General features: G+C 45.8%; 72 protein-coding genes and 2 pseudogenes. 17 read left to right on the top strand and 57 right to left on the bottom strand.

Annotated features, from left to right (window positions below):
- Window positions 1-432: tyrosine-type recombinase/integrase (locus Xind_RS17295; protein ID WP_187650601.1), on the bottom strand; the 432-nt coding region annotated here is incomplete at its 3' end.
- Window positions 433-955: 523 nt separating this feature from the next.
- Between Xind_RS17295 and Xind_RS17290 the strand changes: the two genes are divergently transcribed.
- Window positions 956-1,276: a type II toxin-antitoxin system RelE/ParE family toxin gene (locus Xind_RS17290; protein WP_187650600.1), complete on the top strand. Its 321-nt coding sequence runs from the start codon at window positions 956-958 to the stop codon at window positions 1,274-1,276.
- Entirely contained in the window at window positions 1,273-1,554 is a 282-nt protein-coding gene (locus Xind_RS17285) for a helix-turn-helix domain-containing protein (protein WP_187650599.1), read from the top strand. The genes Xind_RS17290 and Xind_RS17285 overlap by 4 nt, the downstream gene beginning before the upstream one ends.
- 29 nt (window positions 1,555-1,583) lie before the next feature.
- On the opposite strand, the pseudogene Xind_RS17280 reads toward Xind_RS17285, so the two are convergent.
- Window positions 1,584-1,872: pseudogene (locus tag Xind_RS17280) on the bottom strand (HigA family addiction module antitoxin).
- 425 nt (window positions 1,873-2,297) lie between these two features.
- Here Xind_RS17280 and Xind_RS17275 point away from each other — a divergent pair.
- A complete protein-coding gene (locus Xind_RS17275) occupies window positions 2,298-2,945 on the top strand; it encodes a tail fiber protein (protein ID WP_187650598.1) in 648 nt (215 codons plus the stop codon).
- 123 nt (window positions 2,946-3,068) lie between these two features.
- Here the strand turns inward: Xind_RS17275 and Xind_RS17270 are convergent, their stop codons facing one another.
- From Xind_RS17270 to Xind_RS17105, 33 genes and pseudogenes are all read right to left on the bottom strand, one after another.
- Window positions 3,069-4,541 carry a phage tail fiber protein gene (locus Xind_RS17270; protein WP_187650597.1) on the bottom strand — a complete coding sequence of 491 codons (1,473 nt, stop codon included), beginning with the start codon at window positions 4,539-4,541 and terminating at the stop codon, window positions 3,069-3,071.
- Window positions 4,542-4,551: 10 nt separating this feature from the next.
- Window positions 4,552-5,232 carry a hypothetical protein gene (locus Xind_RS17265; protein ID WP_187650596.1) on the bottom strand — a complete coding sequence of 227 codons (681 nt, stop codon included), beginning with the start codon at window positions 5,230-5,232 and terminating at the stop codon, window positions 4,552-4,554.
- Window position 5,233: 1 nt separating this feature from the next.
- Window positions 5,234-5,548, bottom strand: a complete 315-nt coding sequence (locus tag Xind_RS17260) for a hypothetical protein (RefSeq protein ID WP_187650595.1) — start codon at window positions 5,546-5,548, stop codon at window positions 5,234-5,236.
- Window positions 5,548-9,639 (bottom strand): TipJ family phage tail tip protein, encoded by a 4,092-nt coding sequence (locus Xind_RS17250; protein WP_246432593.1) that lies wholly within the window; start codon window positions 9,637-9,639, stop codon window positions 5,548-5,550. Before Xind_RS17250 ends, Xind_RS17260 begins: the two co-directional genes overlap by 1 nt.
- Window positions 9,639-10,157 (bottom strand): tail assembly protein, encoded by a 519-nt coding sequence (locus tag Xind_RS17245; RefSeq protein ID WP_338114364.1) that lies wholly within the window; start codon window positions 10,155-10,157, stop codon window positions 9,639-9,641. Before Xind_RS17245 ends, Xind_RS17250 begins: the two co-directional genes overlap by 1 nt.
- Window positions 10,158-10,159: 2 nt before the next feature.
- Entirely contained in the window at window positions 10,160-10,873 is a 714-nt protein-coding gene (locus Xind_RS17240; RefSeq protein ID WP_187650593.1) for a C40 family peptidase, read from the bottom strand.
- A 2-nt stretch (window positions 10,874-10,875) separates the two neighbouring features.
- Window positions 10,876-11,580 carry a phage minor tail protein L gene (locus Xind_RS17235; RefSeq protein WP_187650592.1) on the bottom strand — a complete coding sequence of 235 codons (705 nt, stop codon included), beginning with the start codon at window positions 11,578-11,580 and terminating at the stop codon, window positions 10,876-10,878.
- On the bottom strand, window positions 11,577-11,912 hold the full coding sequence (locus Xind_RS17230) for a phage tail protein (RefSeq protein ID WP_187650591.1): 336 nt from the start codon (window positions 11,910-11,912) through the stop codon (window positions 11,577-11,579). The genes Xind_RS17235 and Xind_RS17230 overlap by 4 nt, the downstream gene beginning before the upstream one ends.
- 69 nt (window positions 11,913-11,981) lie before the next feature.
- Window positions 11,982-12,356 carry a helix-turn-helix domain-containing protein gene (locus Xind_RS17225; protein ID WP_187650590.1) on the bottom strand — a complete coding sequence of 125 codons (375 nt, stop codon included), beginning with the start codon at window positions 12,354-12,356 and terminating at the stop codon, window positions 11,982-11,984.
- A gap of 72 nt (window positions 12,357-12,428) precedes the next feature.
- Window positions 12,429-12,689 (bottom strand): type II toxin-antitoxin system RelE family toxin, encoded by a 261-nt coding sequence (locus Xind_RS17220; RefSeq protein WP_187650608.1) that lies wholly within the window; start codon window positions 12,687-12,689, stop codon window positions 12,429-12,431.
- A gap of 222 nt (window positions 12,690-12,911) precedes the next feature.
- The gene (locus Xind_RS17215; protein WP_187650589.1) at window positions 12,912-16,187 is read right to left on the bottom strand and encodes a tape measure protein; all 3,276 of its coding nucleotides are present in this window, start codon (window positions 16,185-16,187) and stop codon (window positions 12,912-12,914) included.
- A 108-nt stretch (window positions 16,188-16,295) separates the two neighbouring features.
- Window positions 16,296-17,195: pseudogene (locus Xind_RS17210) on the bottom strand (IS982 family transposase).
- Between the two features lie 123 nt (window positions 17,196-17,318).
- On the bottom strand, window positions 17,319-17,639 hold the full coding sequence (locus Xind_RS17205) for a hypothetical protein (protein WP_187650588.1): 321 nt from the start codon (window positions 17,637-17,639) through the stop codon (window positions 17,319-17,321).
- A gap of 9 nt (window positions 17,640-17,648) precedes the next feature.
- Window positions 17,649-17,993, bottom strand: coding sequence for a hypothetical protein (locus Xind_RS17200; RefSeq protein ID WP_246432589.1), 345 nt, complete (start codon window positions 17,991-17,993; stop codon window positions 17,649-17,651).
- Between the two features lie 105 nt (window positions 17,994-18,098).
- Window positions 18,099-18,734 (bottom strand): hypothetical protein, encoded by a 636-nt coding sequence (locus Xind_RS17195; RefSeq protein ID WP_187650587.1) that lies wholly within the window; start codon window positions 18,732-18,734, stop codon window positions 18,099-18,101.
- 195 nt (window positions 18,735-18,929) lie between these two features.
- The gene (locus tag Xind_RS17190; protein WP_187650586.1) at window positions 18,930-19,496 is read right to left on the bottom strand and encodes a phage antirepressor N-terminal domain-containing protein; all 567 of its coding nucleotides are present in this window, start codon (window positions 19,494-19,496) and stop codon (window positions 18,930-18,932) included.
- Window positions 19,497-19,793: 297 nt separating this feature from the next.
- On the bottom strand, window positions 19,794-20,480 hold the full coding sequence (locus Xind_RS17185; RefSeq protein WP_187650585.1) for a DUF6246 family protein: 687 nt from the start codon (window positions 20,478-20,480) through the stop codon (window positions 19,794-19,796).
- 64 nt (window positions 20,481-20,544) lie between these two features.
- Window positions 20,545-21,063: a hypothetical protein gene (locus Xind_RS17180; RefSeq protein WP_246432588.1), complete on the bottom strand. Its 519-nt coding sequence runs from the start codon at window positions 21,061-21,063 to the stop codon at window positions 20,545-20,547.
- A gap of 51 nt (window positions 21,064-21,114) precedes the next feature.
- The gene (locus Xind_RS17175; RefSeq protein ID WP_187650584.1) at window positions 21,115-21,489 is read right to left on the bottom strand and encodes a phage tail termination protein; all 375 of its coding nucleotides are present in this window, start codon (window positions 21,487-21,489) and stop codon (window positions 21,115-21,117) included.
- Complete coding sequence (locus Xind_RS17170; protein ID WP_187650583.1) at window positions 21,486-21,854, bottom strand: HK97 gp10 family phage protein; 369 nt, start codon at window positions 21,852-21,854, stop codon at window positions 21,486-21,488. Before Xind_RS17170 ends, Xind_RS17175 begins: the two co-directional genes overlap by 4 nt.
- Window position 21,855: 1 nt before the next feature.
- A complete protein-coding gene (locus Xind_RS17165) occupies window positions 21,856-22,203 on the bottom strand; it encodes a hypothetical protein (protein WP_187650582.1) in 348 nt (115 codons plus the stop codon).
- A gap of 2 nt (window positions 22,204-22,205) precedes the next feature.
- Complete coding sequence (locus tag Xind_RS17160; protein ID WP_246432587.1) at window positions 22,206-22,574, bottom strand: DUF7370 family protein; 369 nt, start codon at window positions 22,572-22,574, stop codon at window positions 22,206-22,208.
- Window positions 22,552-22,803 carry a hypothetical protein gene (locus Xind_RS17155; protein WP_187650611.1) on the bottom strand — a complete coding sequence of 84 codons (252 nt, stop codon included), beginning with the start codon at window positions 22,801-22,803 and terminating at the stop codon, window positions 22,552-22,554. Before Xind_RS17155 ends, Xind_RS17160 begins: the two co-directional genes overlap by 23 nt.
- 9 nt (window positions 22,804-22,812) lie before the next feature.
- Window positions 22,813-23,904, bottom strand: coding sequence for a major capsid protein (locus Xind_RS17150; protein WP_187650581.1), 1,092 nt, complete (start codon window positions 23,902-23,904; stop codon window positions 22,813-22,815).
- A 10-nt stretch (window positions 23,905-23,914) separates the two neighbouring features.
- Window positions 23,915-24,343 carry a hypothetical protein gene (locus Xind_RS17145; protein WP_187650580.1) on the bottom strand — a complete coding sequence of 143 codons (429 nt, stop codon included), beginning with the start codon at window positions 24,341-24,343 and terminating at the stop codon, window positions 23,915-23,917.
- Between the two features lie 5 nt (window positions 24,344-24,348).
- A complete protein-coding gene (locus Xind_RS17140) occupies window positions 24,349-25,716 on the bottom strand; it encodes a DUF2213 domain-containing protein (RefSeq protein ID WP_187650579.1) in 1,368 nt (455 codons plus the stop codon).
- 20 nt (window positions 25,717-25,736) lie between these two features.
- Window positions 25,737-26,705, bottom strand: coding sequence for a phage minor head protein (locus Xind_RS17135; RefSeq protein ID WP_246432586.1), 969 nt, complete (start codon window positions 26,703-26,705; stop codon window positions 25,737-25,739).
- Window positions 26,662-28,062 (bottom strand): anti-CBASS protein Acb1 family protein, encoded by a 1,401-nt coding sequence (locus Xind_RS17130; protein WP_246432595.1) that lies wholly within the window; start codon window positions 28,060-28,062, stop codon window positions 26,662-26,664. Before Xind_RS17130 ends, Xind_RS17135 begins: the two co-directional genes overlap by 44 nt.
- Window positions 28,063-28,101: 39 nt before the next feature.
- Entirely contained in the window at window positions 28,102-29,325 is a 1,224-nt protein-coding gene (locus Xind_RS17125) for a PBSX family phage terminase large subunit (protein ID WP_187650577.1), read from the bottom strand.
- The gene (locus Xind_RS17120) at window positions 29,306-29,788 is read right to left on the bottom strand and encodes a DNA-packaging protein (protein WP_187650576.1); all 483 of its coding nucleotides are present in this window, start codon (window positions 29,786-29,788) and stop codon (window positions 29,306-29,308) included. The genes Xind_RS17125 and Xind_RS17120 overlap by 20 nt, the downstream gene beginning before the upstream one ends.
- Window positions 29,789-29,810: 22 nt before the next feature.
- The gene (locus tag Xind_RS17115; RefSeq protein WP_187650575.1) at window positions 29,811-30,002 is read right to left on the bottom strand and encodes a hypothetical protein; all 192 of its coding nucleotides are present in this window, start codon (window positions 30,000-30,002) and stop codon (window positions 29,811-29,813) included.
- Window positions 30,003-30,004: 2 nt separating this feature from the next.
- The gene (locus Xind_RS17110) at window positions 30,005-30,223 is read right to left on the bottom strand and encodes a hypothetical protein (protein WP_187650574.1); all 219 of its coding nucleotides are present in this window, start codon (window positions 30,221-30,223) and stop codon (window positions 30,005-30,007) included.
- Window positions 30,220-30,801, bottom strand: a complete 582-nt coding sequence (locus tag Xind_RS17105; RefSeq protein ID WP_187650573.1) for a BRO family protein — start codon at window positions 30,799-30,801, stop codon at window positions 30,220-30,222. The genes Xind_RS17110 and Xind_RS17105 overlap by 4 nt, the downstream gene beginning before the upstream one ends.
- A gap of 426 nt (window positions 30,802-31,227) precedes the next feature.
- Between Xind_RS17105 and Xind_RS17100 the strand changes: the two genes are divergently transcribed.
- Window positions 31,228-31,644: a type II toxin-antitoxin system HicB family antitoxin gene (locus tag Xind_RS17100; RefSeq protein ID WP_187650572.1), complete on the top strand. Its 417-nt coding sequence runs from the start codon at window positions 31,228-31,230 to the stop codon at window positions 31,642-31,644.
- Window positions 31,645-31,670: 26 nt separating this feature from the next.
- Here the strand turns inward: Xind_RS17100 and Xind_RS17095 are convergent, their stop codons facing one another.
- The 3 genes from Xind_RS17095 to Xind_RS17085 are packed head-to-tail and all read right to left on the bottom strand — an operon-like array spanning window position 31,671 to window position 32,870.
- Window positions 31,671-32,123: a lysis protein gene (locus Xind_RS17095; protein WP_187650571.1), complete on the bottom strand. Its 453-nt coding sequence runs from the start codon at window positions 32,121-32,123 to the stop codon at window positions 31,671-31,673.
- Window positions 32,120-32,554, bottom strand: a complete 435-nt coding sequence (locus Xind_RS17090; protein ID WP_187650570.1) for a lysozyme — start codon at window positions 32,552-32,554, stop codon at window positions 32,120-32,122. The genes Xind_RS17095 and Xind_RS17090 overlap by 4 nt, the downstream gene beginning before the upstream one ends.
- Window positions 32,538-32,870, bottom strand: a complete 333-nt coding sequence (locus Xind_RS17085) for a phage holin, lambda family (RefSeq protein ID WP_187650604.1) — start codon at window positions 32,868-32,870, stop codon at window positions 32,538-32,540. Before Xind_RS17085 ends, Xind_RS17090 begins: the two co-directional genes overlap by 17 nt.
- Window positions 32,871-33,041: 171 nt before the next feature.
- Here Xind_RS17085 and Xind_RS17080 point away from each other — a divergent pair, with 171 nt between their 5' ends.
- On the top strand, window positions 33,042-33,284 hold the full coding sequence (locus Xind_RS17080; RefSeq protein ID WP_187650569.1) for a hypothetical protein: 243 nt from the start codon (window positions 33,042-33,044) through the stop codon (window positions 33,282-33,284).
- A 13-nt stretch (window positions 33,285-33,297) separates the two neighbouring features.
- Here the strand turns inward: Xind_RS17080 and Xind_RS17075 are convergent, their stop codons facing one another.
- On the bottom strand, window positions 33,298-33,594 hold the full coding sequence (locus tag Xind_RS17075) for a hypothetical protein (protein WP_187650568.1): 297 nt from the start codon (window positions 33,592-33,594) through the stop codon (window positions 33,298-33,300).
- A gap of 218 nt (window positions 33,595-33,812) precedes the next feature.
- Between Xind_RS17075 and Xind_RS17070 the strand changes: the two genes are divergently transcribed.
- Window positions 33,813-34,073: a type II toxin-antitoxin system RelE family toxin gene (locus tag Xind_RS17070; protein WP_099122580.1), complete on the top strand. Its 261-nt coding sequence runs from the start codon at window positions 33,813-33,815 to the stop codon at window positions 34,071-34,073.
- A gap of 65 nt (window positions 34,074-34,138) precedes the next feature.
- Window positions 34,139-34,498, top strand: a complete 360-nt coding sequence (locus tag Xind_RS17065; protein ID WP_099122581.1) for a helix-turn-helix domain-containing protein — start codon at window positions 34,139-34,141, stop codon at window positions 34,496-34,498.
- Window positions 34,499-34,572: 74 nt separating this feature from the next.
- Here Xind_RS17065 and Xind_RS17060 read toward each other — a convergent pair whose 3' ends face one another.
- The 16 genes from Xind_RS17060 to Xind_RS16985 all read right to left on the bottom strand — a co-directional run bounded on the left by Xind_RS17060 (window position 34,573) and on the right by Xind_RS16985 (window position 43,508).
- Window positions 34,573-34,902 carry a type II toxin-antitoxin system RelE/ParE family toxin gene (locus Xind_RS17060; protein ID WP_187650567.1) on the bottom strand — a complete coding sequence of 110 codons (330 nt, stop codon included), beginning with the start codon at window positions 34,900-34,902 and terminating at the stop codon, window positions 34,573-34,575.
- Entirely contained in the window at window positions 34,871-35,107 is a 237-nt protein-coding gene (locus tag Xind_RS17055) for a ParD-like family protein (RefSeq protein ID WP_187650603.1), read from the bottom strand. Before Xind_RS17055 ends, Xind_RS17060 begins: the two co-directional genes overlap by 32 nt.
- 203 nt (window positions 35,108-35,310) lie before the next feature.
- Window positions 35,311-36,084 carry a Thoeris anti-defense Tad2 family protein gene (locus Xind_RS17050; protein WP_187650566.1) on the bottom strand — a complete coding sequence of 258 codons (774 nt, stop codon included), beginning with the start codon at window positions 36,082-36,084 and terminating at the stop codon, window positions 35,311-35,313.
- A gap of 144 nt (window positions 36,085-36,228) precedes the next feature.
- Entirely contained in the window at window positions 36,229-37,263 is a 1,035-nt protein-coding gene (locus Xind_RS17045; RefSeq protein WP_187650565.1) for a DNA methyltransferase, read from the bottom strand.
- Between the two features lie 95 nt (window positions 37,264-37,358).
- Window positions 37,359-37,559, bottom strand: coding sequence for a helix-turn-helix domain-containing protein (locus Xind_RS17040; RefSeq protein WP_187650564.1), 201 nt, complete (start codon window positions 37,557-37,559; stop codon window positions 37,359-37,361).
- A gap of 200 nt (window positions 37,560-37,759) precedes the next feature.
- Window positions 37,760-38,251: an antiterminator Q family protein gene (locus Xind_RS17035; protein ID WP_187650563.1), complete on the bottom strand. Its 492-nt coding sequence runs from the start codon at window positions 38,249-38,251 to the stop codon at window positions 37,760-37,762.
- A complete protein-coding gene (locus Xind_RS17030) occupies window positions 38,248-38,442 on the bottom strand; it encodes a hypothetical protein (protein ID WP_187650562.1) in 195 nt (64 codons plus the stop codon). Before Xind_RS17030 ends, Xind_RS17035 begins: the two co-directional genes overlap by 4 nt.
- A complete protein-coding gene (locus Xind_RS17025) occupies window positions 38,442-38,798 on the bottom strand; it encodes a RusA family crossover junction endodeoxyribonuclease (RefSeq protein ID WP_187650561.1) in 357 nt (118 codons plus the stop codon). The genes Xind_RS17030 and Xind_RS17025 overlap by 1 nt, the downstream gene beginning before the upstream one ends.
- Window positions 38,795-39,082, bottom strand: coding sequence for a hypothetical protein (locus Xind_RS17020; protein WP_187650560.1), 288 nt, complete (start codon window positions 39,080-39,082; stop codon window positions 38,795-38,797). Before Xind_RS17020 ends, Xind_RS17025 begins: the two co-directional genes overlap by 4 nt.
- A gap of 20 nt (window positions 39,083-39,102) precedes the next feature.
- Window positions 39,103-39,549, bottom strand: coding sequence for a DUF1367 family protein (locus Xind_RS17015; RefSeq protein WP_187650559.1), 447 nt, complete (start codon window positions 39,547-39,549; stop codon window positions 39,103-39,105).
- A gap of 195 nt (window positions 39,550-39,744) precedes the next feature.
- Window positions 39,745-39,942, bottom strand: coding sequence for a hypothetical protein (locus tag Xind_RS17010; protein ID WP_187650558.1), 198 nt, complete (start codon window positions 39,940-39,942; stop codon window positions 39,745-39,747).
- Between the two features lie 20 nt (window positions 39,943-39,962).
- Window positions 39,963-41,336, bottom strand: coding sequence for a replicative DNA helicase (locus tag Xind_RS17005; RefSeq protein ID WP_187650557.1), 1,374 nt, complete (start codon window positions 41,334-41,336; stop codon window positions 39,963-39,965).
- 1 nt (window position 41,337) lies between these two features.
- A complete protein-coding gene (locus tag Xind_RS17000; RefSeq protein ID WP_187650556.1) occupies window positions 41,338-42,432 on the bottom strand; it encodes a replication protein in 1,095 nt (364 codons plus the stop codon).
- A complete protein-coding gene (locus Xind_RS16995; RefSeq protein WP_187650610.1) occupies window positions 42,425-42,673 on the bottom strand; it encodes a hypothetical protein in 249 nt (82 codons plus the stop codon). Before Xind_RS16995 ends, Xind_RS17000 begins: the two co-directional genes overlap by 8 nt.
- Window positions 42,670-43,068, bottom strand: coding sequence for a hypothetical protein (locus tag Xind_RS16990; protein ID WP_187650555.1), 399 nt, complete (start codon window positions 43,066-43,068; stop codon window positions 42,670-42,672). Before Xind_RS16990 ends, Xind_RS16995 begins: the two co-directional genes overlap by 4 nt.
- Before the next feature lie 215 nt (window positions 43,069-43,283).
- The gene (locus Xind_RS16985) at window positions 43,284-43,508 is read right to left on the bottom strand and encodes a transcriptional regulator (RefSeq protein WP_187650554.1); all 225 of its coding nucleotides are present in this window, start codon (window positions 43,506-43,508) and stop codon (window positions 43,284-43,286) included.
- Window positions 43,509-43,617: 109 nt separating this feature from the next.
- Here Xind_RS16985 and Xind_RS16980 point away from each other — a divergent pair, with 109 nt between their 5' ends.
- Together Xind_RS16980 and Xind_RS16975 are read left to right on the top strand one after the other, a co-directional pair.
- Window positions 43,618-44,316 (top strand): XRE family transcriptional regulator, encoded by a 699-nt coding sequence (locus Xind_RS16980; RefSeq protein WP_187650553.1) that lies wholly within the window; start codon window positions 43,618-43,620, stop codon window positions 44,314-44,316.
- A 656-nt stretch (window positions 44,317-44,972) separates the two neighbouring features.
- Window positions 44,973-45,251 carry a hypothetical protein gene (locus Xind_RS16975; RefSeq protein ID WP_187650552.1) on the top strand — a complete coding sequence of 93 codons (279 nt, stop codon included), beginning with the start codon at window positions 44,973-44,975 and terminating at the stop codon, window positions 45,249-45,251.
- Here the strand turns inward: Xind_RS16975 and Xind_RS16970 are convergent.
- The gene (locus tag Xind_RS16970) at window positions 45,248-45,751 is read right to left on the bottom strand and encodes a hypothetical protein (RefSeq protein WP_187650551.1); all 504 of its coding nucleotides are present in this window, start codon (window positions 45,749-45,751) and stop codon (window positions 45,248-45,250) included. The genes Xind_RS16975 and Xind_RS16970 overlap by 4 nt on opposite strands.
- Before the next feature lie 126 nt (window positions 45,752-45,877).
- Between Xind_RS16970 and Xind_RS16965 the strand changes: the two genes are divergently transcribed.
- Window positions 45,878-46,057, top strand: a complete 180-nt coding sequence (locus Xind_RS16965; protein ID WP_187650550.1) for a hypothetical protein — start codon at window positions 45,878-45,880, stop codon at window positions 46,055-46,057.
- On the opposite strand, the gene Xind_RS16960 is transcribed toward Xind_RS16965, so the two are convergent.
- Window positions 46,044-46,238, bottom strand: coding sequence for a hypothetical protein (locus Xind_RS16960; RefSeq protein ID WP_187650549.1), 195 nt, complete (start codon window positions 46,236-46,238; stop codon window positions 46,044-46,046). The two genes, Xind_RS16965 and Xind_RS16960, sit on opposite strands and share 14 nt — an antisense overlap.
- 151 nt (window positions 46,239-46,389) lie before the next feature.
- Here Xind_RS16960 and Xind_RS16955 point away from each other — a divergent pair, with 151 nt between their 5' ends.
- The 7 genes from Xind_RS16955 to Xind_RS16925 all read left to right on the top strand — a co-directional run bounded on the left by Xind_RS16955 (window position 46,390) and on the right by Xind_RS16925 (window position 49,749).
- Window positions 46,390-46,629 (top strand): hypothetical protein, encoded by a 240-nt coding sequence (locus Xind_RS16955; protein WP_187650548.1) that lies wholly within the window; start codon window positions 46,390-46,392, stop codon window positions 46,627-46,629.
- A gap of 364 nt (window positions 46,630-46,993) precedes the next feature.
- Entirely contained in the window at window positions 46,994-47,266 is a 273-nt protein-coding gene (locus Xind_RS16950) for a hypothetical protein (protein ID WP_187650547.1), read from the top strand.
- Window positions 47,263-47,424 (top strand): hypothetical protein, encoded by a 162-nt coding sequence (locus tag Xind_RS16945; RefSeq protein ID WP_187650546.1) that lies wholly within the window; start codon window positions 47,263-47,265, stop codon window positions 47,422-47,424. Before Xind_RS16950 ends, Xind_RS16945 begins: the two co-directional genes overlap by 4 nt.
- Complete coding sequence (locus Xind_RS16940; protein ID WP_187650545.1) at window positions 47,421-47,756, top strand: hypothetical protein; 336 nt, start codon at window positions 47,421-47,423, stop codon at window positions 47,754-47,756. The genes Xind_RS16945 and Xind_RS16940 overlap by 4 nt, the downstream gene beginning before the upstream one ends.
- A 2-nt stretch (window positions 47,757-47,758) precedes the next feature.
- On the top strand, window positions 47,759-48,430 hold the full coding sequence (gene exoX, locus Xind_RS16935) for an exodeoxyribonuclease X (RefSeq protein WP_276511097.1): 672 nt from the start codon (window positions 47,759-47,761) through the stop codon (window positions 48,428-48,430).
- Window positions 48,431-48,436: 6 nt separating this feature from the next.
- A complete protein-coding gene (locus tag Xind_RS16930) occupies window positions 48,437-49,111 on the top strand; it encodes an AAA family ATPase (protein WP_187650544.1) in 675 nt (224 codons plus the stop codon).
- Window positions 49,108-49,749 carry a DUF669 domain-containing protein gene (locus Xind_RS16925; RefSeq protein WP_187650543.1) on the top strand — a complete coding sequence of 214 codons (642 nt, stop codon included), beginning with the start codon at window positions 49,108-49,110 and terminating at the stop codon, window positions 49,747-49,749. The genes Xind_RS16930 and Xind_RS16925 overlap by 4 nt, the downstream gene beginning before the upstream one ends.
- Window positions 49,750-49,886: the final 137 nt, after the last annotated feature.

The following is a 49,886-nucleotide window of genomic DNA, read 5'->3' as shown; positions in this document are numbered from 1 at the left end:
TTTAATCTCGGTAACAGCACGTTTACCAATATACGGGAAGATATCTTTTTTCAGATATTCCAGAATGTCTTCGGCATAGCCTTTTGACCAGTTTGGGCGCTTATACTCATGCCACTCAATAGCGATGGATTCAAAACTATTGCTGACCGCAAATACTTTGGCGGCTTTTTCTGCTCTCTTTTCTTCTATCGGATCATGACCATCCGATAGCGTCTGCCGCGCATCATTTCTCTTGGTTCGAGCTTCGGCGAGGGAGATTTCAGGATATACCCCTAATGCAAGCAATTTTTCTTTGCCTGCAATCCGATACTTTAACCGCCAATAGCGAGAGCCATTAGGGTTAACCAATAGATAGAGTCCGCCACCATCTGCAAGTTTGTAGGGTTTTTCTTTCGGCTTTGCAGTGTCCACTTGTCGGGCTGTTAACTTCATGGGGGTATCTCACTTCATTGAACCTGAACGTACCCCTAAATATACCCCTATAAGATCATAGATTTCAACATACCTGACTAGACTACGGGAGAAGGAAAAAAGGACAATACTATGTATTTAATGGGATTTTGTAGACTTAGGAAGACGTTAAGATATTAAAGGATGGTACGCCCTACAGGATTAGAACCTGTGACCTACGGCTTAGAAGAAAGTAGACCGTTAAATATCACATTGAAATATAAAGATTTATCCTTGCTCGCATCGCGTTTTGTGTCGTTCATTGCCTTTCAATGTCTTTGGTTGTCGTCAGTGTGTCGTTAGCAGAGACACAAAAACGACACAGTGATTTAAGCCAATCTATAAACAACATGATGCAGCGATCCCTATTTCATACCAAGTGTTTTCATCACTCAGTTGACTCAATGCAATCTATCATATACGATAAGTCAAATCTTATCATAAATGATAAGCCAAGATTGAACCCTGAACATCTATCATATATGATAAATACAAAAAGGCAGACATGAGCTGGAATATTGATTTTTACCACGGAGTAATGGATAGCATTCTGGATATGCCTCCTAAAATTCAAGCAAGAATGCTAAAACTGCTCGAATTAATGGAACAACATGGCGCTAACCTTGGATCTCCACATACTGAACCTATGGGTAATGGCTTGTTTGAGGTACGAGCAAAAGCTCAGGAAGGAATTGGTAGAGGCTTATTCTGTTACCTTGATGGTTCGCATATCTACATTCTCCATGCTTTTGTTAAGAAGAGCCAAAAAACACCTAAGAAAGATCTAGACTTAGCCAAAAGCCGTATGAAAGAGGTGAAAAAATGAGTCAACTACAAGCCCTTAAAGCTAAAGCATTACAAGACCCAGAAGTGAAACAGGCTTATGATGAGTTAAATGATGAGTTTGAACTCATCAACACATTGTTGAGTATGCGTACTGAGGCGAAGCTAACCCAACAACAAGTGGCTGATCGAATGGGGACTAAAGAAAGTAACATTTCCCGGCTGGAAAAAGGAAAAAGCAACCCAACTTTAAGTACACTGGTAAATTATGCAAAAGCCTGTGGTTTCCAGCTTGATTTCGGCTATCGACGCAACAGTTAAAAAAAGCCGCATCATGCGGCTTACATTTACTAATAGTTCACTGGCGTAAATAATGGAGTTAATTTTGAAACATCCACGGTTTTTTCAGCTTTATCAAGACTGTAAGATTCTTGTAACTTCAACCAAAGCCGAGGGCTACTACCAAGAACCGCAATTTCACTGCCATTTCTGGCGTGACAGAGGCTTTACAGGTCACAAGACGCTGCGCTGTAGAAGGAGCAACATCTAATGCCCTGGCAAGACATGGATACCTAAGCTCAACTCTTCTAAAGCATCAGCGATGACCTCACTGGGGTGAGGGGGGTTAAACATCTTCATTAGTGGTAATCCTCGTAGTTGGTCATGCGCCCAATGATTAGTGCTAATGACTTCATGAGGAATCGTTTCACCGTCATTAGCACCTTTGGTATAAGGGATACTGACATAATCTTCATTACTATTCATAACTTAAGCCATCCGTCATAACTAATTTATAACCTAACACGTAGCCGAAAATAAAAAATATCAATCAGTCAAAGATGAAAAGTTCATCAATTTTCATTAATTATCTAATAAACTTTGTTAATTCCCCACCTGCCATTTTATGTCATCCTGCCAACAAAATATGCAACCTATCAAATAGTAATCAAGCCGTACTCTCCAATATTGATGAACCATTTTATTGATGTTCACCGGCGGAGAAGTCTCCCACCGCCTTCATGTTACTTAGCAATGTGTATTGTTGATTAAATGAGGGAATAACTATGCAAGATAAAAAACCTGAAATAATCGCCCTAGACGATGATGGCCTTGTTACCGTTACAACACCGGAATATGTCAAAGATTCAATCAAAGACGCGATAGAAGAGCATGCCAAAAGCCGTAATCACCCATATGCAACTCAGACAGAACCAGGATTTGTCACACTAAGTAATGAGACAGACAGTAACAGCGAGGTAACCGTCGCAACCTCTAAAGCTGTTAAAAACGCATATGATTTGGCTAATACTGCCAATCAAAACGCCCTGAACAATCATTCTGATCTCTATTTGGAGAAAAACCAGAATGGGGCAGATGTTCCTGATAAAAAAGAGTTTGTGAAAAACATTGGTTTAACGGAAGCGCTAACTCGAGTCAAGAACACAGCACTATTGACTGAAAATGGTTGGTGGCAGTGTGGAGATACAGGTTTAATCATACAATGGGGTAGATCAAGTGAGAGAATTAATGATGGGATACCTATAAAATGGCCGCAGAAATTTCCGAATGCTGTATTGTCAATATCCACAATGGATCCTACAAATGGCAATAATGACGGAAATACCTCTATTCAAGATATAACAACGTCAGGTGGCACTCTATATCGTACAGGTTCTGCAGGAACTGCAATGTGGATTGTAATTGGATTTTAATGAGATTTTTACTATTACAGTAAAATATGGCCTGATAATAATTAGATAAAATCGGAAGCAGGGTCAATAAACCTAAGGTATCAGTGCACACATCAGGGGCTATTGCCCCTGTCCTTACTCCATCTATTCAGGCTGGTCAATATCAGTAGCAACCTCTGCTGCCTTCTGCTTCAAATTCCACACCGAATCCGCCGGCATCTGGACACGCACATCTAACCGACAGCCTTCGGGAAGATCACAGGGTTCACCGTCCTGATAGTAAACCTTTTCCCCGTCGACAATGGCTTTGATTCGCTTGTTCTGGAACCGTTCAGGCAAGTGCGCATGCTGACGGTGGAAGGTTTCAATCGTGATGCTGCCGTCTTTGTTCACCTTGTCATCAATGTAGATGAGTTCCAGCCCGTTGTTGTTTTTAGGGGAGGAGATACCACCATGCACCCCCCAGGCGCCATCGGCGTTATAGCCCAGTACGCCCGTGACCTGATAATGACCGAGGCCGAGTTTGGAGACGGTCGCGCCTTCGGATTCGTCGTTGGTGGTGAATTTGCCGGTCGGGTAGATTTGGAGAATAGGGGAACTGGGTCTTATATACCCACTGCCATCTTGATGACAGTTTTGCCCTAAAGAGAGCACAACGCCATTACCGGCTCGAATCGTTCCTCTGGTTGCCATATCTCCAGTACGGACGTCGAAAAAAATACTCGTTTGGTTAGCCGCTGTTGAATAAAAGCCAACCCCAAACCATGAACGGATCTCTATATTGTTACCCTCAAAACCAGCGTTATCCATAGTGCCAACGTTAAGACTACCACTACCTAATACCAATGAGTTCGCGACAAGTTGATTACTATTAACATTTCCTTTTGTCACAATATGACCATCACGTACGTCCAAATAGATATTAGTTTTTTTATTCAATGCTGAGTAAAAACCAATGCCATACCATGAGCAAATTTCAAGGTTATTTCCCTCAAATCCAGCTGCATCTACCCCACCTAAGCGCATGCCATGATACGTCCCCCAGTCCCCTTCCCCAAGATTCAAAGCAGTTTTAGACCAGTATTTATCAGCATAAACCTCACCATTAATGATCCCTCCAGTTTTTGGATAGGCATCAATATTCTTCACAAACTCTACTTTATTCGGAATATCTGCCCCGTTCTGGGATTTATCCAGCTTTTCCTCCATCGCCGCTTGCAGCGCTTTTATCGACTGCAACGACACCGTCTGCCCATTCGGCAACGTCACTTCCACCGCCCCATTCTGGCTCATCCACTTATCCATATTCTGGAGAAACTGAATGATATTGCTGTTAATGGCACACATATGCCGGACACCATCAGAAATAGAGTTAGGCACAGTCGTCTGGATCTGATAAGTCACGTTATTCAGCGTCACTTTAACTTTATCCGCCAGTACCAGTTCGGTATCGGAATTTACCGCCTGTATCATATGCAATAAATTACTGCTGCCGGACTGGATGATGATCACCTGCCCCGGCGCAATACCGTTCAGGTTGTCTTTAAACTTGGTGTCGGTGCCGCGGACAATAGCCGAGCCGGACACGGTAGAGATAGTGCCTTGTGAATAGAGCATTGTAATTTCCTTATTGTTTGTAAAATGGGTCTTTCGCGATGATGATGTGATGACATATCCTGACCCAATAATTCGTGTAGGTATCCCCGCCGTGAGCGGACTGACCGTGAAAATGAGGAAGAACTTTTACGTAGTTGTATCGGTTGGATATGTTGGGACAAAAAACCATGTTGTACAGGTCGATTCTATGCTGGGCACACGTTGTCGCCGAAACCATTGACCCAGGTTCAACGGGATGGACTACCGCATGAGAGTAGACTGGCTCACCGTCTACCCAGTCAGGATCCATTTTCATCACCTCACCGCTGACGTCGATAATTTGAGTTATCTGGAGCGGGAGGACGGAAGAGGAATAAAATAAGCCGCCCTGATCGTTATAGATATTCACCCCCGTTCCCCTGACCTTGTCATGGTGATTTATCCTTCTGTAGGCGTAGATTTTGCAATACTCATCGCACATCAGCACGCCGTCATGATAAAAAACTTCCGCCATGCAATAATCATTTGGGTTTTTAGGTGTGCAGAAAAAAACATAATCCGCACCCTTTGGGGATGAGAGGCGATTTTTCATTATGCACATCCCCCATTGGTCTCTCACTGATGTGTCAGCTTCGATGACCGTTTCCAACACCATACACTGGCTATTTGAAACGCCTAGCTCCTTGCCGTCCACCCGCAGTATGCCTCGCATATTAGTACCTCATAAACACGTTAATTGTCGTGGCGACATGAGTACTGTAACTGGATTCAAAATCCCATATGACCTTATCCCCCGATACCCGAATGTTGAGCGGGGCAGGATAACGCCCGCCCACACTTTCCGGGTAATTGGATGTTATTGTCGCCACAGGCGCGATATTCTGTCGCTGAGAAAGATACTCATCGGGAATACGCCACGAGTTGAAAAAACTGTCCACTGTCACGGAGCCGATAAACACGCCGATCCCCGCCAGCAGGTCTACATAACCGCCGTGATCGTGATAGACCTTAAATTTAACCCCGCTCATTATTCCACCACCATTTCTATTCTGACTCGTCCCTGACTATCCTTGAGCTGGATACCGTTAGGTTTGATATTAATGCCTGCCTGTCCATTACCCCCGTTCATCTCAAAGAATCCAGTAGTTGCATCCATTTTGAACCCGCTTTGATTCGGTACGTAGTTGGTTGATTGGATATTCAGGCCTACCATTAAGCTCTGGATTGTTGCTGTGTCTATAAAAGCATCACGGATAAACAACTGACCGTTTTTTGACATCATGAACGGCTCCATTTTTCCACTGGCCGGATTAAACCAGCCGAAATTCTCCGCAGTAAAACCAATATTGGTGATGACCTGACCATTTTTCACTTCCGCACCAATCACCATCCCGGCTTTATAGAGCTGTCCTTTATATTTCACCCCCGCCCCGATATCCCTGATGGCATACCCATTACCGTCGATATCAAAGACCGCCGTCGCTTTTTCTTCCAGGGCAGCGACGTTCTCGCCCACCTTTGCCGTCAGGGTTTCAATGGACTGGGCAAACGCCTGACGCTCATCCGTCAGTACCTTATCTATCCGGCTGATTGCCGCCTTTATCTGCCGCTGCTCCCCGGCGGATTCACTGGTCTGTGCCGCCAGTTGCAGGGTAGCTTCCGCTTGTGAACGTTCCTGATGGCTTAACGTGTCATTCAGGTGGGTGATTTGGGCCTGTTGCGATGCATACTGGCTTTGCTGAGTTTGCCGTAATGCCGCTGAGGTTTTCTCAAGGTCAGCAATCGCGGTTTTCTGTTCATTGAACGTGCTGTTGATGGCGGATAACTGACTCGCCTGCTGATCAATGTCTGCCTGTAACTGCGTATCCCCTTTCTGGATTTCAGCGCGCAATTGTGTCTGGCTGTTGACCAACGCCTTGTCGGTTTCGGTCTGGGTCTTTTTAACCTCCACAAGGGCAGATTCTGCGTCTTTCAGTCGGGTGTTTATCTGGTTACCCATTTCGGCACGGGCGTTCGTCTCCGTTGCCACGGCTTTCTCAACGTGTACAATCCGGGCTTCTGATTCGCGCTGTCGGTCATTGAATGAATTGAACTGGGCTGAGGTTTGCATCAGGGCTTCTGCTATTGCACTTTCAGCCTCCGTGACGGTCTTTTCCATCTTACTGATGTTACTGCGTTGCGCTTCAAACTGAGCACGGGTAGTCTGTTCAAACTGCGCCTGAGCATCGGTTGCGCTGGCAATCGCGTCGGTGTTCTGGGTGACTCGCCCAACCACATCCTGTAAATTATTGTCAGTTGTTTGCAGGCTGGCCTTAACCTGACTGATTTCTTTCGCAACGGCCTCTTCTTGTGTGGCCTGTGATTCTCGAACCTCCAGCACCGCTGCCCGGTTATCCGCCACTTCAGCACTGATTTGTTCCTGAAACTTGGCGTGGGCCTTCTGATCATCCGCCTGTACCTGTTCAAGACGGGTGATATCCGCTTTGCGGTCACGCACCTCTTCCTGCAGGTGATGGCTGATCTGGGTGCTGAAATGGGTGTTGGTCATCACCCCTTCCGCTACATCGCCAATTTGCTGCTCAAGGTTGAGGGCCTTATTGCCTAACTCCCGTGCACGGCGTTCCAGTTCCGTTGTTTTCTCGCTGTTAACATCCATTTTCTCTGCCAGACGTTTCCCGCTTTCAGAGGACAAAAATTGCTTACCGGTAATGTCTAATATTTCTTTTGCGTTATCATCGGGCTTGCCCTCCGCTTCGACAAAATGCGATTTACCGAATTCGTTGATACTGCGGACATAGAACCAGTAAGCTGTTCCGGCTCTCAGTTGCCCTTTTGTCCAGAATTTGGCAATACCGAGAAAATCGGCCCTGGCTTCGACGTCATTGATATTGGTGATCGGCTTTTCTGAAAACCAGAATTCAAATTGCGTCTCCAGTGTCTTAGGGGCGCTGATATGTGGAATGGCTTTCAGCTCAAAAAAACCGGGTTCAATATTGATGACAGACGGGGCACTTGGCGCACCAATCACCATCTGTACCCTGGACTCATCTCCCAGCATCCCGCTGTTATCACGGGCGCGAACGCCGACCTGATACACGCCCGAATCCAATCCATGGAAATAATACTCCAGCTCTGGGGTATTACCCTGTGAGACCACTTTATTGTCACGATAGACCGTCACATCAAAGGTGATAGCCCGGTTGACTGTGGTCGTCGCCCACATGGCACGGGCTTGTACCTGCGAACTATCGAGAATATAGGCTATGCTCAGGCGCTCAATATTGGGAAGGCGGATCACGTTTTGTGTGGTAGGATTGCCCTGAAAATCGACGCCGTTATCCACAATCGCCTCTTTTTGCGGTTCATGCTGAATGCAGGTGAAATTGTAATTACCGGTTTTCGTGTCTTCGCTAATGCTCATCACCCTGAACAGCCGTGTCACGAGTGATCGCTTGGAAATGGAAAACACGCCCCATTGCCGCAATCCCACAGGGGCCTCTTTTAAGGTAATCACATCACCGTCGACCGTTTCAATCTCCACCCGAACAAACTTCCCTTCACTGCCCATATAGGAGAAATAGCCTGATTCCCTTTGCGAGAACGCCGCGGATGCATCAAGACGCACTTCCTTACCGGCGAAGGAAAGCACACGCCCGCCAATACGGGCGGCGGCGAAAGTATTATCGGCAATTTCAACAATATCACCCGGTATGCAGTTGATCCCTTCCCGGCCAGTACTGAACGCGACGGAATCCGTTTCGAGCTTCTCGGTTTCGATTATCCATCTACCCACCCGATGCGCCTGCCCTCGGCTGGTGCAACCAAAAGCCGTCACCTTTTTGACATTCAGCCCCAAGCGATCAACCAGTGCATCATCCTGAATCAGTTCCCGCTCTTCTTTCCAGCCGTTATCCGGGTTAGTCCATGTGACTTCGATAACCGTATGCCGGGCTTTCTTTGCTGCCGCACTGTAGTTAAATTTCCCCTCAACCACGTTGGCCTGGGTAAATGTCCAGACCGGATCTGAGGGCCTGTCCTGAAAGCAGGTCAGTTGCAAGCCGTTCCAGACCTGCATCCCCCGAAAAACAGAAGCCAGATCATCCAGTACATCCCGTGCCTTACGTTGGGTGGCGATGTAAGCATTACAGGTAAAGCGGGGTTCAGTCCCCCCCAATCCATCAGGCACAAGCTGGTCACAATATTGTGCGATGGCATAGAGGGCGAATTTGTCACAACCAAAAGATCCCATCAGCTTCCCGATACCATAACGGGTATTGGTCACCAGGTCGTAGAATATCCATGCAGGATTATTGGTGTAAGCAGGCTTAAAACGCCCTGTCCAGACGCCTTTGTACTCACGCGTTTCAGGATCATAGTTATCCGGCACCTGCACAATCATGCCCCTAATGTGATAGGTGCGTTTGGGGGTATCGGCAAACTGTGAGCGGTCAATGCGCATACCCACCACGGCACTGTTGGGGTAGCTCATCAGGGTATCGGTCATTTCGGTATAACTGGCCCAGATCGTCCCATTGCGAAGCTGGTCACTTTTGCTGTCATCCGTTAAACGGGATACCCGGATCTGGAAAGGCTTTTTCCTGGGGGCCTCAATGGTGTGGGATTCCAAATATTGCCCGCTGATTTTGGCCGGGCCAATATGCACAAACTTGGCGTTGTACCAGCCGGAGCCGTCATTCACATCAATAGCCAATTGCACTGAGGTATTGCTCTGATTGCCTTTGTTATCGGTCTGTACAAGCTGACTGACCCCCACGGTAAACCTGACCCGATCCACATCCCGGTTCGATACCGACCTCAGAACAGGTGTCTCTTTCTTCACTTCGACACCGACCGGAATTTCACTTTCGACAAACGGGTAATCGCTTAACGGTTCCTGAGATTGCGTTCCTGCTCGCCACTGGACAGTGACACCATGAATATTGGGATGGCCACTTTTATCAACAACAGGCGTCCCGTTAATTCTGAATCCATGCAGGCCACCGACGGGTCCTTCGATTTGCCCTTCACTAATCAGATCAACAATGTTCAGAAACTGCTTATTCTTCAGATTATCATCCAGCAATTTCGGGGTACTGCCCTTGCCGCCACCTTTTGCCATTATTCTGTCTCCAGACCCTGAGAAATCACGTTCGACCCTACAACCAGCTCACCGTAAGCAATGGGCACCGGATAACCCTGCCCGATACGGTTTTCCAGTGAACTGAAATAGCGGTTGCCCTCGGTTTTGCTGGATCCCATCTCTGGGCTATCCGGCATTTTGGTCAACATGGTTGCCATCCCAGCCGCCAGCAGCGCAACCCCCGCCATCGCCAGCCCTGCCGTATAGGCACTCCACATGCCAATCGACGCACCGCCCGTATAGAACGCGGCAGCAACGGCGACCACGCCCAGCACCGCCATCCCTATCCCCGCACTATTTCCGCCTGCCCCTCTGACTACCGGCACAATCGTCACGGTATCGCCATCATTCAGCGGGTGATTCATGCCTGCCGGAATGGATTGCGCTGTCATATCCCGCCCGGCAATGCGAATGCGGATGTGCCCGTCAGCCAGCGCCTGCTGGAACCCGTTTAACTGATAACACAGGCACCTGACTGCTTCTGCCGCGTCACGCACCTCTAACTCATAGCGACGGCCAAATCTTCTAAGATGGCCTCCAAGCTGGAGCTTGACCATTGTTTATGCCTCCATATTGAATGTGTATATCTGAGCCAAAAACCGTCATAAATATCGCGTTTGCTAATACGGTCTGGTCGATGGTGTAGGATTTGCTGATTACCGATATAGATAGCCCCGTGACAGGGGGTTTGACTCCCCAGACAAATAAGAATGATGTCGCCGGGCTGAATTTCATCTGCTTGCTCAAAGCCCTGACTTAAGCAGTTATCGAGGTAAAGATTCTGCCCCGCGTTCCACCACGCATCGTCACGCTCGATATCGTCTAATTCGATACCCGCCAGATGATAGGCATCCCGGATCAGCGAATAGCAATCCTGCACACCGTGAATAAATTCCCGACCCAATAACCGTGGAACAGGGCGGAATTTATGCACCCGATCACCACAGGCCAGCCACCACGGCAATCCCGTTCTGATTTGTTGTTCCCTATCTCTGGTACTTAGGCGAGGCTTGCCATTTGGGTGACTGTGAACAATGACCTCAATATCGGCAAAACACTCTGCTGTTATCCAGTCATCGGGGTTAATTTCGAAGTAGTTCTCAGGCTCCGGTGAAATATTACGGCATGGGAAATAGCGGCTACCTGAAATCAAGCCACACGATTCCTTCACCCCTTCCGCTTTCGCGTGGGCGATAATGTCTTCTTCAATCATGATTAACCTAACTTGTTCGCGCCTAAAAAGCCGCCAAAGGGCATGGACAAAGGACGGGGATAACGCAGCGTGCAACCACTGTATTTCTTTGAGCAGCGGTCTTTCAAGGGATGAGTGGTGGGCTGGTCTTTTTCATCTGCCACGGGTGGGCCATCATAGCCACAATCGGCGGAACGGTACTGCCAGCAACAGATATCCGCCTGAATCACCCGCGCCGGAATGAGCGCCCCGTCGGTTTCACTGGGTAAAGCCAGAATATAGGTCACGAAATCCGCGTTCGCATCCTGCTTCTGTTCTATCAGGTATTTGCTCACCGCCTCACGTGTTGGATCGGCCTGTGGGTTACCATTGGGAAAATTCACCGCATCCAGATAAATCTCAGGTACTTGATGGCGTGTCACTACCGCACCTAACGCATCATTGAAATCCTGATTTATTGCCGTAATGAACCCGTTAATATTGGCAAAAACCATTTTCGGTCGGGAGCTGGGGCCTTTGCCACTCATTTCAAATCCGGTCACCTCCACCGGATACGGCTCATAGCGCATACCTTGCCAGATAACCGGCTGTAATCGCCCATTCATACCATCATGGAAACGGTAGATATCGCCACCAAAGGCTGTTAAATCTATCGCATACAGATTAAGAATGGCGTTCTGAGCCAGTTCTGTAACCTCAATCCGCATCTCTTTTGGAATGTCCCTCACGCCACTACCTCCTCAAACACGCAACTGACAGACCATCGCACCCGATGACGGTTGACTGTCCACGCGCGGCACACAAACGTGCGCAGTTGATTATCGTCACTACTTCGCCATGTAAAGGATTCCACCGCGCCCCGTTCCCGTAAGAACGCATCAATTGAACGTCCAGTTTCCGCACTCCCGACAAAGCTAAGCTGGTAGCGTTTTAACTGGTTATTGATGCCGTCTTTAATGCGCTGCTCGTAGCCGTCACCAAACTTAATCACTTTGACACGCGGTTCATGGCTGACCTCATAGTTATCCTGTGGTCGCCAGATAAATTCTGGTTTTGTCATATTTCACCTATAAAAAAACCCGCCGAAGCGGGTTTGTGTCATTACGCGTCCCATAGAAAGGGATTGCGGTTAATCCAGTGTTAACTGTGTTGGCCTGCATTCATAAAGTGCCGCCAGTTTTTCTAATGTGACCTGACGGGGGCGTTCTGCTTTTTCAAACTGGGAAACAGCGGCTTGCTTTACACCCAATTTTTCCGCTACTTCTGTTTGTGACAAACCACGATAGATACGCCATGCCGCATGGAGGGTAACTTTTTCATCAACCATGATGCTGATGACTTCATGCGGGATGGTTTCATCATCATGAGGGCCTTTGGTGTAAGGGATACTGACATAATCTTCATCACGATCCACCGCAGCCAGTAAGCGCTCATACTCTGCAATAGGCAGCACTACCGCTTGCTTGTTGCCGTTCTCATCTGTAATAAACTGGATACCAGCCATATTATCTCCAATAGTGTGTTGACCCTGACATGAATAGAGGAAAAAGCAGGCGGGAGATCCCCGCCACGCCAGTCAATATGTATTTGTTTGTCTTCGCTTAACTTCCTGCACCTCTAAAATCTTCGGCTCTTTACCCGAAAGCTCAAACAAAATTCGGTAGTCACCCACTCTCAATCTGTATTGCGCTTCTGTCCCCGTTAATTTTCTGATATCCAAATCTACAAGCGGAAAACCTGTAAGCTGATCAACTTTATTTTTGATTGCTTTCTGATATCGGGTATCGATCCGAATTAGCTGCTTGGTTGCTGCTTTAGACCAAATCACTTTGACCATCATTTCCCCTATTTTTAAAGAGCATCTCCGTTTTCAGGATGGTTTAATTATAAGTTAAAAGACTTATATAAGTCAATAAAAACTTATATATAGAAATAAATACTTATATTTGTGTTTATATAATCATCAGGCAATGATGCTTAGTGAATTGATGCAGCGACGGAAAGGTGTAGATCAATGAATAACAGGGGCTTTATGACGCAATGACTCGTTATCAGTACACTACTGATTCAGCATGCCACCCGGCCTGCTCTCATCTGTAAGAACATCATAAATGGTCTTTCTCACCATCCCTGACATCATTCGTGCATCCTGCTCAGTGAAGTTTCCCTGCGTCTGGACATTAAAGGAAATATTAATACTGCCAACAGAAGTGCCACCGCCACCCTTACCCATTTCCCGGTTACTGACCACCTTACCCCTGTCACCCGGTATCATGTACTGGTGACCGTTATTAGCTTTGAATATCTCCGGCTTATTATTTTCTCCAATTCGGTATGCCCCGTTCGGGCTGACCGGCCCGCCATTCTTACGCGCCCCCAGTAAGGCAATCATGGCAGGCACAGCCGCTGTCATGGCTGCCATACCGACTGTCGCGGCTGTGCCCATTGTCGCGACACTACTCGCCGCTGCAGCCGGGGCCATTGCCGTAGTAATTGTCGCCCCTGTGGCAACTGCCGATGCCGCCGCCGCCGTATTAGCCGCCTTGCCGATAATCATGTTCTTGATTTGCTGCATTCCCATCTGAACCAATGCGGAGACCGCTTCATTGGTGATGGTAAGAGCAAGATTACGCATGGCATCATTGGCGGATTGAGTGCCGGTTAACAGCCCGGTGATGGTATTGGCGGAACGCTGGCCCAGTGCTTCAAGCGAATCCCCCAGAAATTGATACATTTCATTCTGACCTTTCCATTGCTCCCATTGGGCGTTGGTCATGTCATCATTGAATTTACGGGTAAGTTCGGATTTAAGCTGCAGTATTCTTTCGTGTTCACCGATATCATGGGCGTTATAAGCATCCAATAACGCCATTTTTTGCGTGTATTCATTCTGGAGTTGCTGGATAGGGTCTACTTTACCCATCATTCCTTCATTAATGCCCACGGATGAATCCACTTTTTTGTTAATTTCATCTTCCGTTTGCTTATTCTGATAACGTTCTTTTATCTCTTGCTCGCGTTTCTTGAACTCTTCTATTTCAATCAAACCTTGCTTTTGGACACTGATTAAATGTGCAAGTTCTTCATCCATTGCCTGCTTGGATTTCACTAAATCGTCTTGCTCAAGCATCCATTTTCGAGCTTCATAATCCTTTTCAAGATAGTACTTTTCTTCGGCGTTTCTTCTGACTTTTTCAAGCAATGCTTCACCCGAACCTTCTGGCATGGCTTTAACAGCATCATATTTAGCCATTGCCAGACTGCCTTCTTCGTAGCCTGTTTTGAGTCGGTCGATTTCGTCACGCTGACGTTTGAGTGCTGCGGTAATCTCATCTGACCGCCGTTTAGCTTCATCGGCTGCCTTTTTCGCTGCGTTTTCCGCTTCTCTGGCGGCATCTTCACGTTGTTTTTCAGCCTCTTTGAGCTTTATGTTTTCTTTGATTGAAGCCTTTAAATCTTCTTTTTGCCCTGAGCTGGCTCCCAGTTCATCAGCTTTGAACTCTGCGGCTTTTAAGTCTCGTTCTAATCCCTTTTTAGTTCTGAGTAATTCATTTTCTTGCTTGAGCTTTGTGATAAAATCAGCCGCTTTATCAGATGCCTGATCAACATCTCCACTTCTGTTTTTGTTGGCATCAGCGTTTTCATTGGTCAGCTTTGTGTTTTCAGCAAGAGCTTTACTGGTTAGAGCAATGGCTTTTTCGTAATTGCTCTCGACCGTTTTCATATCCTCAAGTTGCCCCTGAGCTATAGCTAAGTCCCCCTTGAGCTTATTCATTTCCTCCTCAGATCTTTTTGAATAAATAAAACCACCATTGTGATCTACATCCCATTGAAGACCACTTACTTTTGTTTCCTGTTTTTTTACCTGTTCACGCTGTTCAATTAGCTTTCTTTCTAATTCGACTTTATTCGATTCAAGTTTGGCCTTACTTAATTCCTTTAAGTTGCCAGTCAAACTCTCGACCGTGTGAGATAAATCTTTGGCCTCATTCTTCGATTCTTCTGCTTGTTGATGGAAATAATAAAGCGCTGCCGCTGCCAACATAACTACACCAAGTGGCCCACCTAAAAATGACATAGCTGCTTTGAGCCCATTCATTGCAATAGTAGCGCCTCTTGCGGCGGCTGCGAACCCTGTTTGAGCGGCAGTGACTGCATTTTGTGCGGTTCCATATGCGACTGTTGCTGTCGTTGCTGTGGAGCGAGCGGCGGTTAATCTGGCAAGTGCTGCTGTAGCTGCATCAGTTCCCTTTGCTGCTGCATATTCAGCCTCAGCAACACGTAGAGCAGACAATGCAGCCTCTTTATCCAGCGCTGCTTTTCTCAGCGTCATTTCTGCGGCATAGAGTGCGCTTTGCGCTTCTGCTTTATTAGCTTGCGCTAACGCTATAGCACTCCTAACGTTTTTTATCTTTTCGCTCGCTGCTAATGCCATCGCGCTAACCATCCTTGAACCCATAACAACAGCCAGAGCAGTCGCAGCACCAGCAACAAGATCCATATTTTCACTGACCGTAACTAAAGTGCTATTAAACACTTTGAGTGCTGTCTGAACCGTGGTTGATTGACCAAAGAACCGAGTCATATTGTTAGCCGCCATTTCCATTGACTGGCTCATGGTCGCTGAGGTTTTATCAAATTCTTTAGCGATAGTTCCGGCCTGAGCTAGAAAAGCCTGAGCTACGACCGTAGACGTTAATTTCCCCTCCGCCGCCATCTTCCTTAGCTGACCAATGTTAATCCCGAGGTGATCACTCAATGCTACAATTAGACGGCTTCCGTTCTCAGACATGGAGTTAAATTCTTCACCACGCAGAACACCAGATGCCATCGCCTGTGAGAACTGGATCATGACGCTTGATGATTCCGCAGCGGTTGCCCCTGAGACCACCAGACCTTTTGCTACCGTTTCAGTTAATTTCGCCACATCATCAGCCGACATACCATAACTACGAGTGGCTCTTTCAAGGCGACCGTATAGCGCTGCTGTCGAATCCAGACTAGCGCGGGAGTTCTGTGCGATGTTGAATACACGCTCAGTGACTTCCGCCAGCGTTTCATTTGCTTTGACGGCATTAACCAGTTTGTTATTAACCACAACCCATGCATCAGCATAACTGGCTATTTTCTCGACAGATAATGCCGCTGTTACCGCAGTGGCAGCCCTTGATAGACTCAATATTGCCTTTTCTGCCCCATTAACCGCCCGTCCTGTTTGATTAAAACGTTGCTCCAATTGCCCAAGCCGGGAATTTACCTGATGCTGTGCTGTCAGCAGTTGTGCTACATCCATTTGCACCTGATAAACGATATTACCTACGCGACGCTCTGCCATTTTCTAGCCCCTGAAAAAAGAAAACCTCGCCAAAGCGAGGTTATGATTAGTTAGTGATGATATGGTTATGGTCAATTATTATAATAAATAATAACGCGATGCTCGACTTTAACATCCTATAACGTTGACTTGTTGAAGCCAATCGCGTTGTGTTTTTCCTTGTTTAAAATTCGCAAAAATGCCCAATGTATGAGAAAGCAGTTTTCTGGCTATTCGATTACTCAAGTGCCATAGATCCCGCGCCCAACACTTCTCGATAGCAAATTGTCCGGCAAGTTGACCTATCACGGTTTTAATTAGACGGCGTTTGGCATTAATACGCTTTCTCGTTTCTTTGGGGACGGGATCATCCATATTGGCACGCACTGGCGTAATCATTTCAATACCCGATTTATTCATTTATTCTTTAAATTCAATGCCTAAATACCCCTTATCACCGAGCAAATAGCTTTTTATCGGCGCCACTAAATCCCAGGCGGCTTCACGTTCACTGCCATTGGCCGGTGTCAATGTTATTCCCGTCACTACGCCGGTTTCATCTATCATCAAATGCCCCTTAAAGCCGTAGTAAGTTTCGTTCTTGGCGGCACAGTACCCATAATCGGCTTGCCCTTTGAAATTAGCGCTCCCCTTAACTCTTTTGAATCCACAGACTGGCAGCGGAAATCCGTCGATAATATGTACCGACCTGTCGAATGCGCCCAATAATCTCGCCAGCTTTTCTTGCAGTTTTTGTTTGACAACCCAAAGATTCGAGGTTTGTTTGGCAAAATTGGCCCGTGAACCCAGTCCCGGAAACCATTCGCGCCAGTGGTCACAAAAATACGCCCAAATTCCTTTATCCGTTGAAAATCCTAAGAATTCACCGACTACTTCCATTGTGATGACTTCCGCATCACTTAGCTTAGGAGGGATTCCCCGGTTCCTCAGTCGTGTGCCTTGCTGTAACGCCGTTAAATTATCGTCTATCCAACAAAACACCCGAATGATAAAATCTTGCTGTGACATAGCCTTTATTCCTTTATTTCTCTCAGTTTGGCGACTTAAAGTTATAAAGGAGCGGCTATGTCATTTCAACTCACCTCTAAAGTCGAGCATCGCGTAAAAATAATAACTTTCTCATTGCGTTTCCTACCTACCAAACCGTCGTCCATCTGTTGATTGAAGATACACATATTCTATGTATGGTAATCTAAATATAATTTCATCTTTATCAATGCCATTACCTAATGCTGCCATTCTGCAAAGCAGACTTACACCACCAGTTTTTTGTATACACATTCCATCTGGACTCTCGAAAAAACGCATGCCATCTTTTTTCCACATAACAACTGTAGCACCATCAGGTAAAGCACCTATTGGTTGAACAGCGAAAATGGTTATTTTGTTATATGCAAATACCGAAAGCGCAATAACTATAACAATAATACTTGCCAGTATTTTCTTTATCATTTCCTACCCTTAACAACCAACCATTTCGCCAGACATGGTTACAGTACAAGTATTACCGTCACTATCCTTAGTATGGCAACCAGAAGAATCACACCAGCTTTTAATTGAAAATTTATTCCCCTCACTATCAACAGAAAACACCTCGGATGAGCCGTCACTATTCTCCCTTGATCCCGATGTTATAGAGTATGAATTACCTTCTGAGTCATATGACTGAATAACATCATCCCCTTGCATGTTTTGGCTTGACTTGGTGCACACCTGATATATTCCATCACCAATGCAATCATTAGCAAACGATGGCATAGCATATATAAAACCTACCAAAGTAATTATTGGTATTATTTTCATCATAATCCCTCATCATTAAATTTCACGCATGATACCAGTCAGTTAGAGAAAAACAACGCAAAATGCCACGATTAAGTGGCATTAAGAATGAAAAGATATGCGGATGAGTTAATTATTCGGTAATACTATTTTAGATATGATGGCCAATCGGTTTTGGTGGTGTTCGGGATCGCCCCATAGCCACATTTCTTGTCGGCTAACATCATCTTGAGTCTCAATCTTGTGCAATTCGCAAGTTATCATGTCATAGGCGTAAACATGCAAATTATACATCAGAGCGTCATACATTCGGTCTTGCCAAAAAGCCACGCCGTCATTAGTCTGATTCATGTCAGATACTATTACGTTATAGCGTTCCAGTAAGTAATCAAAGAACACTTTACCAGCTAAATCACGTAGAACCGCTCGATGCTGAGGTGTTCTAATACGCCAAACGAGAATTTGAGTTACAGGGCGGCAATTTAATACAACGTCAGGCTGTATGACCACTCGATTGTAATAAGCCACCTCTTTTGATATATCGTTTATTAGCGCTAACTCAAAATGAGATTGGCTAATCTTGCCTGTCAATCGATTATCAACCCGAACCATGCGATAGCCAGGAGAAAAAGACAACCCTTTTATTTGACCCGTGATATCTTCTCCAACCATCAAAGATGTGTACAGAGCACGATTATCTGAGCATTCGTTCAAGTGAGCAAAAACTTCATTAACCTTTTCAGGATGTATCAATCTTTGTGGCATATGCTCCCCTCAAGCCCAGTCACCTAAAACAGGCGGTCAATATTTAGCTCATTGATAAATATTCCTTGCAGTAATATTAGACCGTTTGAACCTATGGTTCAATAGCCAAGGGCATATGAAGATTGTTTATTTAACCATCGAATTGTATTAAAAAGTATCAACTTGTTTCGGGTCTTAGCCATCCTTGGCTTGAAATCAAAGCATGCGCGCTGGTAGTGAAATCATGTTTTCGATGTAATATCCATATTGCCGGGCAATGCCGTTAACAATACCTTCAGTGGTATTCGCTCCACCTGTAAAGGTGTTCGTTTTCTTGAAATGATGATCGTAGACTTCCACCTTAATGAGATACCTGAAATTCAGCGACTGCTGTCTCACCTGCTCTTTCCTCTTCGCCTCATGCATCGCCCAGTAAATACCAAGCACCTCATAGCACTCTTCCTGATACCAAATAACGTTCTCTCTGGCGGAGGCTTTCACTTTGTTGGGGTTAATGCAGGCTAACCAGTCAGCAAGTTCATCCAGAGCAAGGCAGCTCATCGCCCTTAACCCATGTTTTGTTGGTATCGTGATTTTCACCATACTTTCCTGAAAGCGTGTTTTCAGCTTCGTGAATTGCGAAGTCCAGTTGAGGCCCATTCCTTCGGTAATGAGTTTCATCGGCACATATGGCTTGTTGTTGTAATAAACGATAAAAAGATCTGCGCCATAAAATGGAACGTTGATTGTTTGGCGGGCTTCCTTAACTGCTACAATGGTCACGCTTGGATTCCTAATAAATACTGGGCAATTTAGAGGTCCCTGACTACGGCTATAGTCGGGGACCTTATCATTTCAATAGGACGCTATTAATTACGTAACTGTCACTTTTTGTAAAGAACGTCAATTTAAAACTGGGACGCACCTAGAATATTCAACTATTTATACTCATATAGTTGTCATTTTCCTCTTTCCAATGTCGAAAATAACCCATAACCCAATGAGTTCTATCTGAAAATTGACATTCGCCACCGCAACAATTTCTGACTTTTCAAATTGTTATGTAACTCCAGCTTTTGACTACTTTATACTCACTAATCTTCGTTTGCCACTGAGCAGATCATGGGTCCGCTTATCATCCGCCTCCATCACGGCATCGTATTCTTCACGGGTAAAGCCTTTTTCATCCGGGAATTTTGCTTTCAGTATCATCTGAAACTCAGTCATGGTTAACCGTTCCGCTTCCCCGCGTGACATACTGAAATGTGTCCGCGCCGCATTGATATATTCAATCGCGTTAAATTGGTCGGAATAGGTTTCCGTGCCTTCATGACGCTGAAGTTTTCGCAGTTTCACCTTGCCAATCACACCGTGCGTGATCAACTCTTTGGCAATCAGGATAATATCCTTAATGGGCAGGCTGCCCGGACGATAAACAATGCCTCGCTGTCCGGGATGCCACTCGCCAGTCAGGTCGTCAACATCCTCGTCACAACAGGCCTGTATGACCCGCATCGCGGTTGACAGGACAGCGCGACCAAATACGGGCTTATGCATTAACGCAACCAGCCAGTCGGGGATCGTGCCGTAAGCCAGCATAGCCCGTTGAATCAGCGCCTGAGCTTCTGCCCCGTTAAGTAACGTGTAAGCCTCCACAATCTGCCGGGGTGTGCCCAGGCGGGTCATGGCGGCGAATGAGGGAGACAGGGAAAAATCTTTTTTCTCCGTGGAGATCACCATCTCTCCGATTTCAAGCATGGGTGTCATAAATCCTCCTGAATATTATCAAGGGCGCTCGCAAGCCCCCCTTTGTAATAGCCAGTAATGACGATCACCCGACTGTTTGCGGTTTTGTGACCGCTTCTTCAATCAACCAGTCCACCGAATCCGCATCACTGACCTTCAACTCGCCGGAATAGGTGGCAATTTCATTCGCGCCGAACTGAGATGACCAGGAGGTAAACACCATATAGCCCTGTAAAACGAAGGCATTGTCACCAGTGAAGTCCATCTGCACCCAGTAAGCGGGCTGACGACCGGCCTGCACTTCCTGTGGGATTTCCTTCAACAGCCGCAACGGGCCGAAATCGTCTTTTTTATCCTGTTTGCGGTACTCCCCATCAAAGCTGATGGTTAAGTCCATACTGGTGACGACACTTTCTACCAGCCCTTTTGAATCATCGGCTTCAGACGTCAGGGTATTGGGTGACAGGTCGAAAGATTTGGTGGTCAGCGCTCCAAGCCGTAAAAAAGCGGCTTGCTTCGGCGCGGTGTCAGGACACCCTTTAGCAATACGAATAATGGCATGACGACCAATCAGTTTATTGGTCTCTACCGGGCAATTTGCCATATGAATAACCTCTTATAATAAAAATAAAAAAGGCCACGCGAGGTGACCTGATTAGGATGTGCAGCGAAAGAGTAGCCGGATAACGTACCGGTTCTCTTGGGTGGGAATAGGGGTTGTCAGGCCACCCAGATTAAAGACTCCGTTCAGGTCATCATCATCAGGATGCGCCGCGACATAATTCAGGATAGCCTGTGCGCGCTGGATAACCGGCTGGGGATGATTCTGCCCGCTGACCAGAATGACCTGCACATGGTCATCCGCCCCTAAATCATCCAGCCGACCGGTTCCCCCGGCTGGCTGAAAGACCATATAGGGTGTCTGACCGCCATCGCCTTTTTGCTCAATCCAGTTGAGCATCTGGATTTTGAATCCATCAACCAACCCCGCTTTTGCCAGATAATGGCGGAATTGTTCAAAGGCCATCATAGTTTCAGCTCCTGTGCGACCGCGTTATCTATTTCCCCTCTCATCTCATCAAAGCCCTGTTTCAGGAACGCTTTCTTCGCGGTTGCCCGGCGAAAATCCTGCTTCACATTCGGATCATGAACATAGACGGCGTAGTTTGCCGAATAGCCCACCCGCCCGGTGAGCCGGACCCCCTCAAAGCTCACATCACGGAACTGGGAATTAATCAGCGTGGACGTATCAATCGGGGTATAAAGCGCCGCCTGCGTACTGCCGATATACAGAGCCTTATACACAGCGCGAACTACTTTGCGCCCCCGGATATCGCCGATTAGTGCATTGAGTCGGGATTGTGCTTCACGAATACCGATGACTTTGACGCCCATATCAGACTCCGGTCACTAGCGCATAATCATCGGCCAGACGTTCGAATGTATCCGCATAACGAACAAGATGTTTGATTTCATCAGCGCCTGCTGTAATGGGATTCGGATCGGAAGATTCACCAATCAGGATATAATCCCCGATGGACGCATCAGCAAACTCCGTCCAGAAGGTGTTTTTGGCAACCAGTTCAGCACCAGTGCCTGACATTTTGTTGGACAGGCCCCCCTGATAATCACACCAGATGATTTTCGGCGTTGCATAACCAAGCGGACTTCCGTATTCATCCGTTTCCAATCGCTTCCAGAAGGTACAAGGGGCGGTATAAGCCCAATTTGAATTACTTGCCATGATTACCCCACCACATCAAAGAAGCCGACCGATTGACTTTCCAGCGGTAAGCCAGCCAAACAGCCGGACGTATCCCACGCTTTAATCTGTTTGAGCAGGTAATCCGTGCCAGAGGAATCATAAGTAAATGAGCGGGAAGCGCCAGAAGGCGTACTCTGTGAGGCAATTTTTCGTGCCCCGGACAGGGAGGCCAGACGCACAGCAGCATAGATAAGCAGTAACTTTTGCAACTGTTCAGCATAACCCTGAGTCGCCATGCATCCGGCGGTTGCATTAACCTGATCCAACAGCAGTTCGAGTACGGGATCAGGCAGAGTAAACCCCAGCTCGGCGATCATCGGCCTGATGTCATTCAGCGTTATCGTCACCATCGGGTTTATCCTTCTTCCCTTTGACTTTGGGTGGTTTTTCTGGGTCAGACTCAGGAGGATGGTGGGGTGTAGCCACCTCAAACATCCGGTCTTCAAGCAATTCGACCAATCCAATCTGTGCCCAACGCTGCGCCGTCGCCTGATCCACCTCGACCTTATCACCCACCACCAGATTCTGGAGACTGGCCCCCGAAAACAGATTACCCGCAATCACTTTAACTAATGCCATAACTGTTCCTTACCCTTTCGCGAATAAGATGCCGTGCTGGTTGTTGATATCGGTCTTGACCATCAGGCCTGCCGCACCCCATGTGCGCCACACATAGTCAGAGTTGTAATGTGGACGCGGATCGGCAACGGTACCGAATGCCTGCCCGACGATAGGGGCAATCACACCCGCGCCCAGCGGCACCACCATGATTTCATTACCTTTCAGCTCGAAGTCTTCTTTGATGGCTTTGATGCCGGTCAGCTTCTGCACTTCTTCCAGTACGGTACGGGTTGAATTCACGTCAAAGTAAATCTTCTCCCAGTGAGACAGAATGTTACCGGAGACATACCACGTCTGTTCGGCGTACATGTTGTTTTTCAGGCGCAAAGTGTCACGCAGGGCAATGGCCCCTTCGCGGATCGATTTTGCCTCGGCTTGGGTAAAGTCGATATTCAGGCCACCTGCGCCCAGATCCACCATACCCACACGTTCATCGGCTTTCAGGCCCTTCCACGTCTTGCCGTCAAACTGAATGTAGTTGCCCTCTTCATCACGGAAGCCGTTAAAGACGTAATCCATATACTGACGGCGGACATTCTCAACCGAACCGCGTTGCGCATCGGCCAGTGATGCCAGCGCCGAACCTTTGTTGAAAATCGGGTCACGCCACTGGAATTTGAAGCCGGAATCATGGATAGGCACCATCGTGCCATCAAAGGAATACGTCCGCGCATCCAGTGCCGCACCAATCTGACCGCTCATGGAGGTATGTGCCCAGCCTTTGCCACCGGTACGCGCATACTCATACACCGACTCTTCCAGACGTACCGAACGAGACAGTGGCATCAGGTCATTCAACAAAGTGAATTCCGTATTCGGCTCAAACTCTGCCAGTACGGTCTGATCATACGTGCGATACAGACGGCGAATATCGTCAATGGCATTGACCGCATTCAGCTCCGGCGTGTTAGCGGCATCCCCCCGCCAGCGGGTACGGGCAAAAAAGTCAGCCACGGCCTGTGCCGAAGCATTACGGGCCGCTTCGAGTTCACGGAACTGCATTTGGTTGGCTTCAAGGTTTCCGGTTTCGGTGGCCTTTTTGGTTGAAAATACCAGCATTCATCTCTCCTTACTTGAATACTACGCGAACCAGATCGCACGCTTTAGCTGTAATGTTGTCTTCTTCGATATAGGCAAAGACAGCAGCCCCTTCACCTGCCGCAGTGATCTGACCGTTAGCCACGGCCACAGGTTGCCCCTTTCTGTACGTGCCGGCAGCCGCACGGATATTCAGGAACATGCCTGCCAACGGCTGCATACTCACGACCACCTCACCGGTTTTGATAGGATCATCCACTGTCTGGCAACGCAAATAGTCGATATTGGCGACATACTGTATTGCCGTCTCTTTGCCGTCTGCGGAGGCTTTGAATTTGCCTTTGTCAAAATAACCAATCGTGCCGGGCAGCGTATCGACTGCGGCTACCCCTTCTCTGTTCAGCATCGGGTTAGGGAATAAACCGCCCGCATGAATAACGCGTTTTCCATTTTTCGCCATGTTTGTTACTCCGGCATTGAGGTGAATGATTCTGAAGGGGTATGAGTAAAGGCTGAATTCAGCCCGATTGAGGACTGGCACTGCGCATACAGGCCATCAAGTGCCGCGCCCTCCAGTGTGTTAACTGCCATGTCATCCAGACCGAATTTCGCTTTGACTGCCGCGCGTTTGTCGGCTTTTTCTTTGTCCGCATTGGCAGTCAATACGCTTTTCAGCCCTTTAATCTCATCGCTCATTAACTTCGCCCAGTCGGGCATGTCGTTGGCGTTGGTTATTACATCCTTCTCTTTTGCTTTCTTCTCTTTCTCTTCCCTAGCTTTTTGCTCTGCCTCTTTCAATACGTTATAAGCAGCCAGCAATTCCACGTCAGATTTACCGTCTGTGGCTTTGTTGGCGGCTTTCAGCGCATTAATAATCATGTCTTTCATCGGGTTGTGTTCCTTATTGGTTTTTATTTCTTCGTATTCAGTGGGCTTGCGTACCACTTCCACAGGCTCACCCACGAGTTCGGCAGTACCGTCATCGTTCATGAGGTATTTTTGCTGGTAGGTTTTACCGAAGTGGTAATAGATGAATTTGTCAGGCCAGACCGTCTCCGGGTAAGGCCAGTCATCATCGGCGTAAGTCGCTTTTAACTGCGTTCTCAATGCAGAATAAATGTCGTCGAATGAAAAATTGGCTGCGTTGCTAAAAAAGAACTTTGCCTTATCAATCAGTCCCTCTTGGGTGCAATTAGCGGCTTCAGACAAATTGACCTGTTCAACTTCAAGGCGCTCACCGTCAGCGTTAACAAACATCCCCACCCCTTCTTCCGGTGTCGCCGCTCCCGGCTCACTGGCGGGCAATACGGCGATATGGTCAAAGTGCATATTCCGGGCAATCCAGCTATACGCTTTGCCTTTTGACTTGCCCTTATTTTGTTCTCGCTGGAGCAGTAATCCGGTGGAAACATGAATAGGATCGGCACTGTTCCCGGCGATAATGTCATCCACACGGGATAAAAATTCTTTTCCCTTATCAGAGGATTCCGCAAAGCGTCGGTTGACCTTCACATCCATCATCACCCGGTCACCGTCTTTGCGTACGTTCTCCGCCCAGGCACCGATATGAAACTGATTCACGGCTCTGGGCCTGTCAGCCGAAATATACTGACCGTCAATTTTCGGGTGTCCGTAAGGCACCGGTTTCCCTTCCATTGACTGATAGCTCTTGTTAATTTCACTGGCGGGATATAACCCTCCGTTCATCACAACATCATCCACGACAGGCACCACGCCACGAATGACGATATGCTCATCACCATCAAGGGTTTCTGTTGCGATATTGGCGGAGTTTAAGGCCAGTGACTTAACATGAATTCCATAGAATTCCATGTCGTCGCCTCTTTGCGTTGTTACTGAGATGAATTGCCCTGCCAGCCTTTGCGCTCTGCGTCCAGCCGCGCGGTCAGGCCCGTGTTATACAGTTTGTCGTTATCGTCCAGCACTACAGGCTGTTGCGCACAGTAGCAGCGGTAGCGATTACCGTTTTTGGCATAGAATTCCTCTACTTCCGGTTTGGTGTAGAGTTTCCCGTGCCTCGTCGCGTGCCATTGCCGGGTGGTAGGTTTTAAAGCTGATAACCACAGCAACCGGGTATTCAGTCCTAACCGCCCGCTGGCCCACGCCATTTCGTTCCAGTTGGCTTGTCGCAATGCACCGACCTGCTCCGTCTGGGCGATATTTTTCGCTCTGCTCATCGACACATCAAGGCGCTTGCTGATAATCACCGCCGTCTCTCTGGGATTAATGCCACGGGCAATCGCCTCAGCGATAACATGGGATAAATCGGCCCTTGCCGCATCAGACAGCCCTTTCCAGTCGCTGTAGGCAGACACCAACGCCGCCGCCACCTGATTCTGATAAGCAGGTGTTGATAACAGCGCCGCAAGCGTGGTTTGCTGCGCATAGACGGCTGATTGTGCCGACAGGTTGGTATAAGCGTTTACGGTTCCGCGCTGGTATTCCTCCGCCACATAGCTGAAAGCCCATAGCTGGTCGTTACCGCCTGCCAGCAGATAGTCGTCCAAAATGATTTGTATCCGCTCAAGCAATAAGGCCAGCTCACTGGCTGACAGGTCATAGATAAAACTTCCCGCATTGACTTGATAGAGTATGTTGCCATGCAGGGTATACGATAGCCCGGCATTGCTTGCCTGTGTTCTGCCAGTTAATTGCCAGTCGAATAACTGTCTGAGGGCTTTTTTGATGCCGTCATAGCGCCGTTCGATATCCCGGAACATCTTATTAACGGGTCGGTATGACTGAGTCGGGTCGCGTTTATTTCTCGGTATGATCGGGGTGCCGATTCTGCTCTTGGTCATCAGTCAGCGGATCTCCTTCTGCACCCTGTGGTTCCGGCTCATCTTCCAACGGCTCCAGCTCACCCACGGTACGAATTTCATTGGCCGTGAATATCGGTGTGCCGAATGCCTGCTGGGTTTTCAGTGCCGCTTCGGCCATCTTTATCATATTGTCGATCTTCTCCTGCTCACTGGCGGCGAGCATGTCAGACCAGGCAATGGTGACTTCGCCCGATTGAGGCGGTTCGATAATGCCCACTTCCCACAATCGCGTTATCAATCGGGTAATATACTGGGTCAGAAATCCCCACCGACGACCGTTCAGGCGGACTTTCCAAGTCGCATCATCTTTATCACCGGCTAATTTTCCGGTCTGCGTACCAAACAGGACAGTAAACGGTACTTGCACCGAAGCACAGAACTCACGGGTAGTGACTTCCCATGTGGGTGTAGGATCGCCCGGTGTCACTGACAAGACATTCAGCTTTCCGGCCTGCATCACCGCAGCAGAATCCGTCCCCCGGTTAAGTTTGTGGATTTTGTCTTCCAGTGCGGCGCCCAGATCTGGATAACCGGCCTGAACCGCCGCCGTGGTGATATTGTGTAAATCAGTTTCTTTATCAAACTCCACCCCAATCTGGCGGGAAGCGTTTTTCAGGAATCCTTCGGCACTGCCCCCGGAGACCTTTTCAATATCCAGCAGTTTGTTATAGCCTGCCCGAAGCAAGGGTGTGCCTGAGAAAATATCGCCATCCTCCGCCCCTTCGCACAAAATAATCACCCGTGAGGGGTGAATAGCGAGTTGCTTGGCTGGCCCTTGTATCTCAACCTGGCCGACCGGACGTTCATCAAAGTTGAACATGGCTGGCTGCCCGTAGGTGTCTGAATTGATATCCGTATCCCACTCCGCCACGGTCAACTGAGATTCCCAGACCGGGATCAGGTTCACCAGTGCCTCGGCTTTTAATCGTGATACCACCGCCGTATCAATCGGCTCATACCATGCCCGACTGTCCCTGACCTGAATCAGCAACGCCGAGTAATGCCCGATCATATTCCGGCGGTCAGCGTCTTTGATTTTCGCCCAGAACGGTTTTAACAGCTTCGTGACGTGCTTTTCCCAGGCACTGGTCACAGTGGATTCTTTCTTCTCTTCACCCTCAATCAGGGTCGGGTTATCCTGCCAGCAGCCATCTAATAGCCGATGGATCGCGGCATTCGCAACCGCGTTGCGTTCATAGGCGTTGTAATACTCACGAAAGGTCAGCCGCTCTGGGTAACCAAACTCCGCATAGATATTGGTGCGTTTGGTATTGCCGCTCACACCGCCAGACGCATACAGCATCCGCTTATTGAGTGTGTCAGCCAGGCTGTTCATCAGAAACTCGGTTTTACTTTCACTCACGAAAGACACTCCTTAAAAGAAAAATGCACCACTGCTCTTTTGCTTGATATACCCGTCCAAACCGTACCGGATACCATCCCAACAGTGATTATTGGCATCCTCAATGACTGGCAGTACCTCACCTGTAATGCGATCTGTTTTGTAGGAATACAACCGGGCTTCTTTTGCTGTGTATTTACAACGAGGATGGATATAGATTTGCTTAAAGCCACGCAGGTAAGTGATGCCGTCCTCGACACTGCCTTGCCACTTTTTGGCAGCCGCAATATTGAACCCTTGTCGCCGGAGATAACTGATCGTTTCCGGTCTGGCGGCATCGGCTTTAATGGGCCATTTACGCGCCTCAGGTAGCTGGTCATAAAACGCAGGCATGTGGTCGAGTTCCACCCCGACACCGTAAGCCTCACGGTCGATATACAGGCAGTTATCCAGAATGAACATCCTGATAAGCGTACTGGGGTCTTTGGCAAAACCAAAGTCACCCCCGAATAACAAACGGTCAGCTTTCTGCCACAGGTCATCAGGAAACGCTTCAATCTTGTATTTGTTCGCCAGCACTTGCTTATCTGAGTTTTCCAGATATGCGCCTTCCCATATCCAGGCGTAAGTAGAGGTGTCCAGTCTGACCTGATCGTTAAGGCGTTCCTGTTCCAGTACATCCGGGAACCACGGATTATCGTCATAGTTCATTTCGACAATGCAGGCATTGTCAGGCGGTGTTTTACGAAAGCGTTTATCGGTCGGGCTGCCGTCAATTTCCGGGTTCCATGTCACCCAGATTTCTGAGCCTTCTTCACGTACCGTTGGGATCAGCTTTCGCCAGGCTATTTCGGAAACAGATTCCGCCTCATCTATCCACGCAATCAGAATACGGGCTTTGGATTTGATGCTATCAAGGTTATGGCGCAATCCGGCAAACACGTACCAGACACGGCGGTTCTTGGTGCGGATAAAGTTCTCGCCCATCTCATAATAGTTATCCAGCCACGGTTCGGATTTGATAGCCTGCTTGACTTCTTCCATTGAGGATTCAGACAGTGAGTTCATGAATTCACGCCCGCACAGGATCACCCCTTCGGTGCCTGCCTCTGCAAATATATAACCCCGAATGGCGCTCATCTTGGCAAACGTGCGGGTCTTGCCTGAACCGCGTCCACCGTAAGAGCCGCGATAACGGTAATCACCACTGAAGACCGGAATAAGTTTCGGCGGCAGTTCAATGCTCGTTGTTATCATTCTGACCTCCCGCAACCAGTACTATCTTGGCGGGAGACATTGAACCATCAGTAGAAAGATGATCGTTAACTGTCTGCTCCTTTAATCCCAAATCACGCGCAATGATATTGGCATTAAGTAAGTCAGCCGCTGCACCCGAAAATTTCTGGTCATAGATAATTTGCTCTGTGCGCGTAGTGATGTTCGAAAAATCTTCACGCTTTGCGTATTCGTTCCATGTTGAACGAGATATATCCAAAAAAATACACAGGCCGGATATTGTCATCGCACGCATTTTTGCCAGTTTTGCGTAGACTATTTCTCCCTGATTATGAAATGCCTTTGTTTCATGCAACGGATTATCTTCTACCCATGCGAAGTATTCACAACATGCCTTCCACAGTTCCTCAGGCGAACCAAACTTCGGGTTCCGCCCATGACTGCTTCGGGCCTCCCAAAATCTATTGCCCTTTGGCGCTGCCATTGTTATTCCTTACTTTGCTAACTCAATACTGGCGGAATGTGCTTGTAATCTTTAGCGAGTGAGTCTCTGGTAAATAAGCCAGAAATTTAACCACGCCAAAGAACCAGCCAGCGAAATAACCGACATTGACAAAGCCTTCGATATTTTGTGTGATGCCAATAAATAAAAAGGACGCGATAGTTACGTCCAGCATGACTGGATATATGTATTTCACGATCACCTCTTTATCTGGGGCTTCTCAATCGAATACTTGCTGGCCCATGCCTTGGCCAGATTCAAGCAATCATCAAACAGCTTGCCCTTTCTGCTGGCTGATCCAGAACGGCGATAATGTTCAACTGCCCGGTCACTTGCCATCCCCGCGATAGATGAAGAAAAGCCGAGTTTGGTTAACTCGGCCTGTATGTTCTTCTCAATAAATTGTTCGTGGTTCATGCGGGTTCTCCCTCATCGGGGAACTCATCAAGGCCGGGTAATGTAAGCTGTGATAATTCGAGAATGGCTTTCTCGGCCTTGCGAATCTTCTTGAGGTGACGTTTACGCAGGTTCATCAAATCACTACCTTTGCGACCGAAGTTTTCATATGACCACTTATTGGCAGTAACCAGACGATTTTGCATTTCACCGATGGTTAGTTCTTTGAGGCTTTCCATATCCATCAAAGATAAGTTCTGCGGTTGATGCTCCTTTTCTGCTAAATCAAGCAGCCATTTACGAAGGGCTTTAGCGACTTTGGTTTTTGACAGCATTCCTACAAGGTGAGCACCACGAAGAGAATAAATCCTGATCGCCTTATGCTGTAACCCATTGATTTCTCCGCTGACCGTCAAATTGACGACCATAGTCATATCAGGTGAAAACTCATCTTTGTTACGGTCATAAATCCTTGAGACTGAGTCTTCACGAGCATAATCCAGAAGCTCAGCCATTTGTTTACTGGTAAACCAAATCTTGCCGTCACCGTTATCAAATGGGACGATTTCATGTTCTTTGAAAGTTAATGCTGTACTCATCTGGTATTTCCTTATAGAAAATCGAACCTGTTCACACAGAAAAACCGCCCGCAGAAATACCCATTAACGGATTTCTCAGGTTCGACTTTCTGTAAGGCTCTGCGTTTTTATTGAGGTGCGTGTGAATGCGCGGTAAGACCAATATGCAAAAATGCTAATTTAAACTTGCCATTGTTAGCATTTTTGCATATAATAATTTCAAGTTAACGAAACGGAGGTGCAGTGAAACAAAGTGAATTTTTAAAATGGCAAAAAACATCTGAAACTCTACTACAAAGGTAAAATAAGCCACCTCCCCCAGACACCCAAGTCAGGAGTTGACAACGGGGTTAGTCGAAGGAGTCAAGAAACAATTAGATTTAAAATAAACTCTAGCCCTCAATACGAGGGCTATCACTGCACCGAGAAATTATTAAAGAGGCCACTATGTACTATCCTGCAAAATTTGCGAAAGAAGAGAACGGATATACAGTTACATTCAGGGATATTCCCGAAGCCATCACCTGTGGTGCAGATATCCCCGAAGCAATGGAAATGGCCGAGGATGTTTTACTTTCCAGTGTCGAGATTTACTTTGACGAGGATAAAAACTTTCCTCTGCCTGACCCTGAACTTCAAGCGGATGAACAATGGGTATATTTACCTGATAGCGTATATGCCAAAATCTTACTCAATAATGAGCTTCTAACGGCTAAAGTCAGTAAGGCTGAGTTATCGCGCTTAACCGGTATTCGTCCCCCTGAGATCCAACGAATACTCGCACCACGTCATACCACTAAAATTGATACTATCAGCCGGGCACTTACCGCTGTAGGTAAAAAGCTATCACTGTCAGTTAGCTAATGATTAGCCCCTCATTGCAGGGGCTTTCATCTCACACACTGCGCCCTAATATACTCCTGTAACCCCAGGATCATTTGCTCTGAGGTGGCAATGCGCTCTCTGAGTAACCAATAATTTCGGACAGCGGAGTCTGCAGGTCGGGCACTGGTTGCATTAGCCATGCCGGAGGTGGCAGTGGCTTTAGACGCTGGACACTCGGCCTTGATGTACACCCGTTCAGGGTGAGTAAGAGAAGCAGTATGCAGCCTGTCAATTTCAGTCTTGGCATTGGCGAGTTCCTGAGTATGTTTGCTGTCTAACTCATGCAGCATGTCAATGTGCGTGTTCTGGTAGTTGATTCTGTCGGTCAGTTGCTGGATTTCGGTGGCTTGGTCGCTATTAATACTAAGCTGTTTCTTATATCCAGAGCGATAGAGGTAAGCCGCACCGGAAGCAATAATCAGCGCAATCACCACGCCGTAGGTAAAATTGAGCTTCATGACAAAAACATCTGGCGTTCAGATGCCCTACGCTTAGTCAGACCGTTCATTACCTTACCTGCTGCCTTATTCCATCTCTGGAACTCATCAGCTGCACCTTGGTAGTCACCGGCATTGAGTTTTTTCAGCAAGGTAGAACGAGCAAAGTTACCCGCACCACAATTGAAGATGAACGAGCACAGGGCATCAAACTGCCCCTGAGTCAGTGATACTTTCACGGCTGATTCAAAGGTGAGGTAAATAAGCTTAAGGTCATCAAGTAGGAATGCCTCGGCCTGCTGCTCTGTTATTACTTGTCCCGGTTTGACATCTTTTGTGTGACCGTAACCAATTGTCCACGGGATACCACCAGTAGCCGGATCGGGATAGGCTTTGAGTTTCAGGCCTTCATATTGTTTGATGCACTCCAGGCCTTTAGTGCTGATTTCCATCAGAAGTGCCTCCCGCTTTCTTCTCCGCCGCTTTACGCAGTAATTGACCAATAAAATCTGTTCCCAGATAGCCAATCACTACACTACCGATGTAGGCCAAGTCAGGATTCAGCCCAAACAGATTTAATACATCACGAATGAACCAAGCGAACATGGCACACATAAAGGCATCGATTGACACCTTTAACCAACCTCCGCCTTGATAACGACCGCGAAGAAATGCCATCGTTCCCGCGAGGGTTGCCCCGATGCCTTGCTCTCTTATCGATATGAGCCAGTCACCAAGATGTACCCAGATATCAGGATTTTCTTTCATTTTCATATTCCACCCCATCAGAACAATGGGTGTCCGTGGGGTGAAATAGGTTCGCCCCTGTGAGTAGGTTAAAAGTAACAAATTAATAGTTAAGGTATACTGTTAGATCAGCCAAATATTTACCAATAACGAATAGAGGGATGGCTGACTACCTCAGCAAAAAGGACGCAAATGCTAGACCAAGAAACAGAATTCTATCTCAACCAAATTAAAGAAGAGATGAAAGGACAACAAACTGTAGTCCAGCTACTTATTCACCATATTCTTAAAAACTTAGAAAGCAAGCCCGGTTGTGAGAATTTCACTAATGAAGTTGTCGCGTCTTTAGAGGCATTAAAGCAGCAAGTCTGGTCAGGAAAAGACGCTATTGATGCCGCTATTGCCTTAACAAAAGATCCAACAAAATATAGATGATACATTGCGGCCTTTAGGCCGCTTTTTCTGTCAGCCCAATTTGGTCGCAGTATTGTTTTGCATAATTTTCAGCACGTTCAAAAAACGCAGCAAAGGTGCTTTCAGGATCAAAGGTTTCTTTATACTTTACGATAAGTTTATTTTCATAATCTTCATGCCCGCAAAATCCTGATACTTTGACATCAACAGCTAATTGCTTTCCCGTTAGCATATTGACAGTGAAAGAGCCAATTCCGACATCACGATGACAACCAGCAAACATGAGACTAGTCGCCGTTGTTGGCATACCAACTTCAAAAGATAATGTCATGATAAACCTCGCTAGTGGGTTAATAGGGTGCCAACCGCAATAGGAGATACTGAGGTTCTGTGAGTGATTGCGGTGGCATAAATTAAAAAGACCACGCAAATAACGCAGCCCTGAAAACAATATCGCATTTTAATCGCATTTTTAGTTGACAAAATACGATTTTAATCTTATCATCTAATCATCCCAAGCGGATATGTTCTTTAACAAATGAGGAAACGATGGTTACGGTTCAATGGACGAGGAAAGCACGAAAACAGTTGCTTTCAATCGATACCAGATACCGGAAAGCTATCAATGAGAAGGTTAACCAACTTGAAACCTTTCCTGCAGTAACACTGGACATCAAGAAGCTTCATGACCTTGATAACCAGTACAGACTAAGGGTCGGCGACTACAGGATAATCTTCGAAATCACTGACGGCGAACCGGTTATCTGCTCGATAATGGCAGTCAAACGGAGAACATCGACAACGTACTAGGCGGGGTAACCCGCCATTTCCTCATTATTAAATTCACCGCGACTCTTAGCCACTCGGATGAATATATGACAATGCAATACATAAACGATGAAGCAGGAAAACCGCTGTATGTTGTCCTGCCAGTAGCTGAATACGAAAAACTTATCAGCGCAAAGGGAGATTGGGAGGATGTGCCCTACACTCCGTCAAAATACGATGATGTGACCGTGCCTAACGGCGTTGTGTCTATCATGGTTGACCAGGATGTTTCTATTCTGGCGGCTTGGCGCATCTATCGTGGGCTGTCTCAATACGAAGTCGCTGAAAAGCTCAACACAGCTCAATCAACCGTGTCTCAGTGGGAGGCATCCGATCGCCCACAGAAGCGCACACGGGAAAAACTGGCTGCACTATACGACTGCACGCCAGAGCAACTCATTCCATAACCCAACGGCCCCACTCAGGGGCTGTTTACTTTGGCTGAAATACAAAAAGGCCACGCAATGCGCAGCCTTGTAATTTATTTAATAAACTTTAAATCGGCTTTTCTGTGTCGCCTCTGTTCCTGATAGAAATTTTCATGAGGACCAAAATTTAACAGGTACAGTTCTATTTTATCTTCAACCCAGTGATAACCCAGCAAGGTTAACAGGTTATTCAATTGAAACTTGTGAACACGAAGATAACTTAAATCCCCTTTCTTTTGTTCACCAATTTCAGGGTCGTCGATAATCTTTCCGATCTCATCTTCCACAAGAGCAAGAAGATTTTCAGGTAACTTAGATAATGCCTTAGAGAAACGTCTTGTTTCATAAACATCAATCTTGGGACTTTTTGGTCCTTCTGACATAACGCGACACCTTACCATTATCGACTTCGCTTTTCGCCAGTAAGACATCAAGGATAAAGGAGTATGGCAAATCTGGGTTATCTTCGGCGATACGACCTATCTTAGCCCAATGCTCGATCTGCTTTGGCACACTCCTGCTTGATGCTTCGGCGTGAATTTTTACATCATCCACGAAGTCATCATCTAAACGGATACTAGTAGCCATTGTGTCGTGCCCTCGTTCTACTGGTACATGATTACTCACCAATATAATGCGACACCTTGTCAAATAATGCAACCTTTTGTCGCGTTAATTACTGAATGACCACTGAACATGATCGCATTTAGTTGTAAACTCAACGTTTACTACTAACAGAAAGCAAAAAGCTCGCAGGATCGCAGCCTTGAATTCAAGGTGGTGAGTTAGTGTTAAACCCATCTGAAGCAAAAGTATTTAGTCTTATTTGTTTGCTTCAATACCTCACCTAATTTTATTTCATCACCATCACTAGGACTATAATCCACTCTATATATATCGGAGTCAGTCGGGTGTTCAGTCATCATAAAATGAAGAATATACGTTTTATTATCAACAGTAACATGGAGATTCTTAGCAATAAACTCTAACATTTTATCAGAATCATCGGTATTGGAAGACACTTTCAGCGTTATAGTGTCACCATAGAAAATGAACGATACTATGTTTGTAATGTTTATGTTGCTTTGGAAGTCAGACAAAGTACCAAAAATAGCATCACTTGAATCAAAATGCCCTTTTTCGGTCATATAACCCCAACTTTGCCCCACATCTTCAAGTTCACCAGTTCCTAATGTGAGATGAAAAGATATCATCGTATCTTCTGAGCACTCGGGTTTGGATTCTGACTCCAGCAAAGCCCAATCACAGGCTAATAAATCGTCCTGTCTCGGTGTCCAACGAGACCAATAGCCATCTTTATCACTTTTTTCAATATAAGCATCTCCATCATCTGTATTACCAGCCTCTGATTTATGAGCAAGACGCATATGCTCTATCGGGGCATTCCAGCCACTACGATGCACCTGTTTTCCTAAATACACTAAACTTAGTGCCCATGCGGAAGTACCGGCTGGCACGGTTATGTTATTGTCGCCAATATTATATTGGTTAGGATCGAATGGGCACTTACGATCAGTGTTATCTGGTTTATTAACGTCAGACATAAACACCTCACTTAATTATTAATAAAGGTCATTTCATCCTACTGTTAACTCACCGGAAAACTTACTTAAACTAAGTTCCCATCTCAACCGGATTACTACTATAGCAAGGCTTATAATTTGAAAGGTGATAGGTGATTTATTAACCTACGAACTCAAGTCTTTTATCTCTTGCTTAGTCTGCTTAAACCGTTCCTCTTCCAGCTCCACACCCAACACGCGACGATTCAACTTCAACGCCGCTTTCAGCGTCGCCCCAGAACCCATAAAGAAGTCAGCCACCAGATCCCCTTCCCGACTGCTGGACTGGATAATGTGCTTCATTAAATCAGCGGGTTTTTCGCAAGGATGCTTACCCGGATAATATTGAACAGGAGCAAACTGCCAAACATCGGTATAAGGCACATCAGCCGTGACTGTGAATGGACGTCTCATTAAGCCGTATTCCTGCCGCAATTCGTCATACTGACGAGACAGGGTTAAATGAGATTCCACCAGCTCAGGATATGGGATGTTCAGTTCCCCGCGCTGGTGCTTTTCTTTCGCTATGCGATCAAATAACACCTGCAGCTTTTGATAATCCCCTTCACTGGGTAACTGCCACTGGCTATCGCTGAACCAGTGACTCGCCATCTGCTTACCTGTAGCAGCGTGAATTTCTTTTGCCGTGACACCTAACGTTTTCCGGGCATCACGAAAATAATCTATCAGTGGTTTAAACACTGACTGTTTCAGTTCCCGACACTGGCGGGAATAGCCATCGCCTTTCGGGTGATAGGGGCCTTGATAATGTTCGGCAAAAATAATACGTTCAGTGGACGGAAAATACATTCGCAGGCTTTCTTTATTCTGTCTGCGCCACGGGCCGGACGGTTTCGCCCAGATAATATGGTTCAACACATTAAAGCGTTCACGAACGAGCAGCTCGGTATCAGAGGCCAGACGCGAGCCACAGAACATATACAGGCTGCCATTGGGTTTCAGTACCCGCCAGAATTCAGCCAGGAGTTCATCCAGCCACACAAGGTAAGCCGTCACATCGTTCCACTGATTATCCCAACTGCAGTCTTTTACTCTAAAGTATGGCGGGTCAGTGGCGATAAGGTCGATACAGTTATCCGGCAGAGTTTTGATAAATTTCAGAGAGTCGTCGTTAATTAATGTGGTACTGCTTAAATTCACTGGCTATTCCATACATCGACGCTGACAGGTTCACTGGAAAGCCATAAGCAAAAGGCGGATGTCATTCACCCGCCCCGCGTTAATACGTTATCCTGTTACGGGCAACGTTTGAAATACGTCTCATTGTCCCGGCTTTCCATCAGACCAGCCAGACAAAATTGAGTCAAAAGCAACTGGCAACGCGGCCTTGATAGCCCCGTTAAGGTAGAAATGTCTGAAACAGACGCCCAGTCATACAGGGGGACTGTTTCTAAAACGCAGGAAGCTGTTGTTGTCATATCTTCATGTTTTAGCATGATAATTTTAAACCTTTGGTCAGTTATTCGGCGTGAACACACATGTAACTCTGACCAATCACAACAGCAAGTCTTATGTTTATTTCAGACATAAAAAAACCCGCAAGTGCGGGAGTTTTGTTCTGGTAAGGCACCTAAGAAACACTGACGGCAACCTTACCAAAAAGTATTGCTAATTTGATAATTAAAGTCAACACGTTCTACGCAATCTTTTTAATTTTCTCTACACGTTTACGCGAATTAAACGCATTTTTCAAAGGTTGGTATAAAAGATAAAGACTTGCATTAAGAATTTCATTCACCTCATTCCGACACGTCCCCATTGATGGCTTTTTCAATCTCCCTCCTGAACGCGTCATCATTCTGCGTGGACTTGCAACCTTATGATAATAAGCTGAAATTGCCAGTTTCGAGGCATTGTGAGCATAGTAACTGAGTAAAATACCGTAGGCTTTCCGGTCAATGCACATGACAGAATCGACAACCTGAGAAATCAGCATGCCATCATCATCATTGCACATCGGTCTCTCTTGATGCTTACACGGTTCTACGTTCATCATGAACTTATAAATCATATTGATTTGCCGTCTATCAATTCTGCCACTGTAAACCCATGCTCCCCATAAATTTAGCCAGTTATCGATCCAGTCTTGTTGCTCTTTGGTGAGCTGCTTTTCTCCAATGTAACTCATCTTGCCTCCGGTAACACTGTATGAACTTTATCGAGACGGGTCGAATACATGACTCTATTTGTGCGTAATTTTCTTTCTTCCCTGATAACCATTTCTCCATTTGGTTTCTGTATGACACAACGCTGATTGCCTGATTTAGTTTTCAGCCATCGCGCTTCTTCTATCGCTGCATGTAAGTCTGTGTATTCCATTAATCCAGTTCCCATATCTGGACATCGAGACAACCGCCTTTAACCAGATCACCCCGCATGATCTGCATATCATCAATCTGGTTATCATCGACCCAGAAATTGGCATGAGTCAGCGAATCGAAGACCGCTTTCGGCAGGTTATCGATGTCTCTTCGGCGTCTGTCTGGGGGATGGGCGATTATTTTTATTTTGATGCGGGATGCTGTGAGGATATCTAAGTTTTGCTGCTCAATGAGTTCTATGATTTGTTGTCGGTACGCTTTGCCTTTTGCTGTTATGTAGTGACCCCTTTTTGAATGCTTCCAGTAATGGTTCACTGTCGGTGGCCACGGCAATTTTAGATGGTAGGTTCTCATAGTACCCCGACCAATCCCCTCCTGGTCAGTTCCTTAACGGTCAGCACAATAGACCTGTCCATCTCGTGCCTGCGTTCTTCTTTGCTCATGTCAGAGCCGTTATCGATAGCATAATGACATTCAGGGCACAGCGCCGCCGTGAGGCTATCATCCACCTTTAACCCCATGCCTTTTCCCTCATTTCGGTGAGCCACCTGAATACCGTATTTTCCACACCGGACACAGCATTCAATCTGGCCAACGGCTGCCAGCCATTTTCTACTGCGGTAAGTTTGTTGTTTCACCTGTTTTGCTCCTGCTTGAATTAAAAAAATGACAATAACCGATTCTCAGTTATCTGATTGCAGCCCCTGAAAATATGCCTGAGCGCTGCGTTTATCATGGCACTGTAACAACGCTCAAATGCGTCCGGTTCCATGTTGGCGTAAGATAAACTCTTGGCCTCTGTCCGTATCTCTCCATTAAGCCTGACAGTCTGTTCATAGAATCCCGCCAGAATGGTTAAATCCTTCCTGAATCGGGTAAACTGGCTATGTTCATCCATGCAATCCAATCCCGCCTTATCAGCAGACCAGTGCTCAAAGCAGAACTTGAAAAAGGCGAACATTTTGCGGTGAAAAGCGGGGTTTCTGGTGAGTTTGATATCGGCGGTGTACATCTCGCCATTTTTGAATTTTGTTAACCGGGGTAAGTCATGTTCGAATGCGGGGACAAACACACCTCCCGGCGATTTGACCATTTGTATTTCCATTTGCCCTCTGATTCCAAGCCTGAATACACTGATATGTTTATTGTTTAATCATGCCCTTAAAAATTCGCACAATTCATTCTGAGGGATTTTAATTCGAAATAACCCAATGTTATGACTTATAGTATTTAATTCTCCCCACATTAATCTCACGAAGAAATAACGGCATGAATCAATTCAACGTGATTATTTTAATTTTTATCCCGCATTTTCTTCCAGTAACCATTTTTCGAGTTCCGTATTCTGGTATTTCGCCAGACGCAATGCCTCCAGTCGGTCTGATTCGTCCGATTCATCCAATGTCATGATGAGGCAAATTTTCGATATCACCTTCAATAATGCGTGGTTGGTGCGCTCTATTAGCTGTTTAGCGTCTGGTTTTTCTTGCTGTGTCATCTCAGGTTCTTCTTGTGGTATTAAAACTCGATATCGTCTTGATAGTTATCTTTCTTGACTCTGCTCAGGTCTGCCGGATCTAATCCACCGTGGGTATTGGTGAAGTAATACGTCTTTTCAGCCCCCGGCGCATGTCGTGATTTGGTGCAAATAATCTCAGTAATCCCTTTCATCTCCGTATTAGGGTTATATTTTTCATCACGATAGACCATGAAAATAACATCGGCCTCTTGCTCGATAACGCCTGATTCTCTCAAGTCGGCATTCACTGGCCGCTTATTGGTTCTCTGCTCCAAGTTACGGTTTAGCTGGGCTAAAGCCACAACAGGACATTTCAGTTCCTTAGCCAGATTTTTCAATCCCGTCGCTATCTCGCCCACGGATTGATTCATGTTGTCGGGATTGGTCATTTTCATTTTTTGCAGGTAGTCAACGATGATCAGACCAAGACCGCCAGTCTTCTTGTGCATCCGTCTGGCTTCAGATCGGATTTCATTGATAGTCATTGAGGGTTTATCGTTGATATGAATAGGTGAGGTTTTGATATCTTCCAGAGCATGTGCCAGCTTACCCCATGACTCATCCATCATGTGTTCCCTGTTATTTTCCCCAAGCAAATCTTCTTTACGAACATGTGCGTGATGAAACGCAATTCGCTCCGATATCTGCCATTTCGGCATTTCCAGACTGAAGAACATCACTGGCTTTTTCTTGCCAATAGAGACCGCCTTAGTGATTGCCGTACTCATCATGGTCTTACCCATACCCGGACGACCGCCAATAACAATAAAATCCGTGTTATTAAAACCACCAAATGTTCTATCTATATCTGGCATTCCAAGCAGTGTTTTATGCTTCCAAATTTCACCGTTGATCATCGACTCAATAATTTCTATCGACTCCTCCACGCCTTCCATAATATGAGCAGTTCCGCCATCGTTAGCACTCCCGATATTGGATATTTGGTTCTCAATATCACCCGCAATATCCTGAACTGCGCTGATCCCGCTTTGGGTTATTCTGGAGATCCCTGTATGCAGTACGGAAAGCATCTCACGGGTCATTGATAGCTGCTTGAGTTTATCGACGTAGGTTGGTAGCAGGTGAATACTGGGAACATGTTTTGCGCATTCAGCAATGTAACCAAATCCGCCGCAATGCTCAGCATGACCACTTTGTTCCAGCTCGCTATTCAACAACACCAGATCAAACTTACTACCCGTAGCATTGAGTTTCTTCAAGCCTCTCAGGATCAGCCTGTGAGACACAGAACTAAAATCACTTTCCGCCAGTATCTCAACGGCGTTGATTGCAGAATCCGAAAACTCATTACCTGCCACTAAAATCCCGCCAATAACCGCCTGCTCTGTGTGAATATCAGAAAATTTTTCCATATTAACCCCCGTTACGTCTTGCGATATGTTCCCGTTTTGCCTGCTCATAAACCTGCGGCCAGTTTTCTGGCTTGAGTACCCAGTCCAGTGTTAGCCACGGTTTTTCATCCAGTTGGCTGAACAGTGACGACTGGCTGATCAACTCAAAGCAGGTTGCCATGTGTTGAACTTCCCGCCATTTCCCTTTGTTGGTTTTGCCGTTCCACACAGTTTCAAGGTTTCGGTAGGCGGGTCGGCGTTGTGTCCATTCCTGAGCGTCAACGCTGCGAGCAGGGAGCTTGTTATTCCAGAGCGTGATTAGCTCAGCGTGAGGGCAGTCAGCAGGATTCCTGTCAATACGTTCTTTCCACTTAACCGCGTCAGACAGGTAACCATCGAACCTGGTCATGCGGAACAAGTTTTCAGGTTTTAGTTTTTCTCCGTGTTTCCATTGTGTCACCGCCCACTCAATCACCAACTTGATTTCATCCGGTGTGTAGCATTCTCCTTTGCTTTTCACGGTGGAGAGGGCTTTCAGGATTGGAGTCGTGGATTGAAACCGGGAGTTGGTGATCTGGTTGAAATAATCCAGTATTTCGAGAGCGAGATTTTCTTCCCCCGTGGGGGTAAGGGGGATCTTTTCTTTATTATCTTTAATAGTATCTTTTGTGTTTAGCTGATTTGGCTTATTTTTTTTAGCTGTTTTAGCTAAACTTTTATTAGCTGATTTGGCTAAAGGTTTGCTATTTTGGCTAACATCTAAAATCCACTCAGAAATTTCCAAATTTAGCCCTATCATACTTCCTTGTTTAATAAGTATTTTTCTTTGTGTTAACTCCTTAATTTCGGTGCTCACATGAGTGTGGTGTAGGTTAATCATTTCTGCTATCTGAGTGTTAGTTGCTCTATCAAACCGCTTATGCCAGCCGAACGTTTTTTCAATAATGGCATCAATGATCCTGTACTGCCGATAGGTTATCTCCTTGTTGCTGTGCGCCATTAAAACTAATTTTGGACTACGAGGCATTTTAATGAACTCGATATCACCATTCACACTTTCCTCTTTCTCTTGTGTTATTGGCTGACGGTAATCAGCCATTCTTGCAATGTTACTCATGGCGATCATCTCCAATCAGCTCTTTTCGAAGTTCTTTCCGTAGTTTCGCGTCATCTAAAAGAGCACGAAGATGTTTAACTCCTTCCTTGGTAACGGAACGAGCCTCCCTATCGCGCAGGTTATTTTTATGCACGGCTATGTGATTAAATTTGGTTTTCATGTATAATTGCTCCGTAAAATTTTCCACTCTAAGAATATTTTGCATGGCCTCAGCTACTCCTAATAGTTGAGGCTTTTTCATATAAAGTTCCTGAGTTTCATTTCTGCTAATTCAATCTGCTGCTTAAGCAGGTATCTATATTCCTCGTAAGATATCTTCACTTCTCCATTGAAATTAAATGTCAAGTTCTGAACAGAGGCTTGTATCATTCTGATAAGCCAGTATCGATACTCTTCCTCACTAATTTTTCGTTCACTATCTTTCACAATATCGACTATTCCAGCATGAGCCATGATTTCAGTCGCATGTTGGAAATGAACAATTCTTCGGGTAATGGTTGATTCAGCAACACCTAAGTTATCAGCGATGACCTTTTGTGTAACATCTCTGATGGGCTGTAATACCGAAGAGAGCAAATGATTACTTATAAATTTTTTACTCGTATTGAGTGTATTGCGTGCACTTGCGTGTTCCATAAGTTAAATTATCCAGAGTTAAATTTGGTTTAAGTGTTAAACGAATGAATCCACTATTCTGCTATAAATAGTGGTTAACACGACTTAGCCTCTTGGTGAATAAGCCTTTACGGAATCTGCATCCCGATTGCCTAAGTTCTTACTCGGCGCTATTTTGATTTGCTAGGGTTCACTAATAGCTTGTCGTGAAGATAGATTGTTAAAGAGCTATGCAGTTATGCTGCGTGTTCCACACGAGGGAACAAAAGTGGCAAATCAGGGCGAATTTCGTGTGCCTTGATTAATCCATCCGTGGCGTTAACGATGGCAAGTACTCGCTGTGGAGATACTCGCCCTCCTTTCAGCCATTTATGTACTGCTGGCTGGCTAACATCACAGAGGAGAGCCAATTTTTCTTGGCTACCAACGATCTTAATAGCACGTTGAATAACTATATTCATGGTTATACCTCTGATAGTAACAATTGAAATGAAATATAACCAATGTTATGGATAAACGCAATAACTTTGGTTCTTTGATTTTGCATAACTGAGGTTATATATTCCACGCATGAAAACGTTATCTGAACGCCTGAAAGTAGCATTAGAAGCGGCAAAAATGTCGCAAGAGCAATTAGCTCAAAGAGTTGGTATCTCACAGCCAGCTATAGCTAAGCTCGTTTCAGGGAAAGCAAAATCCTCCAGAAAGTCACTTGAAATAGCCCTAGCTTTGGGTGTGAATCCTACATGGCTTGTTAGTGGTAAAGGTGAAATTGCTAATCCTAATTCCCACCCTTTTGAAGAGTGGGAAAATATCCAACGATGGGACGAACCAGCACCCTTAGAACTCGATGAAGTAGAAGTGCCATTTTTGACAGATATCGATTATGTCTATGGCAATGGTGAATATAGTAAGCCGGATTATAAAGGGTTTAAGCTGAGATTCTCTAAGCCTACATTCAGAAGAGTTGGAGCTGATCCTGATGGTAAAGGAGTACTATGCTTCCCCGCCAAAGGTGATAGCATGGCACCTTTGATACCCAATGATGCAACTGTCGCTATTAATTGTGATAACAAAAAAGTTATAGACGGTAAAGTCTACGCAATTAATCAAAACGGATGGAAAAGGATAAAGATTTTAATCAGATCATCGCACGATAAAATCACCATCAGAAGCCTCAAGAAAGAAGAGTATCCAGATGAAGAAGTCTCAATGGATAGCGTAGAAATACTGGGTAAAGTCTTCTGGGTGGCATCCTTTTTAGATTAATCATCTCTCCATAAGGCCGCATAATGCGGTCTTTTTTATCATTCCCATCTCTCATCTCCCATAACTTTTTTCAAAAAAAATTCCTTTCCTACTCAAACATTTATAACTTAATTCATATTTAACATGAAAAAAGTTATTGCCAATAATCATAACCATAGTTATATTGAATTCATCCAAGGCACACAGCCGAAAGATAAATAAATATGCTCTTTAACAATTTGGAATCACATCTAATGCTGAGCAGAGAGATCTGCGCAACTCAGTTCCCTGACATCTCCAGACCTCACGGGGTATATGGCATCTCAGGCAAGCGGCGGACAGTGTTAGGTGTATTTATTATTAAAAATAGGAGAATCAATCATGGTTTAGCAAAGCGGATAGACCGCAAGCGTAATGCTTTGATGATGCGGTAGTGACGCATCCCTGAGTAGCCAAATGGTTAGCCTGTGTAGCGACGGGTCAAGGTTCATAGATTACAAGTAGCTCCGGTAAGGCAGCAAGAAAGCCAAACTTGCACCGGTTATCAGCGGCAAAGATGCGGCAGGAACTCAAGGGCATGAGCGCGACCACTGCGAGAGTGTGGTTCAAAGTGCAGTTGGCTTTGAGGTGTGGTGTTCATCGCCATAGCATCAAAACCAATTAACGGGGAAACATTTATGTACAAAGATCATGTGAATGGGAACTTCGATAAACTGGAAAGTGCTATTGATAACGCGATTAATCAGGCGCAGAAGCAACTACAAAAGCAACGGAAAAAAGCATTCTGGTCGAACCGCGAACCCAAATCACGCATTACCAAACAGGAACGCGACACTATTAACGCATTAACCAGCTTCATTACGGCAGTAAATAGCGATCCATCAAAAGAGCGAGTTTCAACCAAAACCAAATCCCGCCGTAGATCGGAGTCGGGCGGGGTTACAACAAGACCTTAGAATGCACTTTTGGCCAGTTCAGAAAGAACTTGTGACACAGTGCCTGCATTAGCGAACAAAGTATCAACGCACTTACCAACAACGGATTCTGCACCCTTTTCTTTCACTAATTGCAAAAGCGTTTTCTTTTCTGATTCAGGTAAGTTTGCGGATTTGATAATTGCTTCAAGCTGTTCAAGGGTATTTTGGTGGATCTTAATCGTCACCGTATTTATTTTATTTCCGATGGTGTCCATATTAGCATAATCAACACCCGCAGCAGTCAATGCCATTTTATGGGGATTAAATGAATAAAGCTCATCATCGGTAGTACCAATCCCGACAGCGCCTAATTGAACTAATCCAATAGATTGCAGGTAGTTAATATCTTCCGCTAATTTTTCTTCACCCAGCTCATTAATAAGGTACTGGAATTTTTCAGCACTTATTGGACGCATTAAATGATCTCTGTCATTCATTGTGCGGATAATCATATCTTGTCTCTCTAATAATTCAGTCATTTATTATTCCTTTCTTGTTTGCTGGGGTAATTGAATCATAAACGATTTTGTTGCTGGGGAGTAGCAAAACCACTGCCGTCTGAGGTGGCTAAATATCCAGACACATTTAATAAATAATTGGAGTGAATGATGAAATTTGAAGATTTACCAGATGCTGCGAAAATAGCCGCAATTGAAGTGTATAAAACAATTGCCATCCGCGAATTGGTCTTGGTTGACAATCAATGCAAAGAGAAGCAAACAGCCAAACTGGAAAATCTGGCTGAAAGCTTGGCAAAAGGCTTTTCAAAACTTATTGAGAGTTAATTTCACTTTTAAGTTTCTCAAAACGCCCTTTTAGTGCGTCAAATACTGCAATTATATTTTCTGCTCTGGATACAGTAGAAGTCGATGGATGCGAAAACGTGCCAGCTTTTACTAATTCCATTACAACCTGATAAGCAGCATCAGTTGGGTTCAGTAATGGGCTTACTAATTTTTCAGACATTAATTTTTCCTTTTTGACTGTGGGATAGTAAATATATCGATTTTCCTTGACTGTGGGAAGTGAGGAAACCACCTCGCCTGATGTGGCTAAAAGCAGGCAACTCACTCCAGCTCATTCCAAATAAACAATTTAATTCTGAGGTGAAATAATAATGAATACTAAAGAAATAGCATTAGCGTATCAGAAATTAGAATCAGCAAAAAATACAGAGCAGGCGCTGTCAATGGCTTATCAAATTGCCTCAGGCTCTTGTATGCCAACTAATGTTAGAGAATTGTTCACTCAATTGATGAATGCAGTTAGCGAGCATCGTAGTGAATTACAAGGTGCAGCTATATACCTTTTCATAATAGTGAGAATATCAGCATGCGGTGTTCCTTACCCCGCGTGACACGCAGGGTAAGGAATACTCCTATCATTTTGAAAAGCTATTTAGTGACATATTATTCAAGTAACTAACTCCAGCTCATTTCCGAGTGGGCTGTGGTGAGTTAATTAACCAGCCTCGCCAATGCGGGGCTTTTTATTACCTAAATTAATTCGCTAGCCTAAAAAATAAATCCAACACCAGGGATCTTATTAATCGTTTTCACTAACGAGGGGTTTTTACATGCGTAATAACATGCACGATGGAAGCGCGGTCGTTCCCGCAAAACCACAAGCTATCAGGAACAGGCGCACATGGAAGCGCCGAATTACTCTCTTTCTCATCTCATTAATCGTATTTATTCCCGTTTAATCGCTGGGAGGTATTCATGTATTCATCAATAAGCTACAGCTTCGTAGAAAGTAAAGAGCGCGTAAATAAAGGCCGAACCTATATCACATACACGGATATGGGCGATATGACCATTGATATTCCATTCAAAGAATATGCAAGCAGAACGGATGTCGATATCAGTGACATGTTTGCTTATGCCAGAGTACATTGTGATGAAGAACGAATCGCTGAAGAAATGGTAAAGGCCGGCTTTACCTATCGGGAACTTATGGTTATCGCTCAGCATATGCACAAGGAGGCCGCATGAACCAACAACATAAGGACAGGCGGTCTGAATACTGGAAATCCCTAGGCTATATGGACGAACAAATAGCCCAGCACCGGGAACTGGAATATCAGAGTGAAGCATTAGGTCAGCAGGGATTACCAGCTAGCGATATGGATTTCGCGGGAGATTTCACATGACCAGTGATTATTGGCGCTCACCAAGATGTTATGTGCCGAAAGACCCGGTAGAGCGGTGGCAATATCTCAGGGAACTGGTCGCTGCGAGCAAAAGTGATACCCCACACCCTGCAATTTCAACATTACCGGAACGAGTTCATAACGAGTGTATAGGACAACTCAACCACCAAATCGCAGTCAATCCCCCACTACCGCGTCACATGGCAGAACAACGCGCTGAACAAGAACGTCAGGCGTGGCGGGATTACTGGGCTACCCATCAAAGAGAACACGACCACTACCGTGGTGATTCACCTCGCCGCCATCATGGTGGCATCTGGACAGGAGATTAATTTTGGCAATTTACAGAGTAGTGGACACAGAAACCTGTGATATGGAAAGCGGGATTGTTGAGATAGCCAGTATTGATATTGTAGGTAACATCATCAATTACACCGAAAAACAGTCTCATTTCGTCAATCCTCAAAAACCCATCTCAATCGGGGCAATGGCTGTTCATCATATTATAGATGAAATGGTCGCTGATTCCCCGCTAATAGATGACGTCATTGATAAATACAAAGGGGCTGATTTTCTGGTGGCACATAATGCCGCTTTCGATTCACGTATGATGCCAGAGATGGATGTCCCCTTTATCTGCACATTGAAATTAGCCAGGCGTTTGTGGCCAGACATGGAAAGTCACAGTAACCAATATCTGCGGTATGCACTAAAACTGGATGTTTTTGTACCGGATGGGCTGCATGCACACAGGGCGCTGTATGACTGCATAGTCACCGCCGCACTATTTAAACGCATCAAGGATGAGTCAGGTTGGTCTGATGAGGAAATGCTGCAAATTAGCAACCAACCTTCATTGTTGCACAAGTTCAAATTTGGCAAGCACAAAGGCATGACATTTGAAGAGGTTAAGCAAGCTAATCCCAGCTATTTTACATGGTTATTAAAACAGCCTGACATTGATCCTGATATTGAATTCACTATCTGTTATTGGTTAGCGAGGTAGGCAGATATGGGAACTGCAACACTCATTCTTGGCGAATCTGGTACAGGGAAAAGTACCAGCCTGCGTAATCTTAATGCTGAAGAAACCTTGCTAATACAGATTGTCAGGAAACCATTACCGTTTCGTTCCTCAGCATGGAAGCCGTGGAACAAAAACAATACTAAGACCTCAATTTTTGTTTCAGATACCTGGCAATTCATCATCAAAGCCATTGAATCCGCGGCTAACTATGGGAAGAAAATCATCGTTATCGATGACTTCCAGTATTTGATGGCTAACGAATTCATGCGCCGTTCAGAAGAGAAATCTTTTGATAAGTTCACGGAGATTGGTTCTCACACATGGAATGTGATCAACACCGCAATCAGCAAGACACCGGATGATTTAAGGATTTATTTTCTCTCACACACGGAAGAAACCCAGATAGGGAAAGTAAAGATGAAAACCATCGGCAAGATGTTGGATGAGAAAATCACGGTCGAAGGCATGTTCACTATCGTACTGAAAACACTGGTGAAGGACGGACAATATCTCTTCACCACACAAAATAACGGGTTCGACACCGTTAAATCACCTATGGGTTTATTTGACTCACTGGAAATCGAAAACGACCTTAACACCGTAGATAACGCGATTTGTGAATACTACGGACTTGAAACCCACGCAGAGGAAGCAGCATGAATAATGTAATTTTCACTTATGACCAAGAATCAGCCATGAGCGCCGGACAAGGCGGCTTTATCAATGAAAGTGGGGCTTATGTCATTACCGTCAGCGAAGCGAAACTGACCAAAAGCCAGCACGGTGCAGAGTTTATCGAGTTTTCTGGTGAGGCGGATGACGGACGCAAAGTCAGCTACCTCAGTATCTGCTGCAAGAAAAAAGATGGTTCAGTCAATACATTTGGTTGCAGTATGGTGCAGGCCATTATGGGATGCTGTGGCGTCCGTCAGGCCACAAGCCATATGGTTTCTGTCAATAACCTGATTGCGCCTGAGTTTACGGGTAAGCGCGTTGGTTTAGTTCTGCAAAAGATACTCAGAACAAAGAATAACGGCGATGATACTTACGGCATGGATATCCGTATCCCGTTCTATGCTGACTCTCGCCAGACTATCGCCGAAAAAGTGGAGGGAAAACCGGCTACCGCCATCGATAAAATGGTTACAAATCTGAAAGACAGGGATGAACGGAAATCGGCCAGTTCCGGCTCTCAATTCTACGCTCAGCAGAACATCCCGTCCGCTGATTATGACAATGACACTCCGTTCGCGCCAATCGGCAAGCAATACCCAAGCCATACTATCTGCGTGATTTAACCAACCAAAAGAATATTTACTGGATAATAGAAAGGTGAATATATGGCAATAGTTCAGTACTACGTAGCTTACAGTAAAGAAACAATCCCCGATGAAGTATCGGAAGGTCGTCGCTACGAACTTGAAGCAGACAACAA

The sequence above is a fragment of the Xenorhabdus indica genome, from assembly GCF_014467235.1.
Lineage (GTDB): Bacteria > Pseudomonadota > Gammaproteobacteria > Enterobacterales > Enterobacteriaceae > Xenorhabdus > Xenorhabdus indica.
This window is presented reverse-complemented; position numbering and strand designations above follow the sequence as displayed.

Excerpts from the sequence above, each read along its gene's own strand:
- Xind_RS17290 (WP_187650600.1), top strand. The coding sequence starts at position 956 with ATGAGCTGGAATATTGATTTTTACCACGGAGTAATGGATAGCATTCTG.
- Xind_RS17285 (WP_187650599.1), top strand. The coding sequence starts at position 1,273 with ATGAGTCAACTACAAGCCCTTAAAGCTAAAGCATTACAAGACCCAGAA.
- Xind_RS17275 (WP_187650598.1), top strand. The coding sequence starts at position 2,298 with ATGCAAGATAAAAAACCTGAAATAATCGCCCTAGACGATGATGGCCTT.
- Xind_RS17270 (WP_187650597.1), bottom strand. The coding sequence starts at position 4,541 with ATGCTCTATTCACAAGGCACTATCTCTACCGTGTCCGGCTCGGCTATT.
- Xind_RS17265 (WP_187650596.1), bottom strand. The coding sequence starts at position 5,232 with ATGCGAGGCATACTGCGGGTGGACGGCAAGGAGCTAGGCGTTTCAAAT.
- Xind_RS17260 (WP_187650595.1), bottom strand. The coding sequence starts at position 5,548 with ATGAGCGGGGTTAAATTTAAGGTCTATCACGATCACGGCGGTTATGTA.
- Xind_RS17250 (WP_246432593.1), bottom strand. The coding sequence starts at position 9,639 with ATGGCAAAAGGTGGCGGCAAGGGCAGTACCCCGAAATTGCTGGATGAT.
- Xind_RS17240 (WP_187650593.1), bottom strand. The coding sequence starts at position 10,873 with ATGATTGAAGAAGACATTATCGCCCACGCGAAAGCGGAAGGGGTGAAG.
- Xind_RS17230 (WP_187650591.1), bottom strand. The coding sequence starts at position 11,912 with ATGACAAAACCAGAATTTATCTGGCGACCACAGGATAACTATGAGGTC.
- Xind_RS17225 (WP_187650590.1), bottom strand. The coding sequence starts at position 12,356 with ATGGCTGGTATCCAGTTTATTACAGATGAGAACGGCAACAAGCAAGCG.
- Xind_RS17220 (WP_187650608.1), bottom strand. The coding sequence starts at position 12,689 with ATGGTCAAAGTGATTTGGTCTAAAGCAGCAACCAAGCAGCTAATTCGG.
- Xind_RS17215 (WP_187650589.1), bottom strand. The coding sequence starts at position 16,187 with ATGGCAGAGCGTCGCGTAGGTAATATCGTTTATCAGGTGCAAATGGAT.
- Xind_RS17205 (WP_187650588.1), bottom strand. The coding sequence starts at position 17,639 with ATGATAAAGAAAATACTGGCAAGTATTATTGTTATAGTTATTGCGCTT.
- Xind_RS17200 (WP_246432589.1), bottom strand. The coding sequence starts at position 17,993 with ATGATGAAAATAATACCAATAATTACTTTGGTAGGTTTTATATATGCT.
- Xind_RS17195 (WP_187650587.1), bottom strand. The coding sequence starts at position 18,734 with ATGCCACAAAGATTGATACATCCTGAAAAGGTTAATGAAGTTTTTGCT.
- Xind_RS17185 (WP_187650585.1), bottom strand. The coding sequence starts at position 20,480 with ATGACACCCATGCTTGAAATCGGAGAGATGGTGATCTCCACGGAGAAA.
- Xind_RS17180 (WP_246432588.1), bottom strand. The coding sequence starts at position 21,063 with ATGGCAAATTGCCCGGTAGAGACCAATAAACTGATTGGTCGTCATGCC.
- Xind_RS17175 (WP_187650584.1), bottom strand. The coding sequence starts at position 21,489 with ATGATGGCCTTTGAACAATTCCGCCATTATCTGGCAAAAGCGGGGTTG.
- Xind_RS17170 (WP_187650583.1), bottom strand. The coding sequence starts at position 21,854 with ATGGGCGTCAAAGTCATCGGTATTCGTGAAGCACAATCCCGACTCAAT.
- Xind_RS17165 (WP_187650582.1), bottom strand. The coding sequence starts at position 22,203 with ATGGCAAGTAATTCAAATTGGGCTTATACCGCCCCTTGTACCTTCTGG.
- Xind_RS17160 (WP_246432587.1), bottom strand. The coding sequence starts at position 22,574 with ATGGTGACGATAACGCTGAATGACATCAGGCCGATGATCGCCGAGCTG.
- Xind_RS17155 (WP_187650611.1), bottom strand. The coding sequence starts at position 22,803 with ATGGCATTAGTTAAAGTGATTGCGGGTAATCTGTTTTCGGGGGCCAGT.
- Xind_RS17150 (WP_187650581.1), bottom strand. The coding sequence starts at position 23,904 with ATGCTGGTATTTTCAACCAAAAAGGCCACCGAAACCGGAAACCTTGAA.
- Xind_RS17145 (WP_187650580.1), bottom strand. The coding sequence starts at position 24,343 with ATGGCGAAAAATGGAAAACGCGTTATTCATGCGGGCGGTTTATTCCCT.
- Xind_RS17140 (WP_187650579.1), bottom strand. The coding sequence starts at position 25,716 with ATGGAATTCTATGGAATTCATGTTAAGTCACTGGCCTTAAACTCCGCC.
- Xind_RS17135 (WP_246432586.1), bottom strand. The coding sequence starts at position 26,705 with ATGACCAAGAGCAGAATCGGCACCCCGATCATACCGAGAAATAAACGC.
- Xind_RS17130 (WP_246432595.1), bottom strand. The coding sequence starts at position 28,062 with ATGAACAGCCTGGCTGACACACTCAATAAGCGGATGCTGTATGCGTCT.
- Xind_RS17125 (WP_187650577.1), bottom strand. The coding sequence starts at position 29,325 with ATGATAACAACGAGCATTGAACTGCCGCCGAAACTTATTCCGGTCTTC.
- Xind_RS17120 (WP_187650576.1), bottom strand. The coding sequence starts at position 29,788 with ATGGCAGCGCCAAAGGGCAATAGATTTTGGGAGGCCCGAAGCAGTCAT.
- Xind_RS17110 (WP_187650574.1), bottom strand. The coding sequence starts at position 30,223 with ATGAACCACGAACAATTTATTGAGAAGAACATACAGGCCGAGTTAACC.
- Xind_RS17105 (WP_187650573.1), bottom strand. The coding sequence starts at position 30,801 with ATGAGTACAGCATTAACTTTCAAAGAACATGAAATCGTCCCATTTGAT.
- Xind_RS17100 (WP_187650572.1), top strand. The coding sequence starts at position 31,228 with ATGTACTATCCTGCAAAATTTGCGAAAGAAGAGAACGGATATACAGTT.
- Xind_RS17095 (WP_187650571.1), bottom strand. The coding sequence starts at position 32,123 with ATGAAGCTCAATTTTACCTACGGCGTGGTGATTGCGCTGATTATTGCT.
- Xind_RS17090 (WP_187650570.1), bottom strand. The coding sequence starts at position 32,554 with ATGGAAATCAGCACTAAAGGCCTGGAGTGCATCAAACAATATGAAGGC.
- Xind_RS17085 (WP_187650604.1), bottom strand. The coding sequence starts at position 32,870 with ATGAAAGAAAATCCTGATATCTGGGTACATCTTGGTGACTGGCTCATA.
- Xind_RS17080 (WP_187650569.1), top strand. The coding sequence starts at position 33,042 with ATGCTAGACCAAGAAACAGAATTCTATCTCAACCAAATTAAAGAAGAG.
- Xind_RS17075 (WP_187650568.1), bottom strand. The coding sequence starts at position 33,594 with ATGACATTATCTTTTGAAGTTGGTATGCCAACAACGGCGACTAGTCTC.
- Xind_RS17070 (WP_099122580.1), top strand. The coding sequence starts at position 33,813 with ATGGTTACGGTTCAATGGACGAGGAAAGCACGAAAACAGTTGCTTTCA.
- Xind_RS17065 (WP_099122581.1), top strand. The coding sequence starts at position 34,139 with ATGACAATGCAATACATAAACGATGAAGCAGGAAAACCGCTGTATGTT.
- Xind_RS17060 (WP_187650567.1), bottom strand. The coding sequence starts at position 34,902 with ATGTCAGAAGGACCAAAAAGTCCCAAGATTGATGTTTATGAAACAAGA.
- Xind_RS17055 (WP_187650603.1), bottom strand. The coding sequence starts at position 35,107 with ATGGCTACTAGTATCCGTTTAGATGATGACTTCGTGGATGATGTAAAA.
- Xind_RS17050 (WP_187650566.1), bottom strand. The coding sequence starts at position 36,084 with ATGTCTGACGTTAATAAACCAGATAACACTGATCGTAAGTGCCCATTC.
- Xind_RS17040 (WP_187650564.1), bottom strand. The coding sequence starts at position 37,559 with ATGCTAAAACATGAAGATATGACAACAACAGCTTCCTGCGTTTTAGAA.
- Xind_RS17035 (WP_187650563.1), bottom strand. The coding sequence starts at position 38,251 with ATGAGTTACATTGGAGAAAAGCAGCTCACCAAAGAGCAACAAGACTGG.
- Xind_RS17030 (WP_187650562.1), bottom strand. The coding sequence starts at position 38,442 with ATGGAATACACAGACTTACATGCAGCGATAGAAGAAGCGCGATGGCTG.
- Xind_RS17025 (WP_187650561.1), bottom strand. The coding sequence starts at position 38,798 with ATGAGAACCTACCATCTAAAATTGCCGTGGCCACCGACAGTGAACCAT.
- Xind_RS17015 (WP_187650559.1), bottom strand. The coding sequence starts at position 39,549 with ATGGAAATACAAATGGTCAAATCGCCGGGAGGTGTGTTTGTCCCCGCA.
- Xind_RS17010 (WP_187650558.1), bottom strand. The coding sequence starts at position 39,942 with ATGACACAGCAAGAAAAACCAGACGCTAAACAGCTAATAGAGCGCACC.
- Xind_RS17005 (WP_187650557.1), bottom strand. The coding sequence starts at position 41,336 with ATGGAAAAATTTTCTGATATTCACACAGAGCAGGCGGTTATTGGCGGG.
- Xind_RS17000 (WP_187650556.1), bottom strand. The coding sequence starts at position 42,432 with ATGAGTAACATTGCAAGAATGGCTGATTACCGTCAGCCAATAACACAA.
- Xind_RS16995 (WP_187650610.1), bottom strand. The coding sequence starts at position 42,673 with ATGAAAAAGCCTCAACTATTAGGAGTAGCTGAGGCCATGCAAAATATT.
- Xind_RS16990 (WP_187650555.1), bottom strand. The coding sequence starts at position 43,068 with ATGGAACACGCAAGTGCACGCAATACACTCAATACGAGTAAAAAATTT.
- Xind_RS16985 (WP_187650554.1), bottom strand. The coding sequence starts at position 43,508 with ATGAATATAGTTATTCAACGTGCTATTAAGATCGTTGGTAGCCAAGAA.
- Xind_RS16980 (WP_187650553.1), top strand. The coding sequence starts at position 43,618 with ATGAAAACGTTATCTGAACGCCTGAAAGTAGCATTAGAAGCGGCAAAA.
- Xind_RS16975 (WP_187650552.1), top strand. The coding sequence starts at position 44,973 with ATGTACAAAGATCATGTGAATGGGAACTTCGATAAACTGGAAAGTGCT.
- Xind_RS16970 (WP_187650551.1), bottom strand. The coding sequence starts at position 45,751 with ATGACTGAATTATTAGAGAGACAAGATATGATTATCCGCACAATGAAT.
- Xind_RS16965 (WP_187650550.1), top strand. The coding sequence starts at position 45,878 with ATGATGAAATTTGAAGATTTACCAGATGCTGCGAAAATAGCCGCAATT.
- Xind_RS16960 (WP_187650549.1), bottom strand. The coding sequence starts at position 46,238 with ATGTCTGAAAAATTAGTAAGCCCATTACTGAACCCAACTGATGCTGCT.
- Xind_RS16955 (WP_187650548.1), top strand. The coding sequence starts at position 46,390 with ATGAATACTAAAGAAATAGCATTAGCGTATCAGAAATTAGAATCAGCA.
- Xind_RS16950 (WP_187650547.1), top strand. The coding sequence starts at position 46,994 with ATGTATTCATCAATAAGCTACAGCTTCGTAGAAAGTAAAGAGCGCGTA.
- Xind_RS16945 (WP_187650546.1), top strand. The coding sequence starts at position 47,263 with ATGAACCAACAACATAAGGACAGGCGGTCTGAATACTGGAAATCCCTA.
- Xind_RS16940 (WP_187650545.1), top strand. The coding sequence starts at position 47,421 with ATGACCAGTGATTATTGGCGCTCACCAAGATGTTATGTGCCGAAAGAC.
- Xind_RS16930 (WP_187650544.1), top strand. The coding sequence starts at position 48,437 with ATGGGAACTGCAACACTCATTCTTGGCGAATCTGGTACAGGGAAAAGT.
- Xind_RS16925 (WP_187650543.1), top strand. The coding sequence starts at position 49,108 with ATGAATAATGTAATTTTCACTTATGACCAAGAATCAGCCATGAGCGCC.